This window comes from Paragemmobacter kunshanensis (assembly GCF_011059185.1).
GTDB lineage: Bacteria > Pseudomonadota > Alphaproteobacteria > Rhodobacterales > Rhodobacteraceae > Paragemmobacter > Paragemmobacter kunshanensis.
The window spans coordinates 221,836-278,385 of sequence record NZ_JAALFE010000002.1 but is presented as its reverse complement, the minus strand read 5'-3'; the positions used below and the strand labels follow the sequence as shown (position 1 = coordinate 278,385).

General features: G+C 67.5%; 54 protein-coding genes, 1 pseudogene and 1 riboswitch (2 of these 56 cut by a window edge). Of the genes and pseudogenes, 26 read left to right on the top strand and 29 right to left on the bottom strand.

The features are described 5' to 3' along the window. Positions 1-1,068, bottom strand: partial view of a peptidoglycan-binding domain-containing protein gene (locus G5V65_RS03775; RefSeq protein WP_165047188.1) — the 5' portion only. Its footprint begins 669 nt before the window's first position; the window shows 1,068 of its 1,737 coding nt (coding positions 1-1,068); its start codon is at positions 1,066-1,068; its stop codon lies beyond the left edge, outside the window. 80 nt (positions 1,069-1,148) lie between these two features. Then, a complete protein-coding gene (locus G5V65_RS03770; RefSeq protein WP_165047187.1) occupies positions 1,149-2,039 on the bottom strand; it encodes a class I SAM-dependent methyltransferase in 891 nt (296 codons plus the stop codon). 315 nt (positions 2,040-2,354) lie between these two features. On the opposite strand from G5V65_RS03770, the pseudogene lipB reads away from it, so the two are divergent. The 7 genes and pseudogenes from lipB to G5V65_RS03735 form a co-directional block, all read left to right on the top strand. Next, positions 2,355-3,059: pseudogene (gene lipB, locus G5V65_RS03765) on the top strand (lipoyl(octanoyl) transferase LipB); the annotation flags it as partial. A 40-nt stretch (positions 3,060-3,099) separates the two neighbouring features. After that, on the top strand, positions 3,100-3,912 hold the full coding sequence (locus G5V65_RS03760; protein ID WP_165047183.1) for a LytTR family DNA-binding domain-containing protein: 813 nt from the start codon (positions 3,100-3,102) through the stop codon (positions 3,910-3,912). Positions 3,913-4,082: 170 nt separating this feature from the next. Further along, the gene (locus G5V65_RS03755; RefSeq protein ID WP_165047181.1) at positions 4,083-4,490 is read left to right on the top strand and encodes a c-type cytochrome; all 408 of its coding nucleotides are present in this window, start codon (positions 4,083-4,085) and stop codon (positions 4,488-4,490) included. Between the two features lie 269 nt (positions 4,491-4,759). Continuing rightward, positions 4,760-6,439: a cytochrome c oxidase subunit I gene (gene ctaD, locus G5V65_RS03750; RefSeq protein WP_165047179.1), complete on the top strand. Its 1,680-nt coding sequence runs from the start codon at positions 4,760-4,762 to the stop codon at positions 6,437-6,439. A 134-nt stretch (positions 6,440-6,573) separates the two neighbouring features. Continuing rightward, the gene (locus tag G5V65_RS03745; RefSeq protein ID WP_165047177.1) at positions 6,574-6,825 is read left to right on the top strand and encodes a hypothetical protein; all 252 of its coding nucleotides are present in this window, start codon (positions 6,574-6,576) and stop codon (positions 6,823-6,825) included. Between the two features lie 303 nt (positions 6,826-7,128). Next, positions 7,129-7,629, top strand: coding sequence for a DUF2244 domain-containing protein (locus G5V65_RS03740; RefSeq protein ID WP_165047175.1), 501 nt, complete (start codon positions 7,129-7,131; stop codon positions 7,627-7,629). 101 nt (positions 7,630-7,730) lie between these two features. Further along, a complete protein-coding gene (locus G5V65_RS03735; RefSeq protein WP_165047173.1) occupies positions 7,731-8,720 on the top strand; it encodes an alpha/beta hydrolase in 990 nt (329 codons plus the stop codon). A gap of 23 nt (positions 8,721-8,743) precedes the next feature. Here G5V65_RS03735 and G5V65_RS03730 read toward each other — a convergent pair whose 3' ends face one another. Next, positions 8,744-9,202 (bottom strand): GatB/YqeY domain-containing protein, encoded by a 459-nt coding sequence (locus G5V65_RS03730; protein ID WP_165047171.1) that lies wholly within the window; start codon positions 9,200-9,202, stop codon positions 8,744-8,746. Between the two features lie 182 nt (positions 9,203-9,384). Here G5V65_RS03730 and carA point away from each other — a divergent pair, with 182 nt between their 5' ends. Both carA and G5V65_RS03720 read left to right on the top strand, forming a co-directional pair. Then, positions 9,385-10,539 (top strand): glutamine-hydrolyzing carbamoyl-phosphate synthase small subunit, encoded by a 1,155-nt coding sequence (carA, locus tag G5V65_RS03725; protein ID WP_165047169.1) that lies wholly within the window; start codon positions 9,385-9,387, stop codon positions 10,537-10,539. Positions 10,540-10,613: 74 nt separating this feature from the next. Next, positions 10,614-12,557 carry a glycosyltransferase family 2 protein gene (locus G5V65_RS03720; protein ID WP_165047167.1) on the top strand — a complete coding sequence of 648 codons (1,944 nt, stop codon included), beginning with the start codon at positions 10,614-10,616 and terminating at the stop codon, positions 12,555-12,557. Positions 12,558-12,578: 21 nt separating this feature from the next. Here G5V65_RS03720 and G5V65_RS03715 read toward each other — a convergent pair whose 3' ends face one another. Next, complete coding sequence (locus G5V65_RS03715; protein WP_165047236.1) at positions 12,579-13,214, bottom strand: FCD domain-containing protein; 636 nt, start codon at positions 13,212-13,214, stop codon at positions 12,579-12,581. A gap of 160 nt (positions 13,215-13,374) precedes the next feature. Between G5V65_RS03715 and G5V65_RS03710 the strand changes: the two genes are divergently transcribed. From G5V65_RS03710 to G5V65_RS03700, 3 genes are all read left to right on the top strand, one after another. Continuing rightward, the gene (locus G5V65_RS03710; RefSeq protein WP_165047165.1) at positions 13,375-14,025 is read left to right on the top strand and encodes a pyrimidine 5'-nucleotidase; all 651 of its coding nucleotides are present in this window, start codon (positions 13,375-13,377) and stop codon (positions 14,023-14,025) included. Positions 14,026-14,124: 99 nt separating this feature from the next. Then, entirely contained in the window at positions 14,125-14,382 is a 258-nt protein-coding gene (locus G5V65_RS03705) for a hypothetical protein (protein ID WP_165047164.1), read from the top strand. A gap of 118 nt (positions 14,383-14,500) precedes the next feature. Next, the gene (locus G5V65_RS03700; protein ID WP_165047162.1) at positions 14,501-15,700 is read left to right on the top strand and encodes a UbiH/UbiF family hydroxylase; all 1,200 of its coding nucleotides are present in this window, start codon (positions 14,501-14,503) and stop codon (positions 15,698-15,700) included. Positions 15,701-15,809: 109 nt separating this feature from the next. Here the strand turns inward: G5V65_RS03700 and G5V65_RS03695 are convergent, their stop codons facing one another. From G5V65_RS03695 to G5V65_RS03685, 3 genes are all read right to left on the bottom strand, one after another. After that, on the bottom strand, positions 15,810-16,937 hold the full coding sequence (locus G5V65_RS03695; RefSeq protein ID WP_165047161.1) for an aminotransferase class V-fold PLP-dependent enzyme: 1,128 nt from the start codon (positions 16,935-16,937) through the stop codon (positions 15,810-15,812). A gap of 152 nt (positions 16,938-17,089) precedes the next feature. After that, on the bottom strand, positions 17,090-17,548 hold the full coding sequence (locus tag G5V65_RS03690) for an Lrp/AsnC ligand binding domain-containing protein (RefSeq protein ID WP_165047159.1): 459 nt from the start codon (positions 17,546-17,548) through the stop codon (positions 17,090-17,092). Further along, on the bottom strand, positions 17,545-18,003 hold the full coding sequence (locus G5V65_RS03685) for an Lrp/AsnC family transcriptional regulator (RefSeq protein ID WP_165047234.1): 459 nt from the start codon (positions 18,001-18,003) through the stop codon (positions 17,545-17,547). The genes G5V65_RS03690 and G5V65_RS03685 overlap by 4 nt, the downstream gene beginning before the upstream one ends. A gap of 126 nt (positions 18,004-18,129) precedes the next feature. On the opposite strand from G5V65_RS03685, the gene ilvC reads away from it, so the two are divergent. The 4 genes from ilvC (at position 18,130) to G5V65_RS03665 (ending at position 21,010) form a co-directional block, all read left to right on the top strand. Then, positions 18,130-19,152 carry a ketol-acid reductoisomerase gene (ilvC, locus tag G5V65_RS03680; protein WP_165047157.1) on the top strand — a complete coding sequence of 341 codons (1,023 nt, stop codon included), beginning with the start codon at positions 18,130-18,132 and terminating at the stop codon, positions 19,150-19,152. A 155-nt stretch (positions 19,153-19,307) separates the two neighbouring features. After that, on the top strand, positions 19,308-19,670 hold the full coding sequence (locus tag G5V65_RS03675; protein WP_165047155.1) for a helix-turn-helix domain-containing protein: 363 nt from the start codon (positions 19,308-19,310) through the stop codon (positions 19,668-19,670). Beyond that, positions 19,667-20,206, top strand: coding sequence for an ImmA/IrrE family metallo-endopeptidase (locus G5V65_RS03670; RefSeq protein ID WP_165047153.1), 540 nt, complete (start codon positions 19,667-19,669; stop codon positions 20,204-20,206). Before G5V65_RS03675 ends, G5V65_RS03670 begins: the two co-directional genes overlap by 4 nt. A 651-nt stretch (positions 20,207-20,857) precedes the next feature. Then, entirely contained in the window at positions 20,858-21,010 is a 153-nt protein-coding gene (locus tag G5V65_RS03665; protein WP_165047152.1) for a hypothetical protein, read from the top strand. 140 nt (positions 21,011-21,150) lie between these two features. On the opposite strand, the gene glmM is transcribed toward G5V65_RS03665, so the two are convergent. From glmM to G5V65_RS03625, 8 genes are all read right to left on the bottom strand, one after another. Continuing rightward, the gene (gene glmM / locus G5V65_RS03660; protein WP_165047150.1) at positions 21,151-22,497 is read right to left on the bottom strand and encodes a phosphoglucosamine mutase; all 1,347 of its coding nucleotides are present in this window, start codon (positions 22,495-22,497) and stop codon (positions 21,151-21,153) included. Then, positions 22,494-23,501, bottom strand: a complete 1,008-nt coding sequence (gene folP / locus G5V65_RS03655; protein WP_165047148.1) for a dihydropteroate synthase — start codon at positions 23,499-23,501, stop codon at positions 22,494-22,496. Before folP ends, glmM begins: the two co-directional genes overlap by 4 nt. Positions 23,502-23,548: 47 nt before the next feature. Then, positions 23,549-24,457 carry a dihydroneopterin aldolase gene (locus G5V65_RS03650; protein ID WP_165047147.1) on the bottom strand — a complete coding sequence of 303 codons (909 nt, stop codon included), beginning with the start codon at positions 24,455-24,457 and terminating at the stop codon, positions 23,549-23,551. A gap of 126 nt (positions 24,458-24,583) precedes the next feature. After that, on the bottom strand, positions 24,584-25,270 hold the full coding sequence (locus G5V65_RS03645; RefSeq protein WP_165047145.1) for a cell wall hydrolase: 687 nt from the start codon (positions 25,268-25,270) through the stop codon (positions 24,584-24,586). A gap of 209 nt (positions 25,271-25,479) precedes the next feature. Further along, the gene (locus G5V65_RS03640; RefSeq protein WP_165047143.1) at positions 25,480-28,032 is read right to left on the bottom strand and encodes a putative PEP-binding protein; all 2,553 of its coding nucleotides are present in this window, start codon (positions 28,030-28,032) and stop codon (positions 25,480-25,482) included. 159 nt (positions 28,033-28,191) lie between these two features. Further along, positions 28,192-30,303, bottom strand: coding sequence for a glycine--tRNA ligase subunit beta (glyS, locus tag G5V65_RS03635; RefSeq protein ID WP_165047142.1), 2,112 nt, complete (start codon positions 30,301-30,303; stop codon positions 28,192-28,194). 7 nt (positions 30,304-30,310) lie between these two features. Further along, positions 30,311-30,784, bottom strand: coding sequence for a DUF6446 family protein (locus G5V65_RS03630; RefSeq protein WP_165047140.1), 474 nt, complete (start codon positions 30,782-30,784; stop codon positions 30,311-30,313). After that, positions 30,781-31,722: a glycine--tRNA ligase subunit alpha gene (locus G5V65_RS03625; RefSeq protein WP_165047138.1), complete on the bottom strand. Its 942-nt coding sequence runs from the start codon at positions 31,720-31,722 to the stop codon at positions 30,781-30,783. The genes G5V65_RS03630 and G5V65_RS03625 overlap by 4 nt, the downstream gene beginning before the upstream one ends. Positions 31,723-31,896: 174 nt before the next feature. On the opposite strand from G5V65_RS03625, the gene G5V65_RS03620 reads away from it, so the two are divergent. Continuing rightward, positions 31,897-33,678: a serine protease gene (locus G5V65_RS03620; protein ID WP_165047137.1), complete on the top strand. Its 1,782-nt coding sequence runs from the start codon at positions 31,897-31,899 to the stop codon at positions 33,676-33,678. Here the strand turns inward: G5V65_RS03620 and G5V65_RS03615 are convergent, their stop codons facing one another. From G5V65_RS03615 to metZ, 4 genes are all read right to left on the bottom strand, one after another. Beyond that, positions 33,679-35,127: a TrkH family potassium uptake protein gene (locus G5V65_RS03615; RefSeq protein WP_165047135.1), complete on the bottom strand. Its 1,449-nt coding sequence runs from the start codon at positions 35,125-35,127 to the stop codon at positions 33,679-33,681. It lies immediately after the preceding gene. Between the two features lie 57 nt (positions 35,128-35,184). Further along, positions 35,185-36,633 (bottom strand): TrkH family potassium uptake protein, encoded by a 1,449-nt coding sequence (locus G5V65_RS03610; protein WP_165047133.1) that lies wholly within the window; start codon positions 36,631-36,633, stop codon positions 35,185-35,187. 120 nt (positions 36,634-36,753) lie between these two features. Beyond that, positions 36,754-37,845 carry a GTP cyclohydrolase FolE2 gene (gene folE2, locus G5V65_RS03605; protein WP_165047132.1) on the bottom strand — a complete coding sequence of 364 codons (1,092 nt, stop codon included), beginning with the start codon at positions 37,843-37,845 and terminating at the stop codon, positions 36,754-36,756. A 210-nt stretch (positions 37,846-38,055) separates the two neighbouring features. After that, positions 38,056-39,234, bottom strand: a complete 1,179-nt coding sequence (gene metZ, locus G5V65_RS03600; protein WP_165047130.1) for an O-succinylhomoserine sulfhydrylase — start codon at positions 39,232-39,234, stop codon at positions 38,056-38,058. Between the two features lie 51 nt (positions 39,235-39,285). Next, positions 39,286-39,363, bottom strand: a riboswitch (SAM riboswitch). Between the two features lie 121 nt (positions 39,364-39,484). On the opposite strand from metZ, the gene G5V65_RS03595 reads away from it, so the two are divergent. Further along, positions 39,485-40,186, top strand: coding sequence for a glutathione S-transferase N-terminal domain-containing protein (locus G5V65_RS03595; protein WP_165047128.1), 702 nt, complete (start codon positions 39,485-39,487; stop codon positions 40,184-40,186). Positions 40,187-40,439: 253 nt separating this feature from the next. Next, positions 40,440-40,646, top strand: a complete 207-nt coding sequence (locus G5V65_RS03590; protein WP_161767080.1) for a cold-shock protein — start codon at positions 40,440-40,442, stop codon at positions 40,644-40,646. Between the two features lie 92 nt (positions 40,647-40,738). Here G5V65_RS03590 and G5V65_RS03585 read toward each other — a convergent pair whose 3' ends face one another. The 4 genes from G5V65_RS03585 to G5V65_RS03570 form a co-directional block, all read right to left on the bottom strand. After that, the gene (locus G5V65_RS03585; RefSeq protein WP_165047127.1) at positions 40,739-41,344 is read right to left on the bottom strand and encodes an inner membrane-spanning protein YciB; all 606 of its coding nucleotides are present in this window, start codon (positions 41,342-41,344) and stop codon (positions 40,739-40,741) included. 4 nt (positions 41,345-41,348) lie between these two features. Next, positions 41,349-42,248 (bottom strand): EamA family transporter, encoded by a 900-nt coding sequence (locus G5V65_RS03580; protein ID WP_165047125.1) that lies wholly within the window; start codon positions 42,246-42,248, stop codon positions 41,349-41,351. Further along, the gene (gene ftsY, locus G5V65_RS03575; protein ID WP_165047123.1) at positions 42,245-43,390 is read right to left on the bottom strand and encodes a signal recognition particle-docking protein FtsY; all 1,146 of its coding nucleotides are present in this window, start codon (positions 43,388-43,390) and stop codon (positions 42,245-42,247) included. Before ftsY ends, G5V65_RS03580 begins: the two co-directional genes overlap by 4 nt. Before the next feature lie 96 nt (positions 43,391-43,486). Continuing rightward, positions 43,487-44,026, bottom strand: a complete 540-nt coding sequence (locus tag G5V65_RS03570; RefSeq protein ID WP_165047122.1) for a hypothetical protein — start codon at positions 44,024-44,026, stop codon at positions 43,487-43,489. 561 nt (positions 44,027-44,587) lie between these two features. Here G5V65_RS03570 and G5V65_RS03565 point away from each other — a divergent pair. After that, complete coding sequence (locus G5V65_RS03565) at positions 44,588-45,664, top strand: alkane 1-monooxygenase (RefSeq protein ID WP_165047120.1); 1,077 nt, start codon at positions 44,588-44,590, stop codon at positions 45,662-45,664. 53 nt (positions 45,665-45,717) lie between these two features. After that, on the top strand, positions 45,718-46,134 hold the full coding sequence (locus G5V65_RS03560; RefSeq protein ID WP_241250422.1) for a hypothetical protein: 417 nt from the start codon (positions 45,718-45,720) through the stop codon (positions 46,132-46,134). Positions 46,135-46,201: 67 nt separating this feature from the next. On the opposite strand, the gene xseA is transcribed toward G5V65_RS03560, so the two are convergent. Continuing rightward, positions 46,202-47,764, bottom strand: coding sequence for an exodeoxyribonuclease VII large subunit (gene xseA, locus G5V65_RS03555; protein WP_165047118.1), 1,563 nt, complete (start codon positions 47,762-47,764; stop codon positions 46,202-46,204). Positions 47,765-48,022: 258 nt separating this feature from the next. On the opposite strand from xseA, the gene purD reads away from it, so the two are divergent. Beyond that, positions 48,023-49,285, top strand: coding sequence for a phosphoribosylamine--glycine ligase (gene purD / locus G5V65_RS03550; RefSeq protein ID WP_165047117.1), 1,263 nt, complete (start codon positions 48,023-48,025; stop codon positions 49,283-49,285). Here the strand turns inward: purD and G5V65_RS03545 are convergent. Continuing rightward, on the bottom strand, positions 49,282-50,376 hold the full coding sequence (locus G5V65_RS03545) for a PA0069 family radical SAM protein (protein ID WP_165047115.1): 1,095 nt from the start codon (positions 50,374-50,376) through the stop codon (positions 49,282-49,284). The genes purD and G5V65_RS03545 overlap by 4 nt on opposite strands. A gap of 158 nt (positions 50,377-50,534) precedes the next feature. On the opposite strand from G5V65_RS03545, the gene G5V65_RS03540 reads away from it, so the two are divergent. The 4 genes from G5V65_RS03540 (at position 50,535) to G5V65_RS03525 (ending at position 52,693) form a co-directional block, all read left to right on the top strand. Continuing rightward, a complete protein-coding gene (locus tag G5V65_RS03540; RefSeq protein WP_165047114.1) occupies positions 50,535-51,233 on the top strand; it encodes a corrinoid protein in 699 nt (232 codons plus the stop codon). Positions 51,234-51,433: 200 nt separating this feature from the next. Next, complete coding sequence (locus G5V65_RS03535; RefSeq protein WP_165046835.1) at positions 51,434-51,592, top strand: hypothetical protein; 159 nt, start codon at positions 51,434-51,436, stop codon at positions 51,590-51,592. Continuing rightward, positions 51,583-52,257 carry a DUF1638 domain-containing protein gene (locus G5V65_RS03530; protein WP_165047113.1) on the top strand — a complete coding sequence of 225 codons (675 nt, stop codon included), beginning with the start codon at positions 51,583-51,585 and terminating at the stop codon, positions 52,255-52,257. Before G5V65_RS03535 ends, G5V65_RS03530 begins: the two co-directional genes overlap by 10 nt. 49 nt (positions 52,258-52,306) lie before the next feature. Continuing rightward, positions 52,307-52,693 (top strand): SgcJ/EcaC family oxidoreductase, encoded by a 387-nt coding sequence (locus G5V65_RS03525; RefSeq protein ID WP_165047112.1) that lies wholly within the window; start codon positions 52,307-52,309, stop codon positions 52,691-52,693. On the opposite strand, the gene G5V65_RS03520 is transcribed toward G5V65_RS03525, so the two are convergent. The 4 genes from G5V65_RS03520 to lpxC form a co-directional block, all read right to left on the bottom strand. Next, entirely contained in the window at positions 52,690-52,845 is a 156-nt protein-coding gene (locus tag G5V65_RS03520) for a DUF3563 domain-containing protein (RefSeq protein WP_165047111.1), read from the bottom strand. The two genes, G5V65_RS03525 and G5V65_RS03520, sit on opposite strands and share 4 nt — an antisense overlap. Positions 52,846-52,988: 143 nt before the next feature. Beyond that, a complete protein-coding gene (gene recN, locus G5V65_RS03515; RefSeq protein ID WP_165047110.1) occupies positions 52,989-54,635 on the bottom strand; it encodes a DNA repair protein RecN in 1,647 nt (548 codons plus the stop codon). A gap of 43 nt (positions 54,636-54,678) precedes the next feature. Next, positions 54,679-55,527 carry an outer membrane protein assembly factor BamD gene (locus G5V65_RS03510; RefSeq protein WP_165047109.1) on the bottom strand — a complete coding sequence of 283 codons (849 nt, stop codon included), beginning with the start codon at positions 55,525-55,527 and terminating at the stop codon, positions 54,679-54,681. A gap of 122 nt (positions 55,528-55,649) precedes the next feature. Next, on the bottom strand, positions 55,650-56,550 hold the 3' portion of the coding sequence (gene lpxC / locus G5V65_RS03505) for a UDP-3-O-acyl-N-acetylglucosamine deacetylase (protein ID WP_165047108.1). 20 nt of this gene lie beyond the right edge of the window; 901 of the gene's 921 nt are visible here — the last part of the coding sequence; its start codon lies off the right edge, out of view; the stop codon is at positions 55,650-55,652.

Genomic DNA, 56,550 nt, shown 5'->3' with positions numbered 1-56,550 from the left:
GGCGGCAAAGCTTGCGACCGGCGGCGCGATGGCCGCGGCAAAGCTCGGCAGCGGCGCTGCCGCCCCCGCCTCGGGCTGCGGCGCGGCGGCCATCACCGTGCCTGCATCCGGCGCGGGCGCGGTCTCTGCCGGTGCCATGGGCTGCGCGGCAAGCTGCGTCTGCTCATCAATCCGGCACACCGCCCCCGAACAGTCAAAAGACGCAGGCGTCGGCTGTGCCAGCTGGAAATCGTTGCGCCGATAGCCATCGGGGGTGGAAACGAAGACCCGCACCGCGCAATCCTGCCCCGAACACCAGAAGCCCGACCCCGTGACCGAGGTATCCAGCAGATAGTCGCTGCGCCCGTCGCCATTCATGTCGGCCAGCTGCACGAAGCCCGCCCGCTGCACCAGCTGCGCGCCCTCGATCCCCGAATTGCGCGCGATCTCGTCCACCGCCTCGGCGATCTCGGGCGGCATGCCGCCGTAATCGCTCTGCGCCATCATGCCCTGGCCCATGCCCAGCATCTCGTCCCGCTGCGCCAGCAGCAGCCCGCGCAGCCCCACCGGGCTGGTGCTGACGACCTTCGTCACCTGCGGCCCGCCGATCAGCGCCCGCTGATAGGCGGTGACAAGGATCTGCCGCTCCATCTCGGTCAGGTCGCCCGTCGGCGGAAAGGCCAGCAGCGCCTGATACTCGCCGATCGCCGCGCGGCTGCGCCGCCCCAGCACGCCATCGGGCCGCCCCACCGGAAAGGCGAAATGGTTCAGCGCCGTCTGCACCTCGACATTGCGCGCCCGCTCCTCGGCCGTCATGGCCGGGGCCGCACGGCGCACCTTCTGGGTATTGCGCTGCTGTTGCTGGCCATTGATGATCGCGGCACCGATCATGCCGCCGATCAGCCCGCCCACCAGATCGCCGCCATCGGCCAGCACGGGGTTCGCCATCGCCATCACCACCGAAGTGGCCACGATCTGCCTGTAAATCCGGCTCCGTTTCATATCGACCTCGCAGAAGAAATGGATCAAATGCCGATGGTCCGCAGGCCAACCGACCATGATCAGGATGGGCGAGCCCGGCCCTTCCATGCAAGGATTTTCATATCTTCAACCGGGAAAAACGCCGCCGAAACGCCCGGCAGCCCCGACACTCAACCGCAGGTCACCGTTCAGGCCGCCTCTGGTGCCGCCCGATGCACGACCTGGGGCAGACTTGCCGCCGCCGCCTCGGCGATTCCCCGATGGCTGCCCAGCCGCCGTCCCGCCCAGGCCTCGCGCAGCCGCCGCGCGATCCGGTCGGCCAGCGCGCCCAGCGCCGAGCGCCCGCGCGGGCGGGGCAGGCGGCGCGCCTGATGCGCCGCCATCGCCGCCCGCATCCGCGCGGCATTCTCCCGCAGCGCCGCATCGGGCAGCAGGCCGCCCTCCCCCGCCGCGAAGAAGGCGCCGCAGCGCCCGGCCGACCGTTCGGCCGTCGCGGCCAGTTCCACCAGCCCGGCCCGCCCCGCCACATGCCGCAGCGTGACCGGGTTGAAATTGTGGATATGCCCGTAATGGAACATCCGCCCCTGCAGCTTGTTGCTGGCATCGGCCTCGATGTCGGGCACCTCGACATAAAGCACGCCCCCCGGGCGCAGCCATCCCCGCAGCCGCCCCAGCGCCGCCACCGGATCGCGCATGTGTTCCAGCACATGGCTCAACCGGATCAGATCGAAACTGCCCGGCGCGAAATCGCATTCCTCCAGCGTCCTTGCCTGAACCTCCAGGTCCAGCACCCGCCGGCAATAGGCGGCATAGCCTTCATTGGGCTCCACCGGGATCACCCGCGCGCCCATGCGCCCGGCGAGGAAACTGAACTCGCCGCTGCCCGCGCCCAGATCCAGCCAGTCCCCGCCGCGCGCATAGATATCCTCAAAGGCGCGGACATGGCCGGTCAGCCTGTCGAAATTGCGCCAGACCTGGCGCAGGCGCGGCTCGGACGCACCCTTGTATTCACGGCGATAATCGCGGCGATAGAAGCGGTCCAACTCCTCCTGTGACGGGACGGGATCATTCCGCAGCATCCCGCAGCCCCCGCAAAGCACCGTGATCAGGGGCTGACCATGACGATCCCGCCGTGACACGATCTCCGTCTCGCTGCCCCCACAGACAACACAACCCGCACCCGCAAGACCCATTCGATCCCCCCGCTCCCCGCCGACAGCGATATAGGCGCGCCGCCCTGCCCTGCAAAGGGCCTTCTTTCTGCCCGTCCGGACCCCGCCACCGGCAGCGCGAATCCTGTCCTTTCGGATAGTCCGGGGGTGACATCCCCCCTGCCGCAGCCTAATTTCCGTCAAGGAACCTTTCCCACGCCGCAGCGCGGCACGAGCGCGGATCAACGGATGCCAGACTGGACCCACCTGCCGGGCCTCAGCCCCTATCTGCCGACCCTTGCCGCCATGGAATCCCATGTCGAAGCCATGGCCGCAGGCCGCGCGGACGAGGCGATCTGGCTTCTGGAACATCCCCCCCTCTACACCGCCGGCACCTCGGCGCGGGCGGCGGACCTCGTCGATCCCGGGCGCTTTCCCGTGCATGAAACCGGGCGCGGTGGGCAATATACCTATCACGGCCCGGGCCAGCGCGTCGTCTATTGCATGATCGACGTCGGCGCGCGGGGCCGCGACGTGCGCTGCTTCGTCCGCGCGCTGGAGAACTGGGTCATCGCCACGCTGGCGGAATTCAACGTGAAGGGCGAAATCCGCCCCGGCCGCGTCGGCGTCTGGGTCACCCGGCCCGACCGCCCCCCCAATGCCGATGGCAGCCCGGCCGAGGACAAGATCGCCGCCATCGGCGTCAAGCTGCGCCGCTGGATCAGCTTTCACGGCCTCTCGATCAATGTCGAACCCGACCTGTCGCATTTCGACGGCATCATCCCCTGCGGCATCCGCGATCATGGCGTGACCAGCCTAGTCGATCTGGGCCTGCCCGTGACCATGGCCGATCTCGATGCCGCCCTCATGGCCACCTTCCCGCGCTTCTTCCCGCCCGAAGGCGGCCTCCACCCGGATGGCCGCGCCCCCGCCCTCTGCCAGACCTGAAACGCCTGCCCCGACCCGCCGCAAGGATCGCTGCCCCGTCATGGCCCTTCTTCCCGTCTCGGAACTCGAAGCCTCCATCGCCGTGATCCGCCCGGCGCTGCGCGACCTGCGCTTCTGGGCCGGGCTTCTCGGGCTGGGGCTGGTGCTGGGCGTGGCCGGGCCCTTCGGCACGCTGGACAACCTGCCCCTTCTGCCGCGCCTCGCCTACTGGACCACGATGATCCTGATCACCGGCCCGGTGGGATTCCTGCTGTCGCACACCACGCGGCGCCGCCTGCAATCGGCGGGCCTGCCCCGCCTGCCTGCAAGCTTCCTCTCCGGCACGCTGATGGGCCTGCCCATCGCGGCCCTTGTGCTGGGCCTGAACGCCCTCTTCCTCGACCCCGGCGATGTGGCTCTGGGCGAAGGCGAACTGGCGCTGGCCATCGTCTTCCTGTCGGCCACCGTCTCGCCCGTCATCACCCTGATCTTCTTCAGCCCCCCCGACCTGCCGCCCCCCGCCGCCCCCACCCATGCCCGCGCCGACAGCGCCACACCGCGCCTCCTGCGGCGCATCCCCGCCGATCTGCACGGCCCCCTCGTCGCGCTGACGGCGATCGACCACTATACCGAGGTCGTCACCACGAAGGGCCGCCACCAGATCCTGCTGCGCTTCTCCGATGCCGTGGCGGAAAGCGCGCCGACGCTGGGCCTGCGCATCCACCGCTCGCACTGGGTCGCGCTCGACCAGATCGCCACCGCCCGCCGCGACGGCCTGCGCGCCATCGTCACCCTGACGGATGGCAGCGAACGCCCCGTCAGCCGCACCCATGTCCTGGCGCTGGAGCAGGCGGGCTACCTGCCCCCCCGCTGACCGCCCCGCCACGCCCCGAACCGTCCCGCCACGCCCCGAACCGTCACGCCCCGAACCGCGCCGCCCACCTGCGACCATGGGGCAGATTGCGCCCCCGGACTGCCCGCCGCACATTTCCTGCGCGAATCCGGTCCCGGCCATCGTCCCGGACCCCAGCCAGAGAGACCTGCATGAAGACCCTCATCGCCACAGCCTTCACCCTCGCCACCCTCGCAGCCCCCGCCCTCGCGCAGGATGCCGCCAAGGGCGAGGCCGATTTCAAGAAATGCAAGGCCTGCCACGCCATCATCGCCGCCGACGGCACCGAGATCGTCAAGGGCGGCAAGACCGGCCCGAATCTCTTCGGCGTGATTGGCCGCCCCGTCGGCTCCTACGAAGGCTTCGCCTATGGCGACTCGATCAAGGCCGTGGGCGCCGGTGGCGCGGTCTGGGACGAGGCGATGGTCGCGGCCTATCTCGTCGATCCGGCCAAATGGCTCAAGGAACAGACGGGCGATGACGCGGCCAAGTCGAAGATGTCCTTCAAGCTGGCCAAGGGCGGCGAGGACATGGCCGCCTATCTGGCCACGCTGAAGTGATCCGCCCCCGTCCGGGGGAAACCCACCGGACGCAAGGGCAAGGAGGGGGGCGCGCGCCACCGGCGCGCGCCCCCTCTGCCATCCCGCGCCCCGCCCCTGCGGCGCGACGATCCGTCACCGCGAAAATCATGCGACATATGCGTTTTTCTTGATCTGCGTCAAAGTCGGTCATTGCCGCCGCGCGCGGGCGGGACTAAACACGACGCCATAAGGGAACAAAGATCCGGCCAACGCATGCCGGACTCTTCACTAGCTTTCGGGAGACGCCAATGGCCGACGCAGCCATTCATGGGCATGACCACGACGAGCGGGGCTTCTTCACCCGCTGGTTCATGTCCACGAACCACAAGGACATCGGGATACTCTACCTCTTCACGGGCGGCATTGTCGGCCTGATCTCGGTCATCTTCACCGTCTACATGCGGATGGAGCTGATGAATCCCGGCGTCCAGTACATGTGCCAGGAAGGCCTGCGCCTTGTCGCCGATGCGGCGGCGACCTGCACGCCCAACGGCCATATCTGGAACGTCACCATCACCGCCCACGGCATCCTGATGATGTTCTTCGTGGTGATCCCGGCGCTCTTCGGCGGCTTTGGCAACTATTTCATGCCGCTGCAGATCGGCGCGCCGGACATGGCCTTCCCGCGGATGAACAACCTGTCCTACTGGCTCTATGTCGCGGGCACCTCGCTGGCCGTGGCCTCGCTCTTCGCCCCCGGCGGCGGCGGCGAACTGGGCTCGGGCGCGGGCGTGGGCTGGGTTCTCTACCCGCCGCTCTCGACCACCGCCGAAGGCGGCTATGCGATGGACCTCGCGATCTTCGCCGTCCACCTGTCGGGTGCCTCCTCGATCCTCGGCGCGATCAACATGATCACCACCTTCCTGAACATGCGCGCCCCGGGCATGACCATGCACAAGGTCCCGCTCTTCGCCTGGTCGATCTTCGTGACCGCATGGCTCGTGCTGCTGGCCCTGCCGGTGCTGGCCGGTGCCATCACCATGCTGCTGACGGACCGCAACTTCGGCACCACCTTCTTCACGCCCTCGGGCGGCGGTGACCCGATCCTCTACCAGCACATCCTGTGGTTCTTCGGCCACCCGGAAGTCTACATCATCATCCTGCCGGCCTTCGGGATCATCTCCCAGGTCATCGCGACCTTCTCCCGCAAGCCCATCTTCGGTTACCTGCCGATGGTCTATGCGATGGTGGCGATCGGGGTGCTGGGCTTCGTCGTCTGGGCGCACCACATGTACACCGTCGGCATGTCGCTGACCCAGCAGAGCTACTTCATGCTGGCGACCATGGTCATCGCGGTGCCGACCGGCATCAAGATCTTCTCCTGGATCGCCACCATGTGGGGCGGCTCGATCGAGATGAAGACGCCGATGCTCTGGGCCTTCGGCTTCCTCTTCCTCTTCACCGTCGGCGGCGTCACGGGCATCGTGCTGAGCCAGGCCGGTGTGGACCGCGCCTATCACGACACCTACTACGTCGTGGCCCACTTCCACTATGTGATGTCGCTCGGCGCCGTCTTCGGCATCTTCGCGGGCATCTACTACTGGATGGGCAAGATGTCGGGCCGCCAATACCCGGAATGGGCCGGCAAGCTGCACTTCTGGGCGATGTTCATCGGCTCCAACCTGACCTTCTTCCCCCAGCACTTCCTGGGCCGTCAGGGCATGCCGCGCCGCTACATCGACTATCCGGAGGCCTTTGCCTACTGGAACTGGTGGTCCTCGGTCGGTGCGATGATCGCCTTCTCGTCCTTCGTGTTCTTCATCGGCGTGGTGTTCTACACCCTCTTCTTCGGCAAGAAGGTGACCGAGAACAACTACTGGAACGAATATGCCGACACGCTGGAATGGACGCTGACTTCGCCCCCGCCGGAACACACCTTCGAGCAATTGCCGAAGCAGTCCGACTGGGACAAGGGTCACGCCCACTGAGACGGCGGATCGAACGAAACGAAGGCCCCGGAATTTCCGGGGCCTTTTGCCATACCGCCCCCCCGGTTTACGCATCGCCAGCCAGCCGATAGGCTGGCCTCCCTGTCATGCCAGTGAAAGGGGAACAGTCACCCATGAAGACCGCCACCCGCTCCGCCAGCCTTGCCTGTGCCCTCGCCCTCATCGCAGGCGCTGCCGCCGCCAACCCGAACAAGCTCGACATCGACAATGACGGCGGCGGCCGCTTCAGCGGCCATGCCGGTTCCAACTGGACCGAGGACCAACTGCGCCAGCAGATCGGCGCGCAGATCTGCGGCGGCGCGCTGCCGCGCCAGTTCGACCTGCGCATCCTGAGCGGCTACTGGCTGTTCAGCGGCACCTGCTGACGCCCCGCAGCCCTCCGCGCGCCCGGCCCCACCCCCGGGAGGGTCCCCGACCCTCCCGGACCCTCCCGCGGCGCGAAGACCCCGCTGCAGCGCCCCCGGCCCGACCCGTGCATGGGTATTTGGGCCAAGATGAAGCCCGCGACCCCCGCTTTCGGCAGCCGGGGCGCCGGGCAAAGGGTGACCTGCGGCGGCGCGCCGCCCCGGGGAAGGCCGCCAAGGCCTTGCCTCTGCCCGGACCGGCGTTACCCTTTCGCGCAGCCGCAAATGCACCTCCCTGATTCAGGTTTTCGCGACCCACGCCCCATGCCTTACGAATGGTTGTCCCCCACCCCCGCTGCCCCCCCCGCGCCTGAGGCCCGCCTGCATCTCTGGCCCTACCGATCCCTGCCGCGCCGGGGCTTTGTCCTTTTCATCGGCGGCACCTGCGCGCTGGTCCTTGTCCCGATGCTGTCGGTCCTCGGCTCACCTGTCCTCTGGGGCATCCTGCCCTTCTTTGCGCTGGCCATCTGGGGCATGTGGGCCGCGCTCTCGCGCTCCTACCGCGACGGCGAGATCGTCGAGGATCTGACCCTCAGCCGTGACAGCCTCACCCTCACCCGGCATGGCCCGCGCGGCCGCAGGCAGGATTGGCAGGCCAATCCGCATTGGGTTTCGGTGCAGCTCCATCCCACCGGCGGCCCGGTTCCCAACTACCTCACCCTGCGCGGCAGCGGGCGCGAGGTGGAGCTTGGCGCCTTCCTTTCGGAAGAGGAACGCCTTGCCCTGCGCGACGATCTGCAGGAGCGGCTCAACCGCCTTCGCTAGGCCCGCAGGCCGCCCGGACGGCGCGGCACGCGAAAACCCTCGCCCGAAAGGGCGGAACGTGGTGTAATGCCCGCAGGGATGGAGCAGGAAGGAGCGCAGCCATGCGCGGCCTCTTTCTACCTGTGATCGGTGCGATTGCCCTTGTTGCCGCCGCAATCCTGATCGCCACGCAGGTGTCGCCATGGCCCCGCGTGCTGGTGCTGCGCCATGTCTTCGACCGGGAGGCAGGCCGCGCCATGGCGGCGCTGGAACCCCGCCTTCCCGCCGGATTGACCGAACATCCCGATCTTCCCTATGGCCCCGCCCCGCGCGAAAGGCTCGATCTCGTGCTGCCGCCCGGCCCCGCCCCGCCCGGCGGCTGGCCCGTCCTCCTTTGGGTGCATGGCGGGGCCTTCGTGGCGGGACAGAAAGAGGATGTCGGCAACCATCTTCGTCTGATCGCCGCCCAGGGCTATGCCACCATCGCCCCCGACTATGCCCGCGCCCCTGCCCGCCGCCACCCCGCTCCCGCCGAGGACATGCTGAAGGTCCTGATCTGGATCGAGGGCGCCGCAGGCAGCTATGCGCTCGATCCCGCGCGTCTTGTGTTGGCCGGCGACAGCGCGGGCAGCCATATCGCCCTGCAGGCAGCCATCGCGCTGGCCGATCCGGCCTATGCCCGCGCCCTGCGCCTGCGCCCCTCCGACAGGATCACCGGCCCGCGCGGCCTGGTGCTGTTCTGCGGCATCTTCGATCTGGCCGGGCTCGAGACGGGTTCGCCCTGGATGCAGACCGCCGCCTGGGCCTATCTCGGCCATCGCGACCCGGCCGAGGCCCCCGATGCGCCGCTCTTCTCGCTGCTGGCGCATCTGCCCGAAACCCTGCCACCGCTCTTTGTCAGCGCGGGCAATGCCGATCCGCTCTTGCCGCAATCGCGCGCGCTGGTCGATCAGGCAAGGGCGCGGGGGCTGCGGGTCGAGGCGCTGTTCTTCCCGCCCGACCAGACCCCGCTCCTCGGCCATGAATACCAGTTCGGCACCGATGCGGCGGCCGATCTGGCCCGCGACCGGCTGCTTGCCTTCCTGAAGGCCGTCACCGCCCCCGCGCCCTGACCCGCGCCGGGCAGGCGGCGGCCTCAGGCCAGCATGTCCTTCACGCGCGGCCCCACCGCGCCGAAATCCATCTGCCCGGTATGGCGCCCCTTCAGCACCGCCATCACCCGCCCCATGTCGCGGATGCTGCTGGCCCCGACTTCGGCGATGGCGGCCTTCACCGCCGCCTCCACCTCGGCCTCCGACAGCTGGCGCGGCAGGAATTCCTCGATCACCCGGATCTCGTTCAATTCCTTTTCCGCCAGTTCCAGCCGCCCGCCCTCTTCATAGGCGCGCGCGCTTTCCTGGCGCTGCTTCACCATCTTGCCCATGATGGCCAGGATCTCGGGATCCCCGACCTCCTGATCGCCCGCCTCGCCACGCCCGGCGATCTCGCGATCCTTGATCGCGGCATTGATCAGCCGCAGCGTCGACAGCCGCTCGGCCTCCTTGGCCTTCATCGCCTCTTTCAGCGCGATCTGCAGGCGTTCCCGCAATGACATTGGTCACCTTTCCCCAAAGGTTGGCACAAGTTGCCAACATAGCCGTTCCGGGCCCCCGCCACAACAGGGCACTGAAAGATCAAGACATTGAAATTACAGCATATTCCTTTTGCGCCAGAGCCTTGACCCCGCCCCCCTTCACAACTAGTGTCCGCGCAATTTGCCGATAGGAGAGTCGCCCCATGCCCGCTTCCGCGAAACCGACCGCATGCCTCGCCCTCTCCGATGGCACGGTCTTCTACGGCAAAGGCTTTGGCGCCACCGGCGAAACGGTGGCGGAACTCGTGTTCAACACAGCGATGACCGGCTATCAGGAAATCATGACCGACCCGTCCTATGCGGGCCAGGTCGTGACCTTCACCTTCCCCCATATCGGCAATACCGGCGTGACCGCGGAGGACGATGAAACCGGCACCCCCGTCGCCGCCGGCATGGTGGTGAAATGGGATCCGACCGAACCCTCGAACTGGCGCGCCACGGGCGAACTCACCCAATGGCTCACGGCCAAGGGCCGCATCGGCATCGGCGGCATCGACACCCGCCGCCTGACCCGCGCGATCCGCCAGCAGGGCGCGCCCCATGTGGCGCTGGCCCATGATCCGGACGGCAATTTCGACATCGCCGCGCTGGTCGCCAAGGCGCGCGGATGGAAGGGCCTTGTCGGGCTCGACCTCGCCAAGGATGTCTCCTGCGCCCAGTCCTACCGCTGGAACGAAATGCGCTGGGCCTGGCCCGAAGGCTATACCGAACGCAAGGGCGAAGGCCCGCGCGTCGTGGCCATCGACTATGGCGCAAAGCGCAACATCCTGCGCTGCCTCGCCTCGGCAGGTTGCGACGTCACCGTGCTGCCCGCCACCGCCACGGCCGAGGATGTGCTGGCCCTCAACCCCGAAGGCGTGTTCCTGTCGAACGGCCCGGGCGATCCGGCGGCGACCGGCAGCTATGCCGTCCCCATGATCCAGGGCGTTCTGGCGCGCGACCTGCCGCTCTTCGGCATCTGCCTTGGCCACCAGATGCTGGCGCTGGCGCTGGGTGCCAAGACCGTCAAGATGAACCACGGCCATCACGGCGCGAACCATCCGGTCAAGGACCTGACCACCGGCAAGGTGGAGATCACCTCGATGAACCACGGCTTCACCGTGGACAGCCAGACCCTGCCCAAAGGCGTAAGCGAAACCCACGTCTCGCTGTTTGACGGGTCGAACTGCGGCATCGCGGTGGATGGGAAACCGATCTTCTCGGTCCAGTATCACCCCGAGGCCAGCCCCGGTCCGCAGGACAGCTACTACCTCTTCGACCGCTTCGCCGAGGCGATGCGCGCCCGCCGCGCGGCCTGACAGGGGCCGGGGGCCTTAACTCCGTATTAACCGACCGTCGGGCAAGGTCATCCTGCAATCACCAGGATGACCCCATGCCTGCCCCGCTCTACCAGAACGGTATCGCCCATCCCGGGCTTGCACCCTTTGCCACCGCCCGCCGCCCGGCGGGCCTTGCGCAACCGGCCCCAGCACAACCGACCCTTCCGCAACCGGCCCTGCCCGAAGCCGATCTTGCCCCCCGCACCGCCAACCCGGCCCCCGGCCTTGCCGAAGCGGCGGCGATCTTCCTGCCGCGCCTCGCCGCCACCGACCAGCCCCTCACCCTTCCCGAACCGGCCCCCGCCGATACCCGCTCTGCGCGCCCGCTCGCCCGCGTCCTGCCGCTGCGCCCGCATCTGCCCCTTTCGGTCGATCCGCTGATCGAAATCCCCGATCGCGCCATGCTCGATCGCCTCGGCCCCGCCTTCGCCCTGCGCCAGGGCCTCATCCCCTGCCGCCGCCTGGGGGATGAGGTGATCCTCCTCACCGCCACACCCGATGCCTTCGACCGCAACCGCGCCCATCTGACCGCCCTCTTCGGCCCCCGGATCCGCCCCCTGCCCTGCCCGCGCCCCCGGATCGAGGCGGCCCTTCTCGCCCAACACGGCCCTGCCCTCGTGCAGGCCGCCGAACAGCGCCCCCCCGCGATCCAAAGCTGCCGCAGCCTTGATCGCATCGGCCTCGCGCTCTGGACCCTTGCCCTTGGGGCTGGCGCCACAGGCGCGGCCATGCTGCGCCCCGATCTGGTCTTCACCCTGCTCATCCTCGGCGCGCTGGCCTCCTTCGCGGCGCTCTTCGCGCTGAAACTCGCCGCCGCCTGGGCCAGCCGCCACCCCATCCCCGAGGCGCGCCCCCTGCCCGACGACGCCCTTCCGACCATCTCGGTCCTGATCGCGCTCTATGGCGAAGACGACATCGCCCCCCGCCTGATCCGCCGCCTTTCGGCGCTGGATTACCCGCGCGACCGGCTGGATGTGATCCTTCTGCTGGAAGCCTGCGATCACCCCACGCGCCGCGCCCTTGCCAGGATCGCCCTGCCCGACTGGATGCGCGTCGTCACCGTGCCCGACGGCACGATCCGCACCAAGCCGCGCGCGCTGAACTACGGGCTGGATCTGGCGCGCGGCGGCCTCATCGGCATCTACGATGCCGAGGACGCCCCCGCCCCCGATCAATTGCGCAAGGTCGCCGCCCATTTCGCCGCGGCCCCGCCCCGTCTGGCCTGCCTTCAGGGCATGCTGGATTTCTACAACCCCGCCACAAACTGGATCGCGCGCTGCTTCACCTTCGAATATGCCGCCTGGTTCCGGCTTGTCCTGCCCGGCCTCGCCCGGCTGGGCCTGCCCATCCCGCTGGGCGGCACGACCCTTTTCCTGCGCCGTGACGCGCTGCTGCAGGTCGGCGGCTGGGATGCCCATAACGTGACCGAGGATTGCGATCTCGGCCTGCGGCTGGCGCGCAACGGCTGGTATACCGACATCCTCCCCTCCACCACGATGGAAGAGGCGAACTGCCATGCCATCCCCTGGATCCGGCAAAGGTCGCGCTGGACCAAGGGCTATCTGATGACCTGGATCGTCCACATGCGCGCGCCCCGGCAACTCTGGCGCGATCTGGGCGCGGCGGGCTTTCTGGGGATGCAGGCGCTGATCCTCGGCTCGCTTCTGCAGGGCGTGGCCAATCCCGCGCTCTGGTCGCTCTGGCTGGTGCCGCTCGGCATGGCGCATCCGCTGGGCGGCCTGCTCTCACCCGAAGCGCTCCGCCTGCTGGCGCTGGCGCTGCTTCTGGCACAACTGGCAGATTTCGCCCTCGTGGCCCTCGCCATGCGGCGCAGCCCGAACCGGCTGTCGCTTCTCTGGCTGCCGATGCTCAAGCCCTATGCGCTGCTGGCCAGCTTCGCCGCCGCCAAGGCCCTGGTCGAGGCGATCTCGCGCCCCTTCCACTGGGACAAGACCAAGCATGGCCAGTTCGACACGGCAGCCGATCCCCCGCCCTGACAATGGCCCGGGCAGCCGCGCTCAGCGCGTCCGGATCTCGCCCGCATCCACCCGCAGGCGTGTTTCAAAGGCCTTGCTGATATGCTGGCGCAGCGCCTGATAGGCCGCCTCGCCATCCCGCGCCTCGATCGCGCGCACGATCTGGTCATGCTCGGCCAGCGCCACCTCATCGCGCCCCTCGGCCGCGAAAGAGGTATTGGCCATCAAGGCCATCGACCGATGCACAAGATCCAGTTGCTGCACAAGGAAACGGTTGTGGCTGGCCAGATGGATCTGCTTGTGGAACCGCTTGTTCGCCCGGCTGAGCAGCTTTGGATCCGCGCCCAAGAGCGCCCGGTCATCCTCGACCATGCCGCGCAGCACGCGGATCTCCTCATCCGTGGCATGCCGCGCCGCCAGCCGCGCCGCCAGCCCCTCAAGCTCCGTCCGCACCGCGTAAAGCTCGGCCAGCTGGTTGTGATCCAGCGAGGCCACGATCAGGCTGCGCCCGTCGCGGGTCAGCATCGCCTGCGTCTCCAGCCGCTGCAGCGCCTCGCGCACCGGCGTGCGCGACACGCCCAGCCGCTCGGCCAGTTCCGATTCCACCAGCCGGTCGCCGGGCTTGTAAAGCCCCGCGTCGATCGCCTCCAGAATCAGCGTATAGGCGTCCTTCTGCACATCCCCTCCACAGGCCACGACTGGATGCATCCGCATACCGTGGCCGACACTAGCCACCCCCTCGCCCCCATGCAACGCCCCCGATGCCGCGCCCCCAAAGCAGCGGCCCCCAAAGCAGCGCCCCATTGCGGCGGCGCCAGACTGGCCTTACCCTGTCCCCATGCCCGCCGAACATTTCTCCCATATCCGCAGCTGGGTCTTCGACCTCGACAACACGCTTTACCCGCCGCACATGCGCCTCTTCGACCAGATCGAAATCCGCATGACGAACTGGGTGATGACCGCGCTCGGCGTGGATCGCGCCCATGCCGATCACCTGCGCGCCAGCTACTGGAAGCTTTACGGCACCACCCTCGCCGGGCTCATGGCAGAACATCGGATCGACCCCGAAGCCTATCTCGCGGATGTCCATGACATCGACTTCTCGGTCCTGTCCCCGGATCCGCTGCTCGCGCAGCGCATCGCGGCCCTTCCGGGGCGCCGCATCGTCTATACCAATGCCGATACCCCCTATGCCCATCGCGTTCTGGCCGCCCGCGGCCTGACCGGGCTTTTCGACGCGGTCTATGGCGTGGAACATGCGGGCTACCGCCCGAAACCCGAACGCGCCGCCTTTGAACAGGTCTTCGCGCAGGACGGGCTCGACCCCGCCACCGCCGCCATGTTCGAGGATGACGCCCGCAACCTCGCCGCGCCCCATGCCATGGGCATGCGCACCGTCCATATCGCCCCTGACCCGGAACCCGCGCCGCATATCCACCACCATGCCGCCGACCTGTCTTACTTCCTCTCCCGCCTGACGGGGCGCTGAAGGGGCGCGCGGCCCGACGCGCGACGCTGCGCCGCAGCAAAGCCCGTTGATCCCACCCGGCTTCGCCCCACATAAAGGGGCAGTAAACCGGAGTCCCAGATGTCGCTTCACACCCCCGCCACCGCCATCGCCATCCAGCCCAGCCTCGCCGGCCGCATCCTGCATGCGACACCGATCCTCGGCCATGTGGCGCGCGACATCGCGCGCGACATCTCGACGATCTATTACGTGCTGACGATCCTTCTGACGCTGATCGTCCTGGCGGTGCAGACCTGGGGCTTCGTGGCCCTTGTCCTTCCCGCCGTGGCCTTCGTGCCCGTTATGTTCACCCTGCTGATCTGGATCACCCTGCCCTGACCCGGCGGGGGGGCCACACGCCCCCCCGCACCCCCCCGCGCGCGCCAACCCGCCGGGGCACTTTGTCGCTTCGCCTTCGCCGCCAACAGGCGTATCTCTTCGCGAAACGGAGGCGGCCATGACACGCGAAAGCACGGAAATCCTCATCTCGGGCGGCGGTGTCGCCGGGCTGGCCGCCGCGGCGGCCTTCGGGGCGGCGGGCTTCAACGTCATCTGCGTCGATCCCCAGCCCCCTGTCACAAGGATGGAGGATAACGGCGCCGACCTGCGCACTACCGCCTTCCTGCAACCTTCGCTTCCCGTCCTGCAGGCGGCGGGCCTCTGGGACAGGCTCTCCCCCCATGCCGCGCCGCTGCAGATCATGCGCATCATCGACGCCGGCGGCGACCTGCCCGAACCCCGCATCGTCAAGGATTTCGATGCCGCCGACATCTCGGACCAGCCCTTCGGCTGGAACCTGCCCAACTGGCTTCTCCGGCGCGAAATGGTCGCCCGACTGTCGGACCTGCCAAATGTCTCCTTCCGCCCGGGCCTCGCCACCACCGCGCTCCTGACCCGCGACAGCGAGGCGCTAGTCACCCTGTCGGACGGCACCCGCATCGCCGCGCGCCTTGTCATCGCCGCCGATGGCCGCGCCTCCACCATCCGCGAGGCGCTGGCCATCCCCACCCGGACCCTGCGCTATGGCCAGAAGGCCCTGGCCTTTGCCGTGACCCATCCCATCCCGCATCGCGACATCTCGACCGAGATCCACCGCTCCGGCGGCCCCTTCACCCTGGTGCCCCTGCCCGATCGAGACGGGCTGCCCTCATCCGCCATCGTCTGGATGGAAACCGGCCCCAATGTGCAGCGCCTCGCCGCGCTGCCCGTCGACGCCTTCGAGGCCGAGATGAACCTGCGCTCCTGCCACATCCTCGGCCCGCTGACCTTGATCAGCCGCCGCTCCGTCTGGCCGATCATCAGCCAGATCGCCGACCGCATGGCCGGCGAAAGATGCGCCCTGATGGCCGAAGCCGCCCATGTCGTCCCGCCCATCGGCGCGCAGGGGCTGAACATGTCACTCGCCGATCTGCGCGTGCTGCTCGACCTCGCCACCGCCGATCGAACGGGCCTCGGCGGTGCCACCATGCTGGATGCCTATCACCGCAAGCGCCACTGGGAGGTGCAGGCCCGCGTCACCGGCATCGACGCGCTCAACCGCGCCTCGATGATGGGCGCGCAAGGACTACGTGACTTGCGCGCCACCGCCCTGAACGCCTTCTATTCGGTCGCCCCGGTGCGCAAGACGCTCATGCGCGCGGGCCTCGGCGTCCGCTAGGAACCCGAGAATTTTCCAGAAAATTCTCGGGTCTCCTCTCCCGAAACTTTTCATGGAAAAGTTTCGGGTCCGGCCCCCGGAAAATCTTTCCTGAAAGATTTTCCGGGCGTTACAGCACCGCTTCGACGGCGCGCTCCAGCCGCGCCACGGTGCCTGGCACGTCCTTCAGCTTGTCCAGCCCGAAAAGGCCCAGACGGAAGGTGCGGAACTCCGCCCCTTCGCCCACCTGCAGGGGAACGCCCGCGGCGATCTGCAGGCCTTCGGAACGGAACTTCGATCCGTTCTGCACTTCGGGCTGATCGGTATAACTGACCACCACGCCCGGCGCCTGATAGCCTTCGGCTGCGACCGAAGGCACACCCTTCCGCGCCAGCAGCGCCCGCACCGCACCCCCCAATTCCCATTGCGCCGCCTTTGCCTCGGCGAACCCCATCGCCTTCGTCTCCAGCATCGCATCGCGGAAGCCCAGGATCGCGTCGGTCGGCATGGTGGCATGATAGGCATGCCCGCCGCCCTCATAGGCCGCCATGATCGCCCGCCACTTCTTCAGGTCCAGCGCAAAGGAATTGCTTTCGGTCGCCGCCAACCGTTCCTCCCCGCGCGGGGACAGCACGACGACCCCGGCCGAGGGCGAGGCCGACCACCCCTTCTGCGGGGCGGAAATCAGCACATCCACCCCCGTCGCTTCCATATCCACCCAGATGCAGCCTGAGGCGATGCAATCCAGCACCATCACCGCCCCCACCTCATGCGCCGCCGCCGCCACCCTGGCGATATAGTCATCCGGCAGGATGATACCCGCGCTCGTCTCCACATGGGGCGCGAACACGGCCTCGGGGCGAACCTCCCGGATCTTCGCCACCACTTCCTCGACCGGTGGCGGCGCATAGGGCGCCCGCGGATCGTTCCCCGTCTGCCGCGCCATCACCACGGTGGTGTTGGAGGCAAATCCGCCCGCATCGAAGATCTGCGTCCAGCGGAAGGAAAACCACCCGTTCCGCACCACCAGCACCGACCCCTTGCCGAACTGGCGCGCCACGGCCTCCATCGCATAGGTCCCGCCCCCCGGCACCAGCGCCACGGCAGACCCGCGATAGACCTCTTTCAACAGCCCCGACACATCCCGCATCACCCCCTGAAACCGCGCCGACATGTGGTTCAGGCTGCGGTCCGTGAAGACGACCGAGAATTCCTGCAATCCCTCCGGGTCGACATGTGCATGCGGCAATTGGGTCATGAGGCTCTCTCCCTGTCACTCATGCCAAATATGGCGCAGCCGCCCCCCAAAGCCAGCCCGATTCCGACATGCCCGCCCGGCCATTTCACTCATTCCCGGAATGGTCGCCGCGGCTCACCTGGCCGAAATCGACGGGATGCCCCCCAGACGGGCTATCCCAAAGGCCCGGGCCGCAACTCTTCGGTCAAAAGCACATTGGCCTCCACATTCCCCACCCCCGGCAGCGTCATGATCCGCCGCCTGAGGACCCGCTCGAAATCCACGATATCCCGCGCCACCACCCGCAGGCGGTAATCGAACAGCCCCAGCACATGCTGCACCACCTGCACCTCCGGGATCGCCACCACAGCCCGCTCGAAATCCTCAAGGCTCACCCGCCCCCGCGTCGCCAGCTTCACCCCCAGAAACACCGTCACGCCAAAGCCCAGCGCCGCGCGGTCCACCTCCACCCGCCGCCCCGCGATGACGCCCGCCTCCTCCAGCCGCCGCACCCGCCGCCAGGCGGCAGGCTGGCTCATCCCCAGCCGCCGCCCGATCTCACCCGCCCCCAGCGTCCCGTCCCGCGCCAAAAGCCGCAGCACCCCGCGATCCAGATCGTCCAGGTCGATCACAGCGGCAGCCCCCCCGCATCCTTGATCGTCGCGATCAGCATCAAGGCCTCCAGCTCCGCGATATGCGGCAGCGTCAGGATCCGCCTACGATAGATCTCCTGATACTGCGCCATGTCCCGCGCGATCACGTTCAGCCGCACATCCACCCGCCCCAGAAACGTCTCGATCGCCACCACCTCGGGCACCTCGCGCGCCGCGGCGATGAATTCGTCGAAGGCCCGCGGATCGGTCTTGTCCAGCGTGAACCGCAACGACACCTCCACCCCATAGCCCAGCGCCCGCCAGTCGATCGCCGCCACCTCCGCCCGGATCACCCCGCCCGCCCGCAGCCGCTCCAGCCGCCGCCACAGCGTCGCCCCCGTCACCCCCGCCCGCTCGGCCAGCACCGCCCGCTCCAGCCCCGGTTCCGCCAGATACTGCCGCAGGATCCGGCGGTCCGTCTCATCCAGCTGCATGATCCATCCACCAAACCGCCATTTCTGGAATGCAAACTCCATCATTCCGCGAAAAATGTCAAACAATGCACCGCGCACCGCCGGAAAACCCCTATCCTCCGCCCATCAACCCAAAGGAGGACCGCCATGCGCGTCTATTATGATCGTGACTGCGACATCAACCTGATCAAGGACAAGAAGGTCGCCATCCTCGGCTACGGCTCCCAGGGCCATGCCCACGCCCTCAACCTGCGCGACTCGGGCGCCAAGAACCTCGTCGTCGCCCTGCGCGAAGGCTCCCCCTCCGCCAAGAAGGCCGAGGCCGAGGGCCTCAAAGTGATGGGCATCGCCGAAGCCGCCGCCTGGGCCGACCTCATCATGTTCACCATGCCCGATGAACTCCAGGCCGAAACCTACCGCAAATACGTCCACGACAACCTCCGCGAAGGCGCCGCCATCGCCTTCGCCCACGGCCTGAACGTCCACTTCGGCCTGATCGAGCCGAAAAAGGGCGTCGACGTCATCATGATGGCCCCCAAGGGCCCCGGCCACACCGTCCGCGGCGAATACACCAAGGGCGGCGGCGTCCCCTGCCTCGTCGCCGTCCACCAGGACGCGACGGGCAAGGCCATGGAAATCGGCCTCTCCTACTGCTCCGCCATCGGCGGCGGCCGCTCGGGTATCATCGAGACGAACTTCCGCCAGGAATGCGAAACCGATCTCTTCGGCGAACAGGCCGTGCTTTGCGGTGGCCTCGTCGAACTCATCCGCATGGGCTTCGAAACCCTGGTCGAAGCGGGATACGAGCCGGAAATGGCCTATTTCGAATGCCTGCACGAGGTGAAGCTGATCGTCGACCTGATCTACGAAGGCGGCATCGCGAACATGAACTACTCGATCTCGAACACCGCCGAATACGGCGAATACGTCTCGGGTCCGCGCATCCTGCCGTATGCAGAGACGAAGGCCCGCATGAAGGCCGTGCTGACCGACATCCAGACCGGCAAGTTCGTGCGCGACTTCATGCAGGAAAACGCCGTCGGCCAGCCCTTCTTCAAGGCCACCCGCCGCATCAACGACGAGCACCAGATCGAACAGGTCGGCGAGAAACTGCGCGCCATGATGCCCTGGATCTCCAAGGGCAAGATGGTCGACCGCGCGCGGAACTGATCATCCGTCAGTGTTGAGTAAGGGGGGGCGGTCCGGGAGGGCCGCCCTTTTCTCTGGCTCGCGCGTTCACCAATCAGGCTGACAGAATTAACCATGCGGGTTGACAGATCGGCCCGTTTCGCTATATCTTGTGGGAAAGAAGGGGAGCGACACCAATGGCAACCACGGAAATCGGAAAGGAACTTAGGCGGTTAAGGGTTGAGCGGGACGAACGTATGCTGGACATGGCGGAACGACTTGGCTTGTCCTCGGCCTTCATTTCAGCGGTCGAAACAGGGAAGAAAAGCCCGCCGACCGGATTTGAGGAAGCGGTCGTGCAAGTGTATCGGCTTGCCAATGATGCCGCAGACCAACTGCGCAGAGCGGCTGATAGGTCACGTAAGGCCTTTACGCTTGAGGCGAACGACGACCTCCAGCGGGACACCTTTGGCCTAATGGCAAGGCGGATGAACGACCTTTCGTCCGAAGAACTCCAGAAGATCCTCACCATCCTTCAGGCAAAGGGGGACAAGACATGATTGAGCCGGACGATTACTTGGTGCCGCCCCGCACATGGGCGCAGATCGACAAGCAGGCTGATGCTGTCCGAGAGGTCTTGAAACTCACAAACCAGCCAAGAATAGATATCGTCCGCGTTGTAGAGACGGTCATTTGCAATGCGATGGAGTTGTCAGAGTTTCAGGTATTCTCGAAATCAGAAATGGGCCACTTGGAAGGACTTACCTGCCCTCAGGGTTCATTCATTCGGTTTAGAGAGGACGTCTACGAGCGAGCGTGTGAAGGAGACGGGCGAGCAAGGTTTACCTTCGCACATGAGTTAGGCCACCTCATTCTGCATCGAAACGCTCCCTTGGCGCGAGCTTCCAAGCGAGACGGTACACCCTCCTACATGCTTGCCGAGCCGCAGGCTAACAGATTTGCCGCAACCTTGCTAATGCCCAAGGCCCACCTCTCACAAACTGACGAGGCGAGCGACGTGGTTAGAAGGTTCGGCGTGTCTTGGGAAGCCGCGAGTAACCGCCTGTCCGACATCAAAAAGCGGGGAGGCCTTTAGAGCGAAGCCCAAGGCTACTTGGACTTCGCAAAGTTTTCGGTACCGTGCATGAGGGGCTTGACGGTGCAGAGCCAATCAGACGCGACACTCTAAGTTCTCGCGAAACAAAGAGTAAAGCGTTCGCTCTGATTTGGCAAGATACGCCCCGCCGAAGGACTAACGCCATGGCAGATCGCAACGATGTTCCGCCTGGTTTCCGTTTGGTGTTCCGCCCCTGGCGGACATGCCCGACTACGGGCCAGCGTCTGTATGCCAAGCTTTACGGCATCAAGGCGTGGCCAATTCTCGTAGCCGAGTGAAGCACCACAACACACCTGCGGGCGCTCAAGTGCGCCCGCAGAATTCGCAACAAGCCAAATGGAGATGACCATGGGCAAGAAGACACTGACGATTGGGCGTAACGCCAAGACTGGGCGCTTTACGACCGTCAAGGTTGCCGCGACGAAGAAATCGACGCACGTCGTCGAGAAGATAAAGCGGTGACTTAAGCTTGTGGGACGGGTTCGCCCGTCCCACCCCTATCTTTCCCCCCCGAAAAAGCGCATACCCTCCCCACGCCCCCGTCTCCCTCGGGGCGCAACCCCGAACCTCGGTGGCCGGCCCTGCCTATGCCCCCCGTCGTCGTCCGGTCTGACCCCGAAAGGACGACCCATGGGTATCTCCACCCCCAAGCCCCCCTTCAACCTTGCCGAATTCCTGGCGCAGAAGGCCTCGCCCGCCTCGCGGCGCAAGCCCGCATGGAACCGCCCCCGCACCCCCGCCCCCATCGCGGACGAGGTCGAGGAAGAAACGCCCAAGGAGTAGGGCGGGGTTCACCCCGCCATCCGCCCCAAAGACCCCCCCGCCACCGCGGGAAAGGCGTTAACCAAACCCAGCGGCAGCGTGCGCTGCGTATGCACGCCTGTCTGCACTGCACGTCTGCACCGGGCGCGGCACGCCCGAACTCAGCCCGCCGCGCGTTCCACGGCGGCCACGATCGTGCCCACCACCTCTTCCAGCAGCGCCGCATCCTCGCATTCCGCCATCACCCGCACCAGCGGCTCCGTCCCCGATTTGCGGATCAGGATGCGCCCCTTGCCCTGCACCCGCCGCTCCTGTTCGGCGATCACGGATTGCACGGCGGCGGCCTCCAGCGGGGCCTTTCCGGCACTGTAACGCACGTTCCTAAGCATCTGGGGAACCTCGACAAATTGCCGCGCCAGCACCTCGGCCGCCTCTCCCGTCCGCGCCATCTCGGCCAGGAATTGCAGCCCCGCCACCAGCCCGTCGCCGGTGGTGGCATAGTCGGTCATCACGATATGGCCCGACTGTTCGCCACCCAGGTTGAACCCCCCCTCGCGCATCCGCTCGACGACATAGCGATCCCCCACCGCCGTCCGCTCCAGCCGCAGCCCCCGCCCCTCCAGGTGCCGCTCCAGCCCCAGGTTCGACATCACAGTCGCCACCAGCGCCCCCCCCCGCAACCGCCCATCCTCGGCCCAGCGCGTGGCCATCAGCGCCATGATCTGATCGCCATCCGCGACGCGGCCCCTGGCATCCAGGATCATCACCCGATCCGCATCGCCATCCAGCGATATCCCCACATCCGCGCCATGGGCGACCACCGCCTCGGCCGCGGTCTGCACATGGGTCGATCCGCAATTCTCGTTTATGTTCTTGCCGTTGGGGGCCACACCTACGGCAATCACCTCGGCCCCCAATTCCCACAGCACCTCGGGCGCCGCGCGATAGGCCGCGCCGTTGGCGCAGTCGATCACCACCTTCAACCCGTCCAGCCGCACCCCCGCGGGCAGCGTCGTCTTGACGAATTCCTGATAGCGCCCCCGCCCATCCTCGATCCGCTTCGCCCGCCCGATCGTCTCGGGCGCGGCCAGCGCGATCTCGCCCGCCAGCATCGCCTCGATCTCGGCCTCGGCCTCATCCGAAAGCTTGAACCCGTCGGGGCCAAAGAACTTGATCCCGTTATCCTGATGCGGATTGTGCGAGGCGCTGATCATCACCCCCAGATCCGCCCGCATCGACCGCGTCAGGAACCCCACCGCCGGCGTCGGCACCGGGCCCAGCAGCAGCACGTTCATCCCCGTGCTGGTCAGCCCCGCGGTCAGCGCGTTCTCAAGCATATAGCCCGAAAGCCGCGTATCCTTGCCGATCACCACGCGATGCGCGGCGCGTCCCTCGCGGCGGAAATACCGCCCCGCCGCCGCCCCAAGCCGCAACGCCATCTCGGCGGTCATGGGAAAGCTGTTCGCCCGCCCCCGCACACCATCGGTTCCAAAGAGCTTGCGCGTCATCCATCCACTCCATTCACCGCCAGCCAAAGCCGCAAGGCCTGCCGCGTCTCGGCCACGTCATGCACGCGCAGCACCTGCGCGCCCTGCGCCACCCCTGCCAATGCCACCGCCACGGACCCGGGCATCCGCCGCGCCGCCACGTCTTCGCCCCCGATCGTGCCGATGAACCGCTTGCGCGATGCGCCCAGCAGAAGCGGCACCCCCAGATCGTGAAACAGCGACAACCGCCGCAGCAGGGCCAGGTTATGCGCCGCCGTCTTGCCGAACCCGATCCCGGGATCGACCATGATCCGCCCCCGCGCGATGCCCGCCGCCTCGGCAGCGGCGATCCGTGCCTTCAGAAAGTCGTAAACATCCAGAAGCACATCCTCATAGCGCGGGTCATCCTGCATCGTCGCGGGCGTGCCCACCGAATGCATCAGGATCACGGGCGCACCCGCCTCTGCCACAACCGACGCCATCGCAGGATCGAACCCCATGGCCGCCACATCGTTCACGATCCCCGCCCCCGCCGCCAGCGCCGCCCGCGCGACGGGCGCCTTCCGCGTGTCGATGGAGATGGGCACCGAAAGCCCCCCCTCGCGCAGCGCGGCAATCACCGGGGCGGTGCGCGCCACCTCTTCGGCCAGCGCCACCTCGGCGGCACCGGGGCGCGTGCTTTCGCCGCCGATATCCAGCAGATCCGCCGCCCCGGCCATGGCGCGCGCCTGCGCCAGCGCGGCCTCGGGCGCAAGAAAGCGCCCACCGTCCGAGAAACTGTCGGGCGTCACGTTCAGGATGCCCATGATCTGCGGCCTGTCCATCGGCAGGCCGCCGAAGGCCGGGCGCGGCGCGGCAAGCCTGTCGCGCACCTCGCCGGGCAGCCGCGCCACGGGCAGCACTTCCGGCGGCGCATCCCGGCGCAGCACCTCTGCCTGCGAAAACCAGCACCAGCCACCGGCAAGGGGCAAGGCGCCCGCAGGCCGCGCAGGATCGACAGATGCTATCGGGCGGTAATAGTCCATGGCCCTTGCCTAGGCGCAGCGCCGCCCTCGCGCAAGCCCTGCCCGGCTCAGCCGCGCTCCACCGGCACGCGGCTTCCTGCCGGCACTGCAACATCGCCGTGAACGATGATGCCGCTTGCGGCCATCACCTCGGCCAGCCACAGCGCCAGCGCCACGGGATCGCGGCTCTGCGGCCCGTCCACCGCATCCAGCACCAGCTTGGACGGCGCCCAGACGATCATCTGCCCGCGCTTGATCGCCCAGTCGATCTCGGTCCGCGTCGCCACCACCACGCAGCGCGGATCGCGCGCCGCCAATGCCCAGGCATTCTGCTCGATCGCCAGAAGGTCGATCCGGCGCTGCGTCGGCTTGTGGCCGGTCTGCGGGCGCGGCAGATCGGGCAGGCCCACCGTCAGGATCACCGGCAGCCCGCGCGCCTGCAACCCGTCCAGCCGCGCCGCCAGATCCGCCCCCTGCACCGCGGCATTGTCCAGATAGACGACCAGCGGATGCACCGCCGATTCCACCCCGTCCGATCCCACCGCCCGCAGCGGCGCCTCGGCCCGGCTGCGCGCGATCTCCACCCCCAGCTTGCCGGGGCCGCGATCCAGCTTTTCCACCCGCACGAAGGCCCGCATCGCCTGCGGTTCCGCCAGGATCCGCTCCGCCACCCGCTCGGCCAGGGTCTCCAGCAGGTTCAGCCGCTCTGCCGCCAGTTCGGCGGAAATCGCCTCGGTGATCCGGTCATAGCTCAGGATCTTGTCCACATCGTCATCCAGCGGCTGCGGCTGCGGCCGCACCTCGACCACCACGTTGAACTGGATGCGCTGGCGCGTGCCCCGCTCCTGCTGGAAGGCGCCGATCTCCACCTCGACCACATGATCGCGCAGCGAGATCCGGTCGCGCGGATCGGCGCTGGCCGAGGCGACGGCACGCTCCTCGGGATGCGCAAAGGCAAGACGGATGTCGCTGGTCATGGGCTCGCCTCCTCGGGCGCGGAACGTCGGCGCAGAAATCTCCGGGGCAGGTTATCCCCTGCCTCCGGCCCTTCCATGTCCGAACCCGGCACAAACCGCAAGCAAGGCGACCCGAGCCGCCGCTTTTCAGTTCTGCCGATAGAAGAGATGCGCCCCGATCGCCGCCGTCTGCGGAAAGCGCCGCGCCCAGCCGGGACGGACCCAGCGGGTATGGAAATGGGTGGCCCCCATCGTCAGCGCGCGCGGCGCGCCATCCATCATCACCCGGGCCACGCGCTCGGCCCGCCAGGTGGCCTCGGCGTCGCGCATCCGGTCGGCCCGTCCATCGCAGACATAGCTGAACTGGCATCCGCCGCCGCCGCGCTGCTGCACCACCCCGCAGATGGTGCGGGGATAGTCCGGGCTGTCCACGCGGTTGAGGATGACCTCGGCCACCGCGAACTGCCCGCGCAGGCTTTCGCCCCGCGCCTCGAAATAGATCGCCTTGCTCAGGCATTCCCATTCCGCATCGCCCGAAGGTTCCGGCTGCGCCGCAAGCCAGGCATCGTCATAGCGGATCACCATCGGCGCGCCGACCGCGGGCTTGCCCTTGGTCGTCCGCGTCTCGATCTTCGGGCCGACGGCCAGTTCCGTCAGCCGCGACTCGGGCAGCGCCGCCATGGCCTGCCGTTCGGTGCCCAGAAGCGCGCCGAAGGTGCTGCCAAGGGCAGCGGTCGGATCGTTGGACTGGCTCACCGTCACGTCGGCGAAGGCCGCTCCATTCAGGATGACAGCGGCAACCGCCCCTGTGATCCAGCCTGTATGCAAGCGCATGGTCTCGTGTGTCCCGGTCTGTTTCAGCCGTGTCACCCGGGCGGCGAAAGGCCCCCGCAGGCAACGAGGGGCGGACCTAGTCGACCTTGGCGGCCCGAGTCTACCATTGTGGCAGAATTGCAACCGAAATCTGGCCATTTTCGGCGGATATCCGCCGAAGAAAATTAACACGCAGTATCAAGACCTTGCCGCAACCACAGGATATTGTGTCAGTTTTCGCCCCTGGCTGCAGCCTCTTGCAAGGCCAGATGCGCCGCCGCAAGCCGGGCCAGGGGCACGCGATAAGGCGAACAGGACACGTAATCGAACCCCGCTTTCCGGCAAAAGGCGATTGATTCGGGGTTGCCGCCATGCTCGCCACAGATCGACAGGACCAGATCCCCCCGCGTCTTGCGTCCGCGATCCGCCCCGATATGCAACAGCTCTCCCACCCCGTCCACGTCAAGGATATGGAACGGATCCTCGGGAAAGACGCCCTGCTGCACATAGGTATTCATGAACCGCCCCGCATCGTCGCGCGACAGGCCATAGGTCATCTGCGTCAGGTCATTCGTGCCGAAGGAAAGAAAGGCCGCATGTTGCGCGATCTCCCCCGCCCGCAGCGCCGCGCGCGGCGTCTCCACCATCACGCCCAGCTTGTAGGCGAAATCCGCCCCCGCCTTGGTGCGCACCTTGGCCGCCACCGCATCGACGCGGGTCTTGACCAGTTCCACCTCGCGCCGGGCCGAGACCAGCGGGATCATGATCTCCGGCACCACCGCCGCGCCGCGCCGCCCCACCTCGACCGTGGCCTCGAAGATCGCCTGCGCCTGCATGTCATAGATCTCGGGCAGCACGACCCCCAGCCGCACCCCCCGCATCCCCAGCATGGGGTTGAACTCGGCCAGGGCCTCGGCCCGCCGCGTCACCTCCGACAGGGGCTTGTCCAGCGCCTCGGCCAGTTCGCGCAGGCCTTCGCGGCTATGCGGCAGGAATTCGTGCAGCGGCGGGTCGAACAGCCGGATACAGACCGGCAGCCCCTGCATGATGTCGAACAACTGCACGAAATCCTCGCGCTGCATCGGCAAAAGCCGCGTCAGCGCCGCCGCCCGATCCTTGGCGCTATCGGCAAAGATCATCTCGCGCATCACGACCAGACGGTCATCTTCAAAGAACATGTGTTCCGTCCGGCACAGCCCGATGCCCTGCGCCGCGAATTGCCGCGCGGTCGCGGCATCCTGCGGCGTGTCGGCATTGGCGCGGATGCCGATGTCGCGATACTGGTCCGCCCAGCCCAGAAGCTTGCGGAAACTGTCATCCAGCGCCGGGGCCAGCATCTCGGCCGCGCCCGCCAGCGCCTCGCCGGTGGTGCCGTCCACGGTGATGATGTCGCCCTCGCGGAACACCCGCCCGTCGGGCGCGATCAGCTTTCTGTCCTTCGCATCCAGCTTCAGGTCCGACGCCCCCACGATGCAGGGCAGCCCCAGCCCCCGCCCGATCACGGCGGCATGCGACGTCATCCCCCCCCGCTCGGTCAGCACGCCCACGGCGGAATGCATGCCGCGGATATCCTCGGGCGCCGTCTCGCGCCGGACAAGGATGCAAGGCTCCCCCCGCGCGGCGCTTGCCTGCGCGGCCTGGCTGGAAAAGACGATCCGCCCCGTCGCCGCCCCCGGACTGGCCGCGATGCCGCGCACGAACACATCCCGCGCCCCCCGCGGATCCACCTGCGGATGCAACAGTTCCGACAGCGCCCGCGGCTCCACCCGCAGCACGGCCTCGGCCTCGGTGATCACCCCGTCCTCGGCCAGCGCCACCGCGATCTTCAGCCCCGCCCGCGCGGATCGCGCCACTTTCACCGCATCCAGCACCGACAGATGCCCGTCCTCGATGGTGAATTCGATCTGCATCTCCTCGCGCAGCTTCACCCGGCAGGCCGCGCCAAAGCGCAAGAGATCCGCAAACAGCTCCGGCGCCAGTTCCTCCAGCGAGGGCCCGCGCGGATCGCGCGTCAGATAGATCGCCTCCGTCCGCTTCAGCGCGTCGCGCCCCTGGCTTTGCCCCAGATAGCGCCCCGTCACCTGCGCCAGCCCCGTCACCGGATCGACGAACTGGATCACCCCGGACCCGGAAACCCCCTTGCCGATGCCCTGCGCCATCTCCTGCACCACAAGACCCAGCGCCGCCTCTTCCGGCGCGCCCTTGGCCGCGCGCAAAAGCCGCGCCGTCGTCCCCTCCCAGGCCCGCGCCATCGACCGCAGCACCTCTGCCAATTGCCGCGCGGGGTCTTCGGGGAAGGGTTCGTCCATCTCCAGCTCATAGACCCGCAGCGCATCGCGCAGGCTTTCCGCCGAAGGGGCGGCGGCGTCGAACATGTCGGGATCCAGCCGCGCCACATGGGTGGCATAGGATTGCACAAAGCGCAGATAAAGCGCATCCGCCGCCGCCTGCCCGTGCCGCGCCACCAGCGCCCGATGCCGCGCCGCATTCATCCCGATATTCAGGATCGTCCCCGGCCCGCCCCAATCGGGGTTCTGCGGGCTGGGCCGCACGGATATCAGCGCATCCGCCCCGAAATGGGCCAGGATCGCCTCGACATCCACGGGATGCCCCGCCGCGATGGCCCGCACCGTGGCCGCGGGCAGCGCCACGGTCTCGGGCACCGGCAGGTCCAGCCGGATCAGCCGCTGCAGGCATTTCGCCCGCCAGCCATGCGCGGCGGTCGCAATCCGCGCCGAGGGCGTGATCTCGGCGAAATCGGGAAGCATGTCGATCTTCTGCACTGCGGCGACCTTTCCTTTGCAGGCGCAGGATACGCCTTGCACGCAGTCAATCAAGCCTGACATTGCCTGATTTTCGGGCGCCGCGCCCTGGCCAGCCCCCGGGGGTTTCACACCCCCGGACCCCCGTGGGATATTTGAGAACAGATGAAGGGGGGGCGGTCAGCCTTCCACCTTCGTCAGATCCGCCACGCCCGCACAGATGGCGCGGATGCGATGCAGAAGGTTCAGCCGGTTTCGGCGCAGGATCTCGTTCTCGGCATTGATCTGCACCGCCTCGAAGAAGGCGTCGATGGGCGCGCGCAACTGGGCCATTGCGCCCATCGCGGCGGCGAAATCCTCGGCGCGCATGGCGGGGCCGATGGCCTGTTCGGCCACGTCCAGCGCATTGAACAGGGCGCGTTCCGCGTCGGATTCGGCGAATTTCGGATCGGCGCCGAAGGAATACTCGACGCCATCCTTCGCCTCGGCCTGGCTCAGGATGTTGTTCGCCCGCTTGAAGCCCTGCAGCAGGTTGGTGCCATCGTCTGACGTGAGGAAGGATTGCAAGGCCTGCGCCCGCTTGACCAGCAGCGTGAGGTCATCGTTGCCGGGCATGGCAAGGCAGGCGTCGATGACGTCATGCCGGATGCCCTGATCGCGGAGGAAGACCTTCAGTCGGTCGTGGAAGAAGGCGAGGAGGTCTGCATCTTCAGTTTTCGACATCTCGCCTGAAATTTGCTCGCCAACTTTGCGGGCAAGGACCAGTGCAATACTGAAATGACGGTCGAAAACATTGAGAAGCGAAGCGCGCACCCCATTCACCAACACCAGCCGGATCACCCCCAAAGCCGCCCGACGCAGCGCAAACGGGTCCTTGCTTCCCGTCGGCTTCTCGTCGATCGCCCAGAACCCGGTCAGCGTGTCGATCTTGTCGGCCAGCGCCACGGCGACCGATACCGGCTCCACCGGCACCGCATCCGCAGGCCCCAGCGGCGAATAGTGATCCCGGCAGGCATCCGCAACGGAGGCAGCCATCCCCGCCTCCAGCGCGTAATAGCGGCCCATCACCCCCTGCAATTCAGGGAATTCCCCCACCATCGACGACCGCAGGTCCAGCTTCGCCACCTTTGCCGCCTGTTCGGCCAGCGCCGCATCCGCCCCCACCAGGGGCGCAATCTCGCGCGCCAAGGCCGCGATGCGCTCGATCCGTTCCGCCTGGCTGCCCAGCTTGTTGTGGAAGGTCACGGCGCGCAGCCCCTCGGCCCAGTCGCCCATGCCGCCCTTGGCCACCCGCAGGTCATTCTCCCAGAAGAAGCGCGCATCCGACAGGCGGGCGCGCAGCACCTTCTGGTTGCCCTTCAGGATCGCCGCCCCGCCATCCGCCGCCTCGATATTGGCGACCGTGATGAAGCGTTCGATCCGCCCCGTCCTGGGGTTTCGCACGGAAAAGAACTTCTGATGCTCCTTCATGGATGTCTGCAGCACTTCCGGCGGCAGGCCCATGAATTCCTCGCCGATCTGCCCCATCAGCACGACAGGCCATTCCACCAGCCCTGCCACTTCCGCCAGCAGGCCGCGATCCTCCACCACCTCCAGCCCGGCGGCAAAGGCCATGTTCGTGGCCTCCTGCCAGATCTGCCCCTCACGCTCGGCGGCATCCAGCATCACCTTCGCGCGGGACAGCTTCACGCGGTAATCGTCAAAGGAGGTCACGGCAAACCGCCCCGCCCCCATGAAGCGATGCCCTTCCGTCGTGTTGCCCGCGCGGATTCCGTCAATCTCGAAGGGCACGACCCGCGCGCCCGCCTCATCCACCATCAGGCACAGCACCGATTGCAAAGGCCGCACCCAACGGAGCGACCCAGACCCCCAGCGCATCGATTTGGGCCAGGGGAAATTGCGGATCACGCCTTCCAGCACCTCGGCCACGATCGCATCCGCCGCGCGGCCGGGCTTTTCCACTACCGCGAAATAGACCTGCGCCTTCTTGTCTTCGCGCACCTCAAGCTGGTCCTTCGTCAGCCCGGTCGACCGCAGGAACCCCTCCAGCGCCGCCACCGGCGCATCGACGCGCGGCCCCTTGCGCTCTTCCCGCACGGCCCGGCTTTCCGCCGTCAATTCCTCCACCGACAGCACCAGACGGCGCGGCGTCGAAAAGGCCCCGGCGCTGGCATAGGTCAGCCCCGCCTCGACCAGCCCGTCGGTCACCAGCTTCTTGAAGTCAGCCGCAGCCTTCCCCTGCATCCGCGCGGGGATTTCTTCCGAGAACAGTTCGATCAGCAGGTCAGGCATGATGGGATCACTCGCTCGCCGAGGCGTTCAACTGGTGCCAGGCAAAGGCCCGGCCATCGGGAAAGACCGCGACGACGCGGTCCACGCCCGGGTGGATTTCGGCTTCCGAAAGGAAGGGGATGGCCTCGCCCCTTTCGATGGCCGCGCCAATGGCCTGTGCATCGAAACAGTCGAACCAGCCGGGCGCCACATTGGGCACGGCGCCTTGATAGATCTGATAGGTCTCGGTCAGCATCGCCTGCGTCATCGGCGTGCGGAAACAGGCGCGAAAGCGGATCGGGCTCGACTCGCTGTCGATGCCCGTCACATCCTCGGCGATGATCGGCTCCGCCTGGCCGCCCTCGATCAGCGTCAGGCGGATCTCCTCGCCCGGCACGAAGGCCGCCTCCTCGTAAAAGGCATAGACCTGCAGCCAATACATGACCACGCCCGCAAGCGCCCCGATCACCACGATGCTCCCCGCTGCAATCTTGCCATTCACGCCGCCGCCCCCCCAAGGGCACCGCCGGCCTCGGTCGTCACGAAGGCATCGGCACAGCGCTTGGCCAGCGCCCGCACCCGCCCGATATAGGCCTGCCGTTCGGTGACGGAAATCACCCCCCGCGCATCCAGCAGGTTGAACAGGTGGCTGGCCTTGATGCACTGGTCATAGGCGGGATGCGCCATCACGATGCGCTTGCCCGATTTCGGATCCTCGGGCGCGAAGGCCAGCAGCCGCTCGCATTCCGCTTCGGCATCCTTGAAATGCTGGAACAGCATCTCGGTCGTCGCCCCGTCAAAGTTGTGGCGGCTGAATTCCTCTTCCGTCTGGCGGAAGATGTCGCCGTATTTCAACGGGATGGGCGAGGCCGGATCGTTGAAGGGCATCTCCATCACATGGTCGATCCCCAGCACATACATCGCCAGCCGCTCCAGCCCATAGGTCAGCTCGCCCGATACCGGGCGGCAGTCATGCCCGCCGACCTGCTGGAAATAGGTGAACTGGCTCACCTCCATCCCGTCGCACCACACCTCCCAGCCCAGGCCCCAGGCGCCCAGCGTGGGGCTTTCCCAGTCATCCTCGACAAAGCGGATGTCATGCAGCATCGGATCCAGCCCGATGGCCCGCAAGCTGCCCAGATACAGATCCTGCAGATCAGGGGGCGAGGGTTTGATGATCACCTGATACTGATAGTAATGCTGCAGCCGGTTCGGGTTCTCGCCATAGCGCCCGTCGGTCGGGCGGCGCGAGGGCTGCACATAGGCCGCGGCCCAGGCCTTCGATCCCAGCGCCCGCAGCGTGGTGGCCGGGTGAAAGGTGCCCGCGCCCACCTCCATGTCATAGGGCTGCAACACGGCACAGCCTTTCGACGCCCAATAGGATTGCAGGCGCAGGATGATCTCCTGAAAGCTGCGGGGAAGCGTCGCGGTATCAGCCATGGCCGGGCCCTCTTGAAAACCGCCCCCTCCATAGGCAAGAGGCGCTTGGGGGTCAATCCTCGCACCATCCGGCAACAGCCGCCTTGCCCGACAGCCGCACCCCTCCGAAAGGACGTGTAACTCGGGGCCGCGCTCTGCTAGGGTTCGGCCTGAAATGCAAATGGGTTCCTGCCGATGTCTCGCCTGCTGATTGCCTGCCTCGCCGTCCTTGTCTCGATCCTCCTTTCCCCCCCCGCACCGGCCCAGCAATCCACGGACAAGGTCTGGATCCAGATCGAGGCCAAGCCCAACCTGGCCGAGGCCGAGGATCGCGCCGCCGCCTGGACGGCGATGTTCGACAATGTGCAGGGCTATTTCCTGGGCTCGGGCTGGCATGTGATCGCGCTCGGCCCCTTCGACAGGGACGAGGCCGCGCTGCGTCTGGCCGGCCTCCTGCGCGAGAATCTCGTGCCCGCCGACAGCTTCATCAGCGACGGCCGCACCCATCGCGCGGCCTTCTGGCCCGTCGGCGCCCCGCTTGCGGATCCTGCCGCCGACCCCGCAGCAGACCCCGGCACCGACCCCGCCGCCCCCCTGGCCGAGGCGACGCCGGTCCCCGAACCCGCCCCGACGCCCGCCCTTCCCGATGAAACCACCGAACAGGCGCGGCAAAGCGAATCCCTGCTTTCGCAGGCGGATCGCGAACTTCTGCAAACCGCGCTGAAATGGTTCGGCCATTACGACAGCAGCATCGACGGCGCCTTCGGGCGCGGCACCCGCGCCTCCATGGCGGACTGGCAATCTGCCATGGGCTATGAACCCACCGGCATCCTGACCAGCTTCCAGCGCGATACGCTGGTTGCCAATTACCAGGCCGAACAGGCCGCCCTCGGCCTTGCCACGATCACCGAACCCGAAGCCGGGATCGAGGTGACGCTGCCCACCGCGCTGGTGGCCTTCGATCACTACGAACCGCCCTTCGTGCATTTCGTCGCGCGCGACGGCAGCGATGCGCTGCGCGTCACCCTGATCAGCCAGCCGGGCGACCAGGCCGCGCTCTACGGCCTTTACGACATGCTCCAGACGCTGCAGATCATGCCCACCACCGGCCCGCGCGAACGCGGTGAACGCAGCTTCACCCTGCGCGGCGACAGCGCCGATCTGTCCAGCCAGGCCTATGCCGAACTGTCGCGCGGCATGATCAAGGGCTGGATCGTCACCTGGTCCCCCACCGCCGACCTGCCCATCGACCGCATCCTCGGCGCGGTCGAGGCCAGCTTCCGCCCCATCGGCGACCGTGCGCTGGATCCCGGCATCGTGCCGATGGATGGCGGCACCCGCGCCGGGCTCCTTTCCGGGCTCGAGGTGCGCAAGCCCCGCCTCACCCGCTCGGGCTTCTTCGTCGATGCGCAGGGCAATGTCCTGACCACCGCCGATGCGGTGGACCATTGCAGCCGCATCACCCTCGACGGCACGACCGAGGCGCGCGTCACCCTCGCCGATCCGGCGGCGGGCATCGCCCTTCTCGCCCCCGCCACCCCCGTCAGCCCGCCGGGCAGCGCCGAATTCCAGCTTGCCCCCGATCGCATCGGCAGCGAGATCGCCGTCTCGGGCTACAGCTATGGCGATGCCCTGCCCGCCCCCGTGCTGACCTTCGGCACGCTCGAGGCCGCCGAGGGCCTCTCCGGCGAAACCGGGGTCAAGCGCCTCGCCCTCGCTGCCCTGCCGGGCGATGCCGGCGGCCCCGTCCTTGACAATACCGGCGCGGTGCTGGGCCTTCTTCTGCCCGCCAGCGACGATCCCGCCCGCGTCCTGCCCGAAGGCGTGGCCTTCGCGGCCACCGGCCCGGCCATCGCCGCCGCCCTTCAGGCGCGCGGTGTCACCCTTGCGCAGGCCGCCCGTCAGGGCGCCCTCCCGCCCGAGGATCTGGCCCGCGCGGCCGGGCGGATGACGGTCCTCGTCTCCTGCTGGGAATGATCAGGTCCGCCAGAAGCGCGGCATCAGGATGACATAGACCGCCATCAGCTCCAGCCGCCCGATCAGCATGCCCAGGATCATGATCCACTTGGCCGCATCGGGAAAGGCCAGCAGGGCGCCGGTCGGATGTACCTCCGGCCCGAAGGCGGGGCCGACATTGGCAATCGCCGTCCAGGCCGCCGTCACGGCGGTCTTGAATTCCAGCCCCGCCAGCCCCAGCGCCACGGCCAGCAGCCCGAAGGTCAGCATGAACAGCGTGAAGAAGGAAATCACCGCGTTCAGCACGTCATCGCCCACCGCCCGCCCGTCATAGCGCAGCGCATTCACGGCATTGGGCTCATACAAGCGGCGCAATTGCAGCTTCACCGCCTCGAACAGGATCAGATAGCGGAACACCTTCACCGAACATCCCGTGGATGAGGTGCAGCCCCCGATCAGCCCGGTGATGAACAGGATCGCAAAGGGAAACGGCCCCCAGAGCGACAGGTCCGTGCTGGTGAAGCCGGTCCCGGAAAAGACCGACACCACATTGAAGGATGCCTCGCGCAGCACCGCCCAGAAGGCGAAATCGTTGCTTCCCATCTCATAGACCACGATCGCCGCCACCGCATAGGCATTCCAGCGCAGATAGGCCCGCACCTGCCGGTCCTTCCACATCGGCACCCATTCCCCCTGCCAAAGCTGGATGAAGCGGATGAAGGGCAGGCTGCCCGCCAGCATGAAGACCACCGCCGCATATTCCAGCGGCCCGACGAATTTCCCGAAGGACTGGTCCGATGTGGAAAATCCCCCCGTCGACACCGTCGACAACGCATGCACCACCGCGTCGAAGCCGCTCATCCCCAGCGCGGCATAGGTCGCCGCACAGGCCAGCGTCAGCACCACATAGATCTGCACCAGCGCCGACGAGATATCCAGCGCGCGCGGCAGGATCTTGCCCAGCGTGTCGAACCCCTCCGACCGGAAGAACTGCATCCCCCCCACCTTCATCACCGGCAGGAACAGCATCGCCACGATCACGATGCCCAGCCCCCCCAGCCAGTGCAGCATCCCCCGCCACAGATTCGCCCCCAGCGGCAGGTCATCCAGCCCCACGATCATCGTGGCCCCCGTCGTCGTCAGGCCCGAGGTCGCCTCGAAGATCGCCTCCGTCCAGTCCAGCCCCGGCGCGCCCAGCACCAGGGGCAGCGCGCCAAAGAAGCAGGCCGCCACCCATGTCAGCACCGTCAGCAGAAAGATCTGCTGCAGCGTCAGCCCCCCCGCCAGCGAATTGGCCGTGGCCAGCGCCGTCGCCCCACCCGCCACCAGGCAGATCATCCCCGCCTTCAGGAAGGCCGCCCAGTTCGGATCGCCCGCCGAAAGATCAAGGATCATCGGGAACAGCATCGCCCCGCCCAGCGCGACAATCACAAGGCCGATGACATGGGCAACAGGGCGCGGATCAATCATGGGGCGGGAAGGTGGGGTGCCGCGCCTGCGCTGTCAACCACTGCCCCCGCCCGCGCCTCAGCGCTGCCAGAACCGCGGCAGCACCAGCACGAAGATCGCAAGCAACCCCAGCCGTCCCGAAATCATCGCCAGCGTCATCACCCATTTCGCGATATCGGGAAAATCCACGAAGGTGCCGGTCCGCTCTACCAGCGGGCCGAAGCCGTAGCCGATATTGCCAAGACAGGTCCAGACGGCGAACAGCGACGACATCGCATCCACCCCCGTCAGCGTCATGGCCACGGTCAGCACGCCCAGCGTCAGGATGAACCCGCCGACATAAAGGATCAGCGCATCCATCACGTCCGGCTCCACCGTCCGCCCGTCATATTTCACCGGCACCACCCGCCCCGGCATCACGATCAGCCGGATCTGCTGCACCAGCGCGGCCCAGATCAGCTGCACCCGGAACACCGAAAGCCCCGCCGCGCTCGATCCCGAACAGGCCCCCATCATCCCGATCACAAAGGCCACCGGCAGCATGAACCCGCCCCAGAGCGAAAAGCTCCCCGAAAAGAACCCGGTGGACGAGATGATCGAGGTCAGGTTGAACAGCGATTCGCGAAAGACCGTCTCCAGATCCATGTCCGAAGTCAGCCAGCGCCACAGCGTCACCGATCCCACGGCCACCGCCAGGATCTTCAGATAGGCCCGCACCTGCCCGTCCCGCCACAGCGCCCGCGGCGTGCCCCGCACCAGTTGCACATAGCGGATATAGGGCAGGCTCCCCAGCAGCATGAACAGCGCCCCGAAATACTCCCCCGCCCCGGAATAGGGGTTGAACGAGGCGTCGCGCGGTGAAAACCCGCCCGTCGCGATGGCGGCAATCGCATGCACCGTCGCATCCAGCGCCGTCATCCCGATGGCGGCAAAGGTCACCCCGGCGATCAGGATCAGCCCGACATAGACCCCCAGCAGATCGCGCGCGATATCCGTGGCCCGCGGCAGGGCCTTGCCGAAGGTGTCAAAACCCTCGGTCCGGAAGAACTGCATCCCCCCCACCCGCATCACCGGCAGGAAGATCATGGCGACAAAGGCGATGCCCAGCCCCCCCGCCCCGTTCAGCAGGCCCCGCCACAGGTTCATCCCCGCGGGCATCTCGTCCAGCCCATAGATCACCGTGGCCCCGGTCGTCGTCAGCCCCGACACGGCCTCGAAATAGGCTTCGGTGAAATTCAGATGCGGCACGCCCAGCATGAAGGGCAAGGCGGCAAAGACCGGCAGGCCGAACCAGATCGCCGCGGTCAGAAGATAGGCCTGCCGGATGTCAAAAGCCCCGACCGCCCGGTTCACCGTGGCCAGCGCCACCAGCCCCCCGCCCCCGCCCGTCACCAGCGCCGATACGACAAAGGCCCAGGCATTGCTGTCCCCCGCGCTCCAGTCCACGATGGCCGGGGCCACCATCAGGATCGCCAGCACGATCAGGATGCGCCCGAAGACATAGGAGATGGGCCGGAAATCCAGCATGATGGGCAAGTGCTAGTCGCACCTGCCCCCAGCCGTCAATCGCCTCCGTCATCGGCAGGCATCCACCGCCCGGGCAGGCAGCTGCCTGCCAGCCCCCCTGCGGCCCGATCCCGCCCGGGATCAGCCGACGTGGAACAGGGTCGAGAACAGCCGCGGGTCCAGGCTTTCCTGTGCAAAGGTCTCGCCCTCGGTCAGCACGCTGACCGCATCATGGCTGTGCAGGCTTTCCTGATGGCTGGCCACGATGCGGAAATCGCCGATCCGCCCGTCGCCCTTCAGCGCCTGACAGAAAGACCGCGCCGCATCTTCCACGAAGATGGGATTGGCCGCGTTCAACTCGGCGAAGGCCTGCTCATCCTCGCGCTTCACCATCACCTGCGTCTCGGTCGGCACCGCCTCGCGCGCCAGATCGATCAGGTCCTCGAACCACAGCCGCGTGCCCGGCTTCACCTCGACCGAGATCCGCGCCACCGACCGCTGCGAATGGGGCGTCGCCAGCTGCCCCCGCGTGCGGCGCGCATGTTCGCTCAGTTCCAGCGAGCAGGGGCAGGTGGACGAATAGACAAAGTCCAGATGCATGATCTTCTTGCGCACCCCGGCCACATCCACCAGTTCCAGCGCGATGTCGTAATACTGCCAGCCCGAAAGGCCCGACCGCAGCGATCCCACCTTCACCGGGAAGGAGAACCGCATCTGGATCCGTGCATCAAAGCTTTCCAGGTCGCGCTTGTAATCCTCCAGCGCGTGCTCGATCACCGCAAAGCTGAAATCCCGCTCCGCATGGGCATAGAAGGACCGCATGATGCGGCTCATGTTGATGCCCTTCTTCTCCGCCTCAAGGCTGACGGTGCCGGTCACGCTGGTCTCCAGCGTCAGGTCGCCATTGTCGCGGGTGCGATAGCGGATCGGCAGGCGGAAATTGGAAATCCCCACATGCTGGATCAGCGCCTTCTCGCCCCGGATCAGGCTGGCAGGCCCGTTCTGCAAGTCGGGCAGGCTGTCCTTGTAGGCTTCATCCACCACGAAATCCGACGGATAGACCCGGCTCAGCGCCGGATAGCCCTCGCCCGGCAGCAGATAGGCCACGGCGGAATCCAGCGTGGCGATCTCGGCATCCGAAGCCTTCCCCGCCCAGCGCTTCAGCACGGCCAGCGCCGCCTCCGCCTCCTCGCGCGAGGGTTGGCGGTCGAGTTCGGGGGTATGGATGTTCATGGTCTTGCCTTTCGGTTCGGGCGGGCTTTCGCCGGCCGTCAATGTCAACAGGTATACGCAGCCTTAACCGTCTCGGATCACCCTGCCCGGGGCAATGCCCCCCGGAGAGAGGTCGAATATAGGCGCTCGCCCATCACAATGAAATGACGTCGGACGCACAGATGGCACCCGAATCCGACATTGACCAACCCCTTTCGGGAACTAAGCCGCTCAGGCCTGCGCCAGCGCCTGCCGCAGGTCCGCGATCAGGTCTTCCGCATCCTCCAGCCCCACCGACAGCCGGATCAGGCCGGGCGTGATTCCCAGCTTGTCCTTCTGCTCCTGCGGCAGCCGCTGATGCGTCGTGGTGGCCGGATGGGTGGCAATCGTCTTGGCGTCCCCCAGATTGTTGGAAATCTTGGCAATCTCCAGCGCGTTCATGAAACGGAACGCGGCCTCCTTGCCGCCCGCCACCTCGAAGGTCACCAGCGTCCCGCCCGATCCCATCTGCGCCATCGCCAGCGCATGCTGCGGATGCGACGCCAACCCCGGATAGATCACCCGGCTCACGGCCGCCTCCCCCTCCAGCGCCTGCGCGACACGCAGCGCCGAATCCGCCATCGCCCGGCAGCGCAGATCCAGCGTCGCCATCCCGTTCAGATGCATCCACGCCGTGAACGGGCTCATCGACCCGCCCGTATGCTTCATGTAGGGCTCAAGAACCTTGCGGATCCACTCCTTCGACCCGCAGACCACGCCGCCCAGCGCGCGCCCCTGCCCATCGACATGCTTGGTGGTCGAATAGACCACCACATCCGCCCCCTGCTCCACCGCCCGCGAAAAGATCGGCGTGGCAAAGACATTGTCCACGATCACCACCGCACCCACCGCATGGGCAATCTCGCTGACCGCGCGGATGTCCACCAGTTCCAGCGTCGGGTTCGACATCGACTCGAAGAACACCGCCTTCACCCCCGGCACCACCGCCTTCTTCCACTGGTCCAGATCGGCCCCGTCCACGAAGGTCACCTTCACGCCGTAGCGCGTGAGAACCTCCTCCAGAATGTAAAGGCACGACCCGAACAGCGCGCGGGACGATACGACATGATCCCCCGCCCGCAGCATCGACACCAGCGCGCCATTGACCGCCGCCATGCCCGAGGCCGTGGCAAAGGCATCCTCCGTCCCCTCCAGCGCCGCGATCCGTTCCTCGAACATCCGCGTGGTGGGGTTGCCATAGCGGGCATAGATGAACTCATCCTCCCCCGCCTTCACGAACCGCGCCTCGGCGCTCTCGGCGCTCTCATAGGCAAACCCTTGGGTCAGGAAGATCGCCTCCGCCATCTCGCCATACTGGCTGCGGCGGGTTCCCTCATGCACCAGCTTCGTGCGCGTCTTCCAGTCGGTCATCGTCAGCGGCCCCCGGCCAAGAAAAAGCCCCGGCAAACCCAGAGGTGCCGGGGCGCGATGCCCGAACCCTCTTTAGCGGAATGTTTAACGTGGCCCGCAATCCGGTAACAAAGCGCCACATCCGCCCGATACGCCCCTTGGTCCGAAAGGTCAACGCCCGCGCAACGGCGCACAGGGCAGTGGCGCATTTTGCGCCTTGCCGATCCGTCCCCGACCCGCATGATCATTACAAGCAGGAACAGGAGCATCCATGACCGCCCCCATCCAACTCCACTACTGGCCCACCCCGAACGGCAAGAAGATCACCATCGCCCTGGAAGAAATGGGCCTCCCCTACGAGGTCCACTTCGTCAACATCGGCGCGGGCGATCAGTTCAAGCCCGAATTCCTGGCCATTGCCCCCAACAACCGCATGCCCGCCATCGTCGATCCCGAAGGCCCGGATGGCGCGCCCCTCTCCCTCTTCGAATCCGGCGCGATCCTGCAATATCTGGCGCGCAAGACGGGCAAGTTCGGCGGCTCCAACGCCCGCGAACAGGCTGCCGTCGAACAGTGGCTGATGTGGCAGATGGGCGGCGTCGGCCCCATGGCAGGGCAGGCGCATCACTTCCTGAAATACGCGCCCTCCATGGACCCGCCCCACGACCTGCCCTATGCGAAAGACCGCTACCGCCGCGAGGTGGGCCGCCTCTACGGCGTCCTCGACAAGCAGCTTGCGAAAACCCGCTACGCCGCGGGCGATTTCCTCTCCATCGCCGATTTCGCGATCTGGCCCTGGGCGATGGGCTGGCAGGCGCAGGAACAGACGCTGGACGACAAGCCCAACTTCAAGCGCTGGCTCGACGAACTCGCCGCCCGGCCCGCCTTCGAGAAAGGCGCCGCCATCGGCATGGAGCGCCGCAGCGATGCCGCAACCGACAAGAAGGCGCAGGAAATCCTCTTCAAGCGCTGATCCCCAAATTTCTTCGAAGAAATTTGCAAATTCGTTCGAACGAATTTGAAAGGGCGGCGGGCAAGGCACCGCCCTTTTCCACCCACCGGGACGAATTCCCTTGCCATCCGCCCCGAAAGGGCGCAAGCCACAGGGGCTTTATTCGATCTTTCGACCTTCTGTCTTCCCTCGGGCTGTCAGACGCGCGCTTGACACGACCCTGAGCCAGGCCACCGCACCTTCGCGGGTGGCATTTTTGACAGGAGATCTCACGATGGCCAACGGCACCGTGAAATGGTTCAACGCCACCAAAGGCTTCGGCTTCATCGCCCCGGAAGGCGGCAAGAAGGACGTGTTCGTCCACATCACCGCGCTGGAGCGTGCTGGCCTGCGCGGCCTGAATGACGGCCAGGCCGTCACCTTCGATCTGGAAACCGATCGTCAGGGCCGCGAATCCGCAACGAACCTCGCCCTGGCCTGATCGGCCCAAGGCACGACATGCGGAAAGGGCGGCCCTCGGGCCGCCCTTTTCCATTCCGTAGGGCGGGGTTCACCCCGCCACCCCGGCCCCCTTTAATCCTTCTTCTCTTCCTCGATCGCATAGCGGCTCAACACCCCCCCTTGCGTCATGAAGAACAGGAACAAGGCCGCCGTCAGCCCGAATGTCTTGAAATTCACCCAAGCCTCGGTCGACATCGTCCTCCAGATCACCTCGTTCAGCACCGCCAGCGCGAAGAAGAAGGCGCACAGCCGCCGCGTCAGGATCATCCATCCCTCCGCCTGCATCGGCAGCGCCTCTTCCATCACCGCGCGCAGATAGCTCTGCCCGCGCAAAAGCCCAAAGCCCAGGAGGCCCCCGAACAGCAGATAGATCATCGTGGGCTTCATCTTGAAGAACCGCTCGTCATTCAACCAGACCGACAGCCCCCCGAACAGCACCACCAGCACCACGGTGGCGATCTGCATCTTCGACAGCTTCCCCGTCAGCCCCCACAGCAATCCCGTCGTCACCAGCATCAAGGGGATGAACAGCGCGGTCACGACGATGAAGCCGTCATATTCCGTGCCGCCGATGACAAAGACCTGATCCTTCAGCTTCACATATCCGGCAAAGAACAGGGCAATCGGCCCCAGTTCCAGCACCAGCTTCACCCAAGGGCGCAGTTTCTTCTCGCTCATCGGTTCATCCTGCCCATTCCATCACCACGGCACCGGCCGCGATCAATCCCATCAATCCGGCGCGCACCGCGCCCACCCTCTCGCCCAGCACCCACCAGCCGATCAGCGCGGCAAAGACGGTGGATGTCTCGCGCAGCACCGCCGCCTCGCCCACCTTGTCCAGCCGTGTGGCCAGCATGACCGACCCGAACGAGACATAGGCCACCATCGCCCCGATTGCACCCCGCCGCAGCAAAGGCCCGATCTCCGCCCGCCCCAGCCCCGCCAGGCGACGCGCCATGATCAGCGGAAAGAAGATGCCATCCAGCATGAAGAACCAGGCCAGAAAGGTGAAGGGGTCCGCCGTCGCCCGGATGCCATAGGCATCATAGGTGGTGTAAAGCGCGACAAAGGCCCCCGTCGCCACCGCCAGCGCCAGCGCGGGCACCAGCGTCTCGCGCGCCACCTCGACATGGCGCAGGTTCCAGGCCGCAAGGCCAAAGATCCCCGCCATCAGGATGCCCACCCCCGCCCATTGCCCGGCGGAATAGGTCTCGCCAAAGACGATCCCCGCCCCGATCACCGCAAAGAACGGCCCCGTGCCGCGCACCACTGGGTAAACCACCGTATAGGCCCCCCGCGTATAGGCCATGGCCTGCAACAGCTTGTAGGCCGCATGGATGACAAAGGCCCCGGCAAAGATCACCCACATATGCGGCTCGGGCCAGGGCACCACGAACAGCGCGAAGGGAATGGCCATTACCCCATAGCAAAGGTCGATCACCGCCCGCGACAGCCAGGGATCATGCCGCCCCTTCTGAAGCGCCCCGAACAGCGCATGCAGCACCGCCGCCAGCAGGGCCAGCGCCAGCGCCAGATCCCGCCCCGCCGCCGTCCCTTCCAGCGAGATCAGCCAGCCGCTCACTCCTGCCCGACCAGCGCCTTCGCGAAATCTTCCGGATCGAACGGCGCCAGATCGTCGATCTGCTCCCCCACCCCGATCGCATGGATGGGCAGCCCGAACCGATCCGCCAGCGCGACCAGCACGCCGCCCTTGGCCGTGCCATCGAGCTTGGTCATCACCAGCCCCGTCACATCGGCAATCTTGCGGAAGATCTCCACCTGGCTCAGCGCATTCTGCCCCGTCGTCGCATCCAGCACCAAGAGCGTGTTATGCGGCGCCGTCGCATCCACCTTGCGGATCACCCGCACGATCTTGGCCAGTTCCTCCATCAGGTCCTGACGGTTCTGCAACCGCCCCGCCGTGTCGATCAGCAGCAGATCCGCCCCCTGCGCCTGCGCCTGCGTCAACGCATCAAAGGCCAGGCTGGCCGGGTCCGATCCTTCCGGCGCGGTCAGCACAGGCACCCCCGCCCGCTGCCCCCAGACCTGCAACTGCTCCACCGCCGCCGCGCGGAAAGTGTCGCCTGCGGCAATCACCACCGATTTCCCCGCCGCCTTGAACTGGCTCGCCAGCTTGCCGATGGTCGTCGTCTTGCCCGACCCGTTCACCCCCACCACCAGCACCACCTGCGGCCGCTTGGGGTAAATCGGCAAGGGCCGCGCGACCGGCTCCATGATCCGCGCCACCTCGCCCGCCAAGGCCGCCTTCAACTCCCGCGTGGAAATCCGCTTCCCGAACCGCCCCTCCGCGATATTGGCCGTCACGCGCATCGAGGTTTCCACCCCCATATCCGTCTGGATCAGCACCTCTTCCAGGCTTTCCAGCATCGCGTCATCGACCAGCCGGCGTGGCTCCTCCACCGCCGCCCCGCCGCCGCCGAACAGCCGCCCCAGAAGCCCCGGCTTCGCCGCTTCCGGCTCCACCTTCCGCTCGGCCTCTCGCGCCTGTGCCTGTGGCATGGCCGGGGGCGGTGACACTGGCGCTGCCGGGGGCGCTGCCGGGGGCTGCGCGGGCGCAACCTCTGCAGCACGCGCCGCCTCCGATGCCCCGGTTTCCGCCCCCTCCGGCGCGGCGGCATCCTCGGCCACCAGGGCCTCCAGCCCCTCGCCGATCTTGTCGGAAGACCGGAACATCCGGTCGCGCAGTTTCTTGAAGAAGGACATGCCGCCCCTTTCCGCCAATGGCCTTCCCGTCACCTAATCCCTTCCGCCCTTGAACGGAAGGCCCTCCGCGCCGGTCCATGCCCCCGGGATCGCCCCTCAACCCGGCCATTCGACCCCGGCCAGACCCCGCACAAGATCCAGAAACGCGCCGAATTCGGGCTCCCCCTCCCGCTGCGGCGCACGCGACGCGAAACAATAGCGCGTCTCGTTGGCAAACTCGATCTGCACCATCGGCCCATCCGAAAACGCGGGCCGCTCCGCCGCCGTGGCGCAGAGCCGGACAGCCCGGAACGCCTGCCGGATCCGCTCGATCTCCGCCGCGCTCAACACCCGCTCCCCCGCGTCGCGCGGCCGCCACGCCTCGCGCCTCCACAGCCGGACCTCGTGGCGCAGCACAGCCGGGCGCTCATCCACATTCGACAGGACCACAAAGGTCGCATCCCAGGGCCTGGCGACGTAACCCGGATAGAACTGCACCCGCAGCAAGCGCCCTCCGGGCACCAGCGCGTCGGGCAGATGAAAGGATCGCAGCCCCGATCCCGGATCCAGCCCGAAAGCCGGCGTAACCCGGTCCCCCGTCTCCGCCGCCAGTACAGGAAGGGCAAGCCACCACAGCACCATCACAAACCGCCACATCACGCGCCCTCGCCACGCCATCCCGCAACCCCACATTGCGCGCCCCTGGCCGGAACTCCAACCCCCGAAGGCGCCAGACCGCCCATCCCGATCGCCACCCTCCTGGCCCCCCACCTTCCCTCTTCTCCCCAAATGTCCTGCGCGGACCCATGGACACCTCCCCCGGTCCCACCCCTCCACCATCCCCCCGCCCCGACCATGCCAGCCCCCGCAACCCCCTCACCCCTTCATCTGTTCGGAAAATATCCTGCGGGGGTCCGGGGGTGCAAAACCCCCGGTCCCGCCCCCTCCACCATCCCCCCGCCCGGACCATGCCCCCGCACCCTTCACCCCTTCACCTGTTCAAGAAATATCCTGCGGGGGTCCGGGGGTGCAAAACCCCCGGTCCCCCCCCCTCCACCATCCCCCGCCCGGACCATGCCCCCGCACCCCTCACCCCTTCACCTGTTCGAAAAAAATCCTGCGGGGGTCCGGGGGTGAAAAACCCCCGGTCCCGCCCTTTCCACCCGCGACACCATCCCCCGTGACGCGCCCCCTCCCCGATGCTACCTTCCCCCCGTCATGAGTAGCGCCGCGTCCAGACCCCTTCCCCTCTCCGCCTTCGCGGCGGCCACCCTCGCCCCGGTGCCCCTTCTGGCCATGGGCAGCGCCTCTGGCGGTCTCTGGCTCTGGGCGGCGCTGGCCTGGCTGGGGCTCCTGTCGCTGCTGCTCGATCAACTGCTGCCCCTTGTGGATGCCGACCCCGTCGAAGGGGCCGAGTTTCCGGCCGCCGACAGCCTGCTCGTCCTCCTTGGCCTCGTCGCCCTCGCCCTGCCGCCCCTGGCCCTTGCCGGGGCGACGGGCAGCGCCCTGACCCTGCCCGAAAAGGCGGCGCTTGTCTTTTCCACCGGCCTCTGGCTGGGCCAGATCGCCCATCCCGCCGCGCATGAACTGATCCACCGCAGCGACCGCCGCCTGTTCCGCCTGGGCGTGCTGGTCTATTCCTGGATGCTGATCGGCCATCACGCCTCCAGCCACCGCCTCGTGCATCACCGCCATGTCGCAACCCCCGCCGATCCCGCCAGCGCCCCGCGCGGGCGCGGCTTCTGGCGCTACCTGCCGCGTGCCGCACTGGGCGGCTTCCGCGAAGGGCTGCGCGCCGAAACCGCCCTGCGCCGGCGCAGCGCCGCCCCCGGCCTGCATCCCTACCTGCACCATGCCCTCGCCTCGGCCGCCGCCCTCAGCCTCGCCGCCCTGATCGCGGGGCCCCCGGGCATCGCCCTCTGGCTGCTGATCGCGGCCCATGCCCAGCTGCAGATCCACCTTTCCGACTATGTGCAGCACTACGGCCTGATCCGCGCACGCCTGCCCGATGGCCGCGACGAACCCGTCGCCGCGCGCCATTCCTGGAACACGGCGCATTGGTTCTCATCCGCGCTCCTGCTCAACGCGCCGCGCCATTCGGATCACCACAGCCACCCGTCCCGCCCCTATCCCGCCCTGCGCCTGCCCGAGGATGCCCCCCGCCTGCCCTGGCCCCTGCCGCTTGCCGCGGCCATCGCCCTTGTCCCGCCACTCTGGCACCGGCTGATGCGGCCCCATCTCGCCCGCCTCACCCCCCCCGCCCCGCCACCGCCCCCCGGCGACAGCACGGCCTGACTGGCCAAATCCCCCGCGCTCTGGCATGGTCCGCCCATCGGAACGGAGCCGCCATGCGCCTTGCCACCCTCGCCCTCTGCCTCGGCCTCCTTGGCCCGGCCTTCGCCGAAACGCCACTGCAGGTGGCGGATGCCCCCCTCACCGCCCAGGAATTCGAAGCCTATGCCACCGGAAAGACCCTCTCCTACGCGCAGGGCGGCGTGGTCTGGGGGGCCGAGCAATACCTGCCCGGCCGCCGCGTGATCTGGGCCTTCACCGAGGATGATTGCCAATACGGCCACTGGTTCGAGGATCAGGGAAACATCTGCTTCCTCTACGAGGATCAGGACCAGCCGCAATGCTGGCGCTTCTTCCGCGAAACCACCGGCCTGCGCGCCATCTTCATGGGCGCCGATGGCGGCACCTCGCTGTCCGAGGTCGGCCAGAGCGAAACACCCCTCAACTGCCCCGGCCCCGACGTCGGGGTCTGACCCAGATTTCTTCGAAGAAATTTGCAAAAATCTTCCAAGATTTTTGGCCCCTTGCCCGCCCCGCCACTCAGAAGAGCGATCCCTGCTCCGGCCCCTCGCCCGCCTTGCGCGCCCTGGGCCGCCCGCCCAGCGCCAGGCGCCCATCCGTGAACTCGATCTCCAGCACGGCCGCCTTCTCCGCCCCGGCCCTGGACGTGACCACCGCCCCATCGCCCCGCACCACGGCGAAACCGCGCTTCAGCGTCTCGGCATAGCCCAGCGTCATCCGCGTCCGGTCCAGCGCCTCCATCCGCTGCCGCGCCTGTGCGAACCGCACCGCCGGCACCGCCTCCAGCCGCTCGGCCAGCGCGTCCAGCCGCTCGCGCCCCTTCCTGACATCCCGCGCGGCATCGCCCACGATCCGCGCCAGCGACGGGCGCAGCCGCCCCGCCAGCGCGTCCAGCCGCGCGCCCTTGCGCTCGACCGCCCGCTCCGCCAGCACCGCGACCTTCGCCGCCCGCTCCGCCAGATCGCGCCGCCGATGCGCCACCAGCCCCAGCAGCAATTCGGGCCGCACCAGCCCCGCCCGCGCCTCATAGACCTGCCGCTTCCGCGCCGCGGCCATCCCCAGCCCCGCGCCCAGCCGGCCAGACCACAGGTCCATCCGCTGCGCCGCCCCCTGCACCAGCGCCTCGGGTCGCGGCAGGGCGCGGGCGAGGTCGCGCAGGCGCTGCCCGCGCAATCCCACGCCGCTGACCGCCGCCCGCACGGCGCGCGCCCCGAACCCATCCACCGCCGCCAGCAATTCCAGCCGCACCGGCACCGCCATCTCGGCCGCCGCCGTGGGCGTCGGCGCGCGCCGGTCGGCGGCAAAGTCGATCAGCGTCGTATCCGTCTCATGCCCCACGGCGGAAATCAGCGGGATGCGCGACGCCGCCGCCGCGCGCACCACGATCTCCTCGTTGAACCCCCACAGATCCTCCAGCGACCCGCCCCCCCGCGCCACGATGATCAGGTCCGGCCGCGGCACCGCGCCCCCCGGCTCGATCGCGTTGAACCCCCGGATCGCGGCGGCCACCTCCGGCGCGCAGGCCTGCCCCTGCACAGCCACAGGCCAGATCAGCACATGGCGCGGAAAACGGTCGCGCAGGCGATGCAGGATATCCCGGATCACCGCCCCGCTCGGAGACGTGACAACCCCGATCACCCCCGGCAGGAACGGAATTGCCTTCTTGCGATCCGCATCGAACAGCCCCTCCGCCGCCAGCGCCGCCCGCCGCTTCTCCAGCATCGCCATCAGGGCACCGGCCCCTGCAGGGGCCACATCCTCGACGATCAGCTGATATTTCGACTGCCCAGGAAAGGTGGTCATCCGCCCCGTGGCGACAACCTCCATCCCCTCCTCGGGCCGGACCTGCATCCGCGCGACCTGCCCCTTCCAGCTGATCGCCGCAATGACGGACCGGTCATCCTTCAGGTCGAAGTACAGATGCCCCGACGCAGGCCGCGACACCCGCCCCACCTCGCCCCGCACGCGGACAAGGCCGAATTCCCCCTCGATCACCCGCTTCACCGCGCCGGAAAGCTCCGACACGGTATATTCCGGCTGGTTGCCCTGCGGCGGGCTGGGGGTGTCTTCGAACAGGTCCATCTGCATCTCCGTGATCGTGCCCGATGTTAGGTCGCCAAAGCCGCAAGGGAAAGCACCGGGAAGGCGATTTGTGACACACAAATCGCAGCGGAATTTGACGCAAATTCCGCCCCCACCCCGCGCGCCCTCTCCCCCCGATTTCTGCGTGCAGAAATCGTCGCGAAATCTGCGTCAGATTTCGCCTTCCCGCCCCATCCCCTTGCACCACGCCCCCACCCCCCCTATAGCCCCACCCATCCAGCGCAGGGGGCATCCGCCATGAACATCCTCATCCTCGGCAGCGGCGGGCGCGAACATGCCCTCGCCTGGGCGGTCAAGCAGAACCCCAAGACCGACCGCCTCATCGTCGCCCCCGGCAATGCGGGCATCGCGCTCCTCGCCGAATGCGCCGATATCGACATCCTCGATGGCCAGACCGTCGTCACCTTCTGCGAGGAAAACGCCATCGACTTCGTCATCGTCGGGCCAGAGGCCCCCCTCGCCGCAGGCGTGGCCGATGCCACCCGCGCCGCAGGCTTCCTCACCTTCGGCCCCTCGGCGGCAGCCGCCAGGCTCGAAGCCTCCAAATCCTTCACCAAGGACATCTGCGACGCCTGCGCCGCCCCCACCGCCGCCTGGGCGCGCTTCACCGAAGCCCCCCCCGCCCGCGCCTATATCACCGCCAGGGGCGCCCCCATCGTGGTCAAGGCCGACGGCCTCGCCGCAGGCAAGGGCGTCATCGTCGCCATGACCGAGGCCGAGGCCCTCGCCGCCATCGACGACATGTTCGGCGGCGAATTCGGCGCGGCCGGCGCGGAAGTGGTGATCGAGGAATTCATGGCAGGCGAAGAAGCCTCCTTCTTCATCCTCACCGACGGCACCCATGCCCTGCCCATCGGCACCGCGCAGGACCACAAGCGCGTGGGCGATGGCGACACCGGCCCCAACACTGGCGGCATGGGCGCCTACAGCCCCGCCCCCGTCCTGACCGATGCCATCGCACGGCAGGCGATGGAGGACATCGTCCTCCCCACCATCCGCGAAATGGCCCGCCGCGGCACGCCCTATCAGGGCGTCCTCTATGCAGGCCTGATGATCGAGAACGGCCGCGCCCGCCTTGTCGAATACAACGCCCGCTTCGGCGACCCCGAATGCCAGGTGCTGATGATGCGCCTCGGCGCCCAGGCGCTCGACCTCCTGCTCGCCTGCGCCGAGGGCCGCCTCGACCAGGCCCGCGTCAACTGGGCCGATGACCACGCCCTCACCGTCGTCATGGCGACAAGAGGCTACCCCGGCAGCTACGGCAAGGGCAGCATCATCAAGGGCCTCGACACCCTCCCCGAAACTTCGTCCCAGATGGTCTTCCACGCCGGCACCACCGAAAGGGATGGCCAGATCGCCGCCACCGGCGGCCGCGTCCTCAACGTCACCGCCCGCGGCGCAACCCTGGCCGAGGCGCAGGCCCGCGCCTATGCCATGGTCGATGCCATCGACTGGCCCGAAGGCTTCTGCCGCCGCGATATCGGCTGGCGCGCCCTCTAGAACAGGCTCAACTGGTCCCCCGCCCGCGCGGGGGGCCGGAACAGATCGCAGCGCAGCGCGGGCAGGGCCTCCGCCAGCCCCAGCCGCGCCACCGCCTTCGCGAAGCGCTGCCCGATCAATTCGGCGAACAGCCCCTCGCCCCGCATCCGCTTGCCCCACTCGGCATCGTATTCCTTCCCTCCGCGCGCCTCGCGCAGCCGCGCCATGACCTTGGCCGCGCGCCCCGGCTCCGCCACCTCCAGCCAGTCGCGCCACAAACCCGCCACCTCCAAAGGCAGGCGCAGCATGATCCAGCTCGCCCCCACCGCCCCCGCCTCCCGCGCCGCGGCCAGGATCCCCTCCAACTCGTGATCCGTCAGACCGGGGACCACCGGCGCCACCATCACCCGCACCGGCACCCCCGCCGCCGTCAGCCGCCGGATCACCTCCAGCCGCCGCGCGGGCAGCGCAGCGCGCGGCTCCATCCGCCGCGACAGCCCCGCCTCCAGCGTCGTCACCGACACCCCGACCCGCAACAGCCCCTTCGCCGCCATCGGCCCCAGCAAATCCAGATCCCGCTCGATCAACGTCCCCTTCGTGGTGATCGCCAGCGGATGATCGCACCCCGCAAGAACCTCCACCACCTCACGCATCACGCGCCACTCCGCCTCGCAAGGCTGATAGGGGTCGGTATTCGTCCCGATCGCAGTCGGTGCCACCCGATACCCCTTCGCCCGCAACTCCCGCGCCAGCACCGCCCCGATGCCCGGCCGCGCGATCAGCCGCGTCTCGAAATCCAGCCCCGGCGACAGGTTCAGAAAGGCATGGCTGGGCCGGGCGAAACAATAGATGCAGCCATGCTCGCAGCCCCGATAGGGGTTGACCGACCGGTCGAAGGGCAGATCGGGTGATCGGTTGAAACTCAGCGCCGACCGCGCCCGCTCCACCCGCACCTCGGTCCGCAGCAGATGCGCCTCCACCGGCTCCCAGCCATCGGCAACCCCCTCCACCCCATGCGCCTCGAACCGCCCCGCCGCATTCGACAGGGCCCCCCGCGCCCGCAGGCGCCGCCCCGGCAGGATCCCGTCCCCTTGTTCCCCGCGCCAATCCATGCCCCAGCATAGAACATAACGGGAACATCCGCCACCCATAATTCACCGCCGACCCCTTGCTGTCGGCTTTCATCCGGGGCATGTCGCAATCCGAAAAGTCCACATGCCGCTTTCGGCCCATGCAGGCTGGGAACGCATACCCCAAAGGGAACGCCACCATGGCCGACGAAGACGAGATCATCCTTTCCGAACTTTCCGACGACGAACTCGTCCTTCAGATGCATGACGACCTTTACGATGGTCTCAAGGAAGAGATCGAGGAAGGCGTCAACATCCTCATCGAACGCGGCTGGACGCCCTATGACGTCCTGACCAAGGCGCTCGTCGCCGGCATGACGATCGTCGGCGCCGACTTCCGCGATGGCATCCTCTTCGTCCCCGAAGTGCTGCTCGCCGCCAATGCCATGAAGGCCGGTATGCATATCCTCAAGCCGCTTCTGGTGGAAACCGGCGCCCCGCGCATGGGCAAGATGGTCATCGGCACGGTCAAGGGCGATATCCACGACATCGGCAAGAACCTCGTCGCCATGATGATGGAAGGCGCGGGCTTCGAAGTGCTGGATCTCGGCATCAACAACTCGGTCGAGAAATACCTCGAGGCGCTCGAGGCTGAAAAGCCCGATATCCTCGGCATGTCGGCGCTGCTCACCACCACCATGCCCTACATGAAGGTCGTGATCGACACGATGAAGGAAAAGGGCCTGCGCGAGGATTACATCGTCCTCGTCGGCGGCGCGCCCCTGAACGAGGAATTCGGCAAGGCCATCGGGGCCGATGCCTATTGCCGCGATGCCGCCGTGGCGGTGGAAACCGCCAAGCAGTTCGTCGCACGCAAGCACAACCAGATCGGCGCCTGACGCGCCCTTCCCCCGTCCCCCGCGCAACGGCGGGACGGGAACACCCCACTTCCCCCTCCCCCGCCCGCGGGGGAGGGTCGGGGAGGGGGTCGCGCCCCCGCCAAGGACGGACCGCGCATCCCCCGCCGATCACCCTTCCGCGACAGGCCCTTGGCTTTCCCGCCCGACAGGGCCATCTTGAAAGGGAAAGGATGCCGCCCATGATGCCGCTCACCCATTTCCTTGCCCTCATCACCTTCGTGATCCTCGCCGCCGGGGCCACCATCGGCCTGGCCCTCTGGGCCGAACTGCCGCTCGTGGCCCTCGGCCTTGCCGCGCTTGCCGGCAGCCTGATCCTTGGCGCGCGGCAATGGCGCTGACCGACGGCACGCCCCCCCTCGACGACACCACCCTCACCGAACAGGGCCTCGCCCCCGGCGCGCAGGGCGCATCTCCGGGCCGCGTCCTCCTCATCGCCTGCGGCGCGCTGGCCCATGAAATCCTCGCGCTGAAACGGATGAACGGCTGGGACCATCTCGATCTGCAATGCCTGCCCGCCAACCTGCATCTCTGGCCCGACCGCATCCCCGCCGCCGTCGAAGCCGCCGTCGCCCAGCACCGCGCCGCCTATGACGGTATCTTCATCGTCTATGCCGATTGCGGCACAGGCGGCCTCTTGCAGCAAAAGTGCAAGGAACTGGGCGTCGAAATGGTTGAAGGCCCGCATTGCTATTCGTTTTTTGAAGGCAACGCCGCCTTCGCGGCCAAGGCCGAGGACGAATTCACCGCCTTCTACCTGACCGATTTCCTCGTCCGACAGTTCGATGCCTTCGTCTGGCGGCCCATGGGCCTCGACCGGCACCCCGAATTGCGCGACATGTATTTCGGCAATTACACCAAGCTCGTCTATCAGGCCCAGATCGACGATCCCGCGCTGGATGCCCGCGCCCGCGACTGCGCCGCCCGCCTCAACCTCGCCTATGAGCGGAGATTGACCGGTTATGGCGATCTGGCCCCCGCCCTCGCCCGTGTCGCTGGCACCTGACGCGGCGCTCCCCTATCCTGCCGCCAAAGCAGGACAGGCCCCCAGGCAGATGATGACCCCCGAAGATTTCCCCCGCGCCTTCGCCACGGCGTTTTCGGCGCAGGATGCCGCCGCCATCGCCGCCCTGATGGGGGAAGATGCCGATCTCGTCACCCCCACCGGCCAATATGCCGAAGGCCGCCCCGCCATCGAAGCGGCCCTCGCCGCCGAATTCGCGGGCGTCTTCCGCACGGCCCGGCTGGTGAAGGGCAAGCTGCGCCTGCGCGCGCCAGGCCCCGGGGCCGCCCTGATCACCCAGCGCTATGTGGTGACCGGCGCGCAAAACGAAAGCGGGGCAGACCTGCCCCGCTGTGCGCTGGTGCTGACCGCGACCCTCGCCGCCACGCAAGCGGGCTGGCAGGCGCTGGCCGCGCAACTGTCGGTCCTTGCGGATTAGGCGTCAAACCGGCGGAACATCCCGCGGTCGATCTGCCGCTGACGGAATTCCAGGTCCACGCGGTTCGCGGCCCCGTTCAGATACTCCCGCTCCAGCTCTGCCGTCGTGGGGATATGAAAGCTGCGGATGATGTTCCTGACACGTTCAAACATGGTCTTTTTCCTTCTGCCGATGCCCGGAAGATAGGATGCCGCAGCGCAGCATTAAACCGACAGAAGGCCAAAGCCGCCATGCGCGCAGCGCAACGCTCGTCCACAAACCGCATGGATAACCGGCAGTCCCGGCCCCGGCCCGCCTAGGCCAGCAGCAGCGCCCGCGCCGCCTCGCGCGCGGCTTCGGTGACGGTATCCCCCGCCAGCATCCGCGCCACTTCCTCAACCCGCGCCGCGGGATCAAGCGGCGTCACAGTGGACAGCGTCACATCCCCCGCCACCCGCTTCTCCACCCGCCAATGCGATGCCCCCAGCGCCGCCACCTGCGGCGAATGGGTCACCACCAGCACCTGCCCCCCCTCGGCCAATGCCTTCAACCGCCGCCCCACGGCATCCGCCGTGGCCCCGCCCACGCCGCGGTCGATCTCGTCAAAGATCATCGTCAGCCCCGGCGCATCGCCCGTCAGGCACACCTTCAGCGCCAGCAGGAACCGGCTCAACTCGCCCCCCGACGCGATCCGGTTCAGCGGCCCCGACGGCGCGCCCGGATTGGTGGCCACAGTGAAGGTTACCGCATCCACCCCCTCCGGCCCCGGCTCGCCCACCGCGACCTCGGTCGCGAAGACCGCGCGTTCCATCTTCAACGGCGCCAGTTCCGCCGCCATCGCCGCATCCAGCCGCCCCGCCGCCGCCCGCCGTGCCGCCGTCAGGCGCGCGGCCTCGGCCGCATAGGCGGCCTCGGCCTGCACCACCGCCTTGGCCTTGGCGGCAATCCCCGCCTCGCCACTGTCCAGCGCCACCAGCCGCGCCCGCAAGGCATCGGCAAAGCCGCCCAGATCATCCGCCAGCACCCCATGCTTGCGCGCCAGCGCCCGGATCGCGAACAGCCGTTCCTCCAGCGCCTCCAGCTCGGCCGGGTTGAAATCCAGCGCCGCCAGGCACTCCTCCACCCCCTGCTGCGCCTCGCCCAGCTCGATCAGCGCCCGGTCCAGCGCCGCCAGCGCCCCCTCCAGCCGCCCCTCGGCCCGATCCGCCGCGCCCTCCAGCCAGCGGACGGCATCGCGCATCATCCCTTCGGCCCCCTGATCGGACAGCGCCTGATGCGCCCGCGCGATGTCAGTGCGGATCTTCTCCGCCCCCTGCATCAACCGACGCCGCGCATCCAGAACCGCCTCTTCCCCCGGCTCGGGGTTCAGCCTGTCCAGCTCCGCCACGGCATGGCGAAGGAAATCCTCTTCCTTCCGCGCCGCCGCCAGCGCCGCCTCTGCCTCGGCCAGGGTCGCCCGCGCCACCGCCTGCGCCCGCCACGCCGCCCGCACCGCCCCAAGGTCCAGCCCCGCAAAGGCATCCAGCAAGGCCCGATGCCCCCGCGGGTTCAACAGCCCCCGGTCATCATGCTGCCCATGCAACTCCACCAGCGTCTCGGACAGATCGCGCAACACCTCGCCCGACACCCGGCGATCGTTGATCCAGGCCGTCTTGCGCCCGTCCACGCTGTTCACGCGCCGCAGGATCAGCTCGCCATCCTCCGGCTCGATCCCCGCCTCGGCCAGCACCGCCCGGCCCGCATGGCCCTCGGGCAGATCGAACACCGCCGTCACGCTGCCCTGCTCGGCCCCCTGCCGCACCAGTTCCGCCCTTCCCCGCCAGCCCAGCACGAATCCCAGCGCATCCAGCAGGATCGACTTGCCCGCCCCCGTCTCGCCGGTCAGCACATTCAGCCCGGGCCGGAACTCAAGCTCCAGCCGGTCGATGATCAGCACATCCCGAATGTCCAGCGTCCGCAGCACGCGCCAGCCGTAGGATGGGCGCGCCGCCCATCCCCCCCAAAGGTTACAACCATTCGCCCTTGATCATCTGGCGATAGACGGCCCGCAGCCAGCTGTCGCCAACCGCCTCGGGGTTCAGACCCCGGCCCTTCAGCAGGCGGAAGCTGTCGTCATAGAAGGGCGACGACTGATAGTTGTAGCCCAGGATCGCCCCGGCCGTCTGCGCCTCTTGCGTGAAGCCCAGCGCCAGATAGGCCTCCACCAGCCGGTGCAGCGCCTCGGCCGTATGCGTGGTGGTCTGGAAATCCTGCACGACAGAGCGGAACCGGTTGATCGCCGCCGTGTAATTGCCGCGCTTCAGGTAATAGCGCCCGATCTCCATCTCCTTGGCCGCCAGATGATCGAAGGCCAGTTCGAATTTCAGCATCGCCGACCGCGCATAGTCGCTGTCGGGATATTGCTCGATCACGTCGCGCATCCCCGTCAGCGCCTGGAAGGTCACGCCCTGGTCGCGGCCCACATCGTCGATCTGGTCATAATAGCTCAGCGCCATGAGGTAGAGAGCATAGGGCGCGTCCTCGTCGCCCGGATAGAAATCAAGGTAGCGCTGCGACGCGGCCCGCGCCTCTTCGTATTTCTTCGCCTTGTGATAGGCATAGGCCTGCATGATCAGGGCGCGCTTGGCGAATTCGGAATAGGGATACAGCCGTTCCACTTCCTGGAAATAGCGGATCGCCTCATCCGGGCGGCGCACCGATGACAGCTTCAGCTCGCCCTGCTTGAAGATCTCTTCGGCGGTATAGGAATCAAGGGGCCGCTCACGCTGTCCACCGCATGCAACCAGCGCCGAGGCCAGCACCGCCATGCCCAGGAACCGCGCGCCCGACTTCACGCCCGATTTCACGACCGCCATCTTCCGCCTACCCCACGTCATTCCTTCTGCGCGCCGAATGCACCGCCGCGACCGTCTTCTTGCAGTCGTCCTAGCACAGAAAAATCCGGGGCGCAAAACGGCTTTCGCGCTTTCGGCATCCGTCAGGCGCGGCGGGGCAAATCCGCCTCATGCACGCCCACGCCGGGCAGCTTGCACCCCGTCTGCTCGCCCACCTCGACCATGGTCCAGGCATCCGGCGCGGCGAACAGCGCGCGCAGCAGGCGGTTGGTCAGGGCATGGCCCGCGCGCAGGCCGGTATAGCGCCCCAGAATCGGCGCGCCCGCAAGGAACAGGTCGCCCATCGCATCCAGCATCTTGTGCCGCACCGGCTCGTCGCTGTGGCGCAGGCCGCCCGGGCTCAGCACCTGGTCGCCGTCGAACACCACCGCATTCTCCAGCGTGCCACCCAGCGCCAGGCCATTGGCCCGCATCGCATCCACATCCGACTGGCGGCAGAAGGTCCGGCTGTCGGACAATTCGCGCACAAAGGCCCCGTTGGCCAGGCTCATCGTCTTTTCCTGCCGCCCGATCGCGGCTTCGGCAAAGTCGATGCGGAAATCGATCTCAAGGTTCTCGGCCGGATCCAGCCGCGCCATCGCCTCGCCCTCGCGCACCTCGATGGGGCGCAGCACGCGAATGGCCTTCACGGCGGCATCCTGCCCGGTGATCCCCGCCTCAAGGAAGCCCGCCACGAAGGGCATCGCCGATCCGTCCAGGATCGGCACTTCCGGCCCGTCGATCTCGATCAGCGCGTTATGCACGGCACAGCCCGAAAGCGCGGCCATCACATGTTCGATGGTGGAAACCGAAACGCCATGCCCATTGGCCACCAGCGTGCAAAGCCGCGACGGTACCACCAGATCCCAGCGCGCGGCAACCCGCGCCACATCCGGCGCGACATCGCTCCGCAGGAAAACGATCCCATGCCCCACGGGGGCCGGGCGGACGGTCATCCGGACAGGCTGGCCGCCATGAAGGCCAAGCCCGTCAAAGGTGACAGCG

Bases quoted from the DNA above. Each gene is read 5' to 3' on its own strand.
- G5V65_RS03770 (WP_165047187.1), bottom strand. From the start codon at position 2,039: ATGCTGCGGAATGATCCCGTCCCGTCACAGGAGGAGTTGGACCGCTTC.
- G5V65_RS03760 (WP_165047183.1), top strand. From the start codon at position 3,100: ATGGCCCTTCTTCCCGTCTCGGAACTCGAAGCCTCCATCGCCGTGATC.
- G5V65_RS03755 (WP_165047181.1), top strand. From the start codon at position 4,083: ATGAAGACCCTCATCGCCACAGCCTTCACCCTCGCCACCCTCGCAGCC.
- ctaD (WP_165047179.1), top strand. From the start codon at position 4,760: ATGGCCGACGCAGCCATTCATGGGCATGACCACGACGAGCGGGGCTTC.
- G5V65_RS03745 (WP_165047177.1), top strand. From the start codon at position 6,574: ATGAAGACCGCCACCCGCTCCGCCAGCCTTGCCTGTGCCCTCGCCCTC.
- G5V65_RS03740 (WP_165047175.1), top strand. From the start codon at position 7,129: ATGCCTTACGAATGGTTGTCCCCCACCCCCGCTGCCCCCCCCGCGCCT.
- G5V65_RS03735 (WP_165047173.1), top strand. From the start codon at position 7,731: ATGCGCGGCCTCTTTCTACCTGTGATCGGTGCGATTGCCCTTGTTGCC.
- G5V65_RS03730 (WP_165047171.1), bottom strand. From the start codon at position 9,202: ATGTCATTGCGGGAACGCCTGCAGATCGCGCTGAAAGAGGCGATGAAG.
- carA (WP_165047169.1), top strand. From the start codon at position 9,385: ATGCCCGCTTCCGCGAAACCGACCGCATGCCTCGCCCTCTCCGATGGC.
- G5V65_RS03720 (WP_165047167.1), top strand. From the start codon at position 10,614: ATGCCTGCCCCGCTCTACCAGAACGGTATCGCCCATCCCGGGCTTGCA.
- G5V65_RS03710 (WP_165047165.1), top strand. From the start codon at position 13,375: ATGCCCGCCGAACATTTCTCCCATATCCGCAGCTGGGTCTTCGACCTC.
- G5V65_RS03705 (WP_165047164.1), top strand. From the start codon at position 14,125: ATGTCGCTTCACACCCCCGCCACCGCCATCGCCATCCAGCCCAGCCTC.
- G5V65_RS03700 (WP_165047162.1), top strand. From the start codon at position 14,501: ATGACACGCGAAAGCACGGAAATCCTCATCTCGGGCGGCGGTGTCGCC.
- G5V65_RS03695 (WP_165047161.1), bottom strand. From the start codon at position 16,937: ATGACCCAATTGCCGCATGCACATGTCGACCCGGAGGGATTGCAGGAA.
- G5V65_RS03685 (WP_165047234.1), bottom strand. From the start codon at position 18,003: ATGCAGCTGGATGAGACGGACCGCCGGATCCTGCGGCAGTATCTGGCG.
- ilvC (WP_165047157.1), top strand. From the start codon at position 18,130: ATGCGCGTCTATTATGATCGTGACTGCGACATCAACCTGATCAAGGAC.
- G5V65_RS03675 (WP_165047155.1), top strand. From the start codon at position 19,308: ATGGCAACCACGGAAATCGGAAAGGAACTTAGGCGGTTAAGGGTTGAG.
- G5V65_RS03670 (WP_165047153.1), top strand. From the start codon at position 19,667: ATGATTGAGCCGGACGATTACTTGGTGCCGCCCCGCACATGGGCGCAG.
- G5V65_RS03665 (WP_165047152.1), top strand. From the start codon at position 20,858: ATGGGTATCTCCACCCCCAAGCCCCCCTTCAACCTTGCCGAATTCCTG.
- glmM (WP_165047150.1), bottom strand. From the start codon at position 22,497: ATGACGCGCAAGCTCTTTGGAACCGATGGTGTGCGGGGGCGGGCGAAC.
- folP (WP_165047148.1), bottom strand. From the start codon at position 23,501: ATGGACTATTACCGCCCGATAGCATCTGTCGATCCTGCGCGGCCTGCG.
- G5V65_RS03650 (WP_165047147.1), bottom strand. From the start codon at position 24,457: ATGACCAGCGACATCCGTCTTGCCTTTGCGCATCCCGAGGAGCGTGCC.
- G5V65_RS03645 (WP_165047145.1), bottom strand. From the start codon at position 25,270: ATGCGCTTGCATACAGGCTGGATCACAGGGGCGGTTGCCGCTGTCATC.
- glyS (WP_165047142.1), bottom strand. From the start codon at position 30,303: ATGCCTGACCTGCTGATCGAACTGTTCTCGGAAGAAATCCCCGCGCGG.
- G5V65_RS03625 (WP_165047138.1), bottom strand. From the start codon at position 31,722: ATGGCTGATACCGCGACGCTTCCCCGCAGCTTTCAGGAGATCATCCTG.
- G5V65_RS03620 (WP_165047137.1), top strand. From the start codon at position 31,897: ATGTCTCGCCTGCTGATTGCCTGCCTCGCCGTCCTTGTCTCGATCCTC.
- G5V65_RS03615 (WP_165047135.1), bottom strand. From the start codon at position 35,127: ATGATTGATCCGCGCCCTGTTGCCCATGTCATCGGCCTTGTGATTGTC.
- G5V65_RS03610 (WP_165047133.1), bottom strand. From the start codon at position 36,633: ATGCTGGATTTCCGGCCCATCTCCTATGTCTTCGGGCGCATCCTGATC.
- folE2 (WP_165047132.1), bottom strand. From the start codon at position 37,845: ATGAACATCCATACCCCCGAACTCGACCGCCAACCCTCGCGCGAGGAG.
- metZ (WP_165047130.1), bottom strand. From the start codon at position 39,234: ATGACCGACTGGAAGACGCGCACGAAGCTGGTGCATGAGGGAACCCGC.
- G5V65_RS03595 (WP_165047128.1), top strand. From the start codon at position 39,485: ATGACCGCCCCCATCCAACTCCACTACTGGCCCACCCCGAACGGCAAG.
- G5V65_RS03590 (WP_161767080.1), top strand. From the start codon at position 40,440: ATGGCCAACGGCACCGTGAAATGGTTCAACGCCACCAAAGGCTTCGGC.
- G5V65_RS03585 (WP_165047127.1), bottom strand. From the start codon at position 41,344: ATGAGCGAGAAGAAACTGCGCCCTTGGGTGAAGCTGGTGCTGGAACTG.
- ftsY (WP_165047123.1), bottom strand. From the start codon at position 43,390: ATGTCCTTCTTCAAGAAACTGCGCGACCGGATGTTCCGGTCTTCCGAC.
- G5V65_RS03570 (WP_165047122.1), bottom strand. From the start codon at position 44,026: ATGTGGCGGTTTGTGATGGTGCTGTGGTGGCTTGCCCTTCCTGTACTG.
- G5V65_RS03565 (WP_165047120.1), top strand. From the start codon at position 44,588: ATGAGTAGCGCCGCGTCCAGACCCCTTCCCCTCTCCGCCTTCGCGGCG.
- G5V65_RS03560 (WP_241250422.1), top strand. From the start codon at position 45,718: ATGCGCCTTGCCACCCTCGCCCTCTGCCTCGGCCTCCTTGGCCCGGCC.
- xseA (WP_165047118.1), bottom strand. From the start codon at position 47,764: ATGGACCTGTTCGAAGACACCCCCAGCCCGCCGCAGGGCAACCAGCCG.
- purD (WP_165047117.1), top strand. From the start codon at position 48,023: ATGAACATCCTCATCCTCGGCAGCGGCGGGCGCGAACATGCCCTCGCC.
- G5V65_RS03545 (WP_165047115.1), bottom strand. From the start codon at position 50,376: ATGGATTGGCGCGGGGAACAAGGGGACGGGATCCTGCCGGGGCGGCGC.
- G5V65_RS03540 (WP_165047114.1), top strand. From the start codon at position 50,535: ATGGCCGACGAAGACGAGATCATCCTTTCCGAACTTTCCGACGACGAA.
- G5V65_RS03535 (WP_165046835.1), top strand. From the start codon at position 51,434: ATGATGCCGCTCACCCATTTCCTTGCCCTCATCACCTTCGTGATCCTC.
- G5V65_RS03530 (WP_165047113.1), top strand. From the start codon at position 51,583: ATGGCGCTGACCGACGGCACGCCCCCCCTCGACGACACCACCCTCACC.
- G5V65_RS03525 (WP_165047112.1), top strand. From the start codon at position 52,307: ATGATGACCCCCGAAGATTTCCCCCGCGCCTTCGCCACGGCGTTTTCG.
- G5V65_RS03520 (WP_165047111.1), bottom strand. From the start codon at position 52,845: ATGTTTGAACGTGTCAGGAACATCATCCGCAGCTTTCATATCCCCACG.
- G5V65_RS03510 (WP_165047109.1), bottom strand. From the start codon at position 55,527: ATGGCGGTCGTGAAATCGGGCGTGAAGTCGGGCGCGCGGTTCCTGGGC.